Raw genomic sequence first — 54668 nt, 5'->3', positions numbered from 1 at the left:
TCCGACGCTATCCCTGCTGCAAAAAAACCAATTTTTCGTCGTCTCCCGCACTTCCTACAGTGATTCAGCATCCGTGTCCGCGGATGTCGAAACCGGGGGAGATCGGCATGACAACAAAGAGCTGGGCAGGCATCGCGGCAGTCGCCGCATCGACATTCATGTTCGCAGGCGGCGTGCAGGCCGCCGACGGTGACTGGCTGGTACGCGTGCGCGCGCTGCACATGGACCCGTCGAACGACAACTCGACCACCGCCGTGGTACCGGCGCTCGGCGAGGTGAAGGCGGAAGACAAGCTGTTCCCGGAAATCGATATCAGCTACTTCTTCACGCCGAACATCGCCGCCGAACTGATCCTGACGGTGCCGCAGAAGCATGACGTCGAACTGGGCGGAGTGGACATCGGCTCGGTCAAGCACCTGCCGCCGACGCTGACGCTGCAGTATCACTTCAACCCGACCGGCACGGTGCGCCCGTACGCCGGCGTCGGCCTGAACTACACGCGCTTTTCCGGCGTGAAGCTGGACGCCGGCACCGTGCTCGGCGGCAGCGTGCCGCTGAAGGCGGACCGCAGCAGCGTCGGCTGGGCGGCGCAGATCGGCGTCGACATCCAGCTCGCGCCACAGTGGTTCCTGAACCTCGACGCCAAGTACGTGAAGATAGACACCGACATATCGGTCAAGGGCGCCGGCATTCCGGTCACCAGGCTGGACATCGACCCGGTTCTGCTGTCGGTCGGTCTGGGTTATCGCTTCTGATCGGCGACGGCCGCGTCGAGGCAGGCCTCGAGCGCGGCCAGGCCATCGGTCAGCGCGGCGATGCCCGGCGCCAGTATCAGCGGCGACTTGATCTCGTACAGCCGGTCGTGGGCGACGGCCGGCACCTCAGCCCAGCCCGGCCGCGCACGCACGTGCTCGGGCTGGAATTTCTTGCCGCACCACGAACCGATGATGATGTCCGGCGCGCGGGCGACCACCGTCAGCGGGTCCTCGATGCGCCGCTCCTTCGCGCTGTGGCGGGTGGCGAAATCGGCGAACACGTCCTCGCCCCCAGCGAGCGTGATCAGCTCGGATACCCAGCGGATGCCGGAAATGAGTGGCTCGTCCCACTCCTCGAAATAGACGCGCAGCCGCCGGCCATGGCGGGCGATGCGCGCCTCGCCGCGAACACGTGCGTCATCGAGCCCACGCCGCAGGTCGTCCACCAGCGTCTGCGCCTCGGTTGGGCGGCCGACCAGCGCGCCGGTGGTCACGATCATGCGCAGGATGCCGGCTATCGACCGCTGGTTGAACACATGCACCTCGACGCCGGCGCGCACCAGGTCGCGGCACATGTCGGCCTGCAGATCGGAGAAGGCCAGCACCAGATCCGGTTCGACCGCGAGGATGCGTTCCAGCTTGCCGGACGAGAAGCCGCTGATCTTCGGCTTGTCGCGGCGCGCTTCGGGCGGCCGAACGGTGAAGCCGGAAATGCCGGCGATGCGGTCCGCTTCGCCCAGCGCGTACAGCACCTCGACCGCCTCGGTGCACAGGCAGGCGATGCGCTGCGGCCAGGGATCACCGCGCAGTGCGCCGCCGCTCATTTGCGGCCCGCCTTCTGGCGCGCCTGCTCCAGCTGTTCGCACAGCTTCTGCGCGCCGTCGAGGATGCGCGGCGTGTGCCGCTGCAGGATTTCCGGCGGAATGAAATACAGGTTGTCGCCCTTCACCGCCGGCAGCGCGCTCCAGCGCCGCCAGGCATCCAGCCACTCCGGCCTCGACTCGCCCATGCCGCTGGCGACGATGACGTCGGGTGCCGCCGCCAGCACCGCCTCCTCGGTCACGGTCGGCGCCAGTATCGGCAGGCCGGCGAACACGTTGCGCCCGCCGCACAGCGCCATCACGTCGGAAATCAGGTGCTGGCCGTTGATGGTCATCAGCGGCTTGTTCCAGATCTGGTAGAACACCGCGACCGGCGGCCGTGCCGCGTATTGCTTCGCCAGCACGTCACGCCGCGCGCGGAAGGCACGCGCCGACTCGTCGGCCTCGCGCGGCGTGGCGGCGATGCGGCCGAAGGTTTCGATCGCGCGCGCCACATCGTCCAGACTGCGCGGCTCGTTCACGAACACCGGTATGCCGAGCTTTTCCAGCTTGTCGTACTGCTGGTTGCGGTTGCCGCTCTTCCAAACGATCACCAGATCCGGCTTCAGCGCCACCACCGCTTCCATGTCCACCGAGGTGTAGCCGCCGACGCGCGGAATCGTCTTCGCCGCCTCCGGGTAGTCGCTGTACTGGGTCGCACCGACCACCTTGCCGCCGGCGCCGGCGGCGAACAGCAGTTCGGTCACGTGCGGCGCAAGACTGACGATGCGCTGCGCCGGCGCGGCCAGCACGACGGTGCGGCCGGCGTCGTCGGTCAGCCTCAGTTCGGCCGCGGCCGGCAAGGCCAGCGCGGCGAACAGCAGAAACAATCCCTTCTTCATCCCTTCATTCCTCGAATATCGCGCAGGCGCGGTCGCGGTCGGAAGACCGCTCCTACTGGACGGCTGTCCGTATGTCGTCGATCGCCTGTTCCAGCCGCTGCCATTGCGCCTCGTCCGCCGGCAAGCCGAAACGCAGGGCAGCCGGGGCGTCGAAATGGCGCAGCAGGATGCCGCGCCGGCAGAAGGCGTCGTTCAGCGCCGCGGCGTCGGCGGTCAGCACGCGCTGGAACAGTACGCAGCCGCTCACCTCGCCCCAGCCGGTCGCACGCAACAGCGCTTCCAGCCGCGCACCATCGACCGCCAGCCGCGCGCGCTGCTGCGCCTGCCAGTCGCGGTCGGCCAGCGCGCGCTGCGCCACCCAGCGCGACGGGCCGGCCACCGGCCACGGTCCGAGCCGCGCCGCCAGCGCGTCGCGCAGCGACTGTTCGGCGAACATGAAGCCAACGCGCGCACCAGCCAGGCCGAAGAACTTGCCGAGCGAGCGCAGCACGATCAGGCCCGGCCGGCCGGCGTGACGCACCACGCTGGCGTCGGGCGTGGCGTCGATGAAGGCTTCATCGACGAGGAGCGTGCCGCCGCGCGCGGCCAGCCGCGCCTGCCAGTCCATCACCTGGTCCGGCGGAAACAGCGTGCCGCAGGGGTTGTTCGGCTGCACCAGCAGCAGCACGTCGGTGTGGTCCACCGCCGCCTCGACCTCGGCCGGGGCGACCGCACGCACCGCGTGTCCGGCCTGGGTCCAGCCGTGCGGGTGCTCGTTATAGGTCGGCGAAAGTATCGCTACCCGGCTGTGCGGGAACAGCGCCGGCAGCAGCTGTATCGCCGCCTGCGAGCCGGCCAGCGGCAGCAACGCGCCGCAACCGAAATAGGCCGCCGCTGCCGCCTCCAGACCGTCCTCCTCCTCCGGCAGGCGCTGCCATACCGATTGAGGTACGGGCGGCACCGGCCAGGGCTGCGGATTGATGCCGGTCGACAGGTCCATCCAGTCCTGCGGTGCGATGCCATAGCGATCGGCGGCGACCAGCAGGCGGCCGCCGTGCAGCGGGCGGGCGGGCGTCATGACAGATGCACTCCGAGGGCGAGCAGCAGCGCCACGGTCAGCCACAGGCGCAACGCGCTGGCCACCAGCGTGACGGCGCGGTCGATGTCGGCAGCGCCCGGCACCGCCCCTTCGCCCAGCGGCGGGCGCTGTTCGACCGCGCCGTGATAGACCGCCGCGCCACCGAGCGACAGATGCAGCGCGCCGGCGCCGGCCGCCATGACCGGGCCCGCGTTCGGGCTGTCCCATGCCGGCGCCTGGGCACGCCAGCAGGCGAGCGCGCTGCGCGTGGCACCGCACAGCGCATAGCTCAGCGCGGTCAGCCGCGCCGGAAAGAAATTGAGCACGTCATCGATGCGCGCCGCCGCCCAGCCGAAGTAGCGCAGGCGCGGCGTGCGGTAGCCCCACATCGCGTCCAGCGTGTTGGCCAGCCGGAACAGCAGCGCGCCGGGCCCGCCCAGCAGCAGGAACCAGAACAGCGCCCCGAACACCGCGTCGTTGCCGTTCTCGAGCACCGATTCGGTGGCGGCGCGCGCAACGCCGGCTTCGTCCAGCTGCGAGGTGTCGCGGCTCACCATCCAGCCGACGCGCCGCCGCGCCTCGACCAGGTCGCCGGCCGCCAGCGGGCGCGATACCGCGTGTGCGTGCTCGCCCAGGCTGCGCGCGCCAAGCGCGAAATAGAGCAGCAGCAGGTCGGTCGCCAGCTGCCAGGGCAGGCCCAGACCGCGCAGCCACAAGGCCAGCGACAGCAGCGGCAGCACCGCCAGCGCCCACGCCAGTAGACCGGTCAGCCGGGTCGGCGGACGGCTCTGCCACGCGACCACATTCATCCGCGCCTGCAGCCAGCCGGCCAGGTGGCCGAAGCCGACCAGCGGATGCAGGTGGCGCAGTTCGCCGAAACGGCGGTCGAGCATGACGCCGGCGCAGGCGCACAGCGCCAGCACGACGAAGGGGTGAAGCGTATTCACGGCGCGCGCTCCGGCCACACGTTGTCGCCGATCAGCAGATCTTCGGGCAACCGGCTGGCCCAGCCTTCGAGTTCGAGCATCGGCGCTTCGTAGAACGCATCGACGTGGCCGATGCACAGTACGGCCAGCGGTCGCGCGCCGTCGGGCATCTGCAGCAGTGCCGCCAGCTTCAGCGGATCGAAGATGGACACCCAGCCCATGCCCAGCCCTTCGGCACGCGCCGCCAGCCACATGTTCTGAATCGCGCAGGCGCAGGAAGCGACGTCCATGTCGGGCATCGTGCGACGGCCGAACACGTGCTGCTCGCGTCCGCCGCACAGCGCGACCACCAGCAGTTCGCCGCTGTCGAGCACGCCTTCGACCTTGAGCCGCATGAATTCGTCCTCGCGCTCGCCAAGCGCGCGCGCGGTGGCCAGCCGCTCCTCCTCGACCAGCCCGTGAATGGAGCGGCGCAGCGCCGGGTCGGTGACGCGCACGAAGCGCCAGGGCTGCATGTAGCCGACGCTGGGCGCGTGATGGGCCGCCCACAGCAGGCGACGCAGCACCGCCGGATCGACCGGGTCGGGCCTGAAGTGGCGCATGTCGCGCCGCTCCGCGATGGCGCGGTAGAGCGCGTCGCGGGCGTCGTCGGGGTAACGGTGGGCGTCGTTCGTTGCAGTCATGGTTCAGCGTCCGAACAGCGCGGCGACCGTGGCCGGAGCGGACGGGAAATAGAGGTGCAGATAGCTCGCGGTGAGCCGGCCCCGACGATACACCGCCTCGCCCTCGCGGTCGTCCGGCGTACGTGCACGCGCCAGCGGCGACAGCGACGTATCGGCGGTCGAGTAGTGGAAGGTGTGGCCACGCAGCCGGCCTTCGGGCAGGTCGACCTGCTGCAGGCCGAGCGCGGCCAGCCGCGTCTGCATGCGCACCGCGCCCGGCAGCAGGCTGGCGCCCGCGTGGCTGACGCCGGCCTTGTCGGTCAGCGTATCGAACAGGCTCATCATGCCGCCGCATTCGGCCAGCAGCGCCCGGCCGGCGTCGACGTGGGCGCGCAGCGCGGCGTGCATCGCGGTATTGGCGGCCCAGCGTGCGGCGTGCAGCTCCGGGTAGCCGCCGGGCAGCCACACGGCGTCGCAGGCGGGCAACGCGGCATCATTGAGCGGTGAGAACTCGACCAGTTCGGCGCCGAGCGCGCGCAGGCCGTCGAGGTTGGCCGGGTAGATGAAGCAGAAGGCGTCGTCGCGCGCCAGCGCGATGCGCACGCCGTCGAGCAGGCGTGGCGGCGCCGCGCGTTCGACCGGTGCGAACGCGACCGCCGGCGGCAGGTCGGCCGCGGTCGAGGCGCCGAGCAGTTGTGCGGCGATGTCGAGCTGGGCGTCCAGCCCTTCGATCTCGGCCGCAGGCAGCAGGCCGAGGTGGCGCTCCGGCAACGCGATGCGCTCGTCGCGCGGCAGGCCGCCATACCAGGCGATATCGGCCGGCAGGCTGTCGCGCAGCATGTCGATGTGGCGGGCCGAACCAACCCGGTTGGCGATCACCGCCGTCAGGTTCACGCCGTCGCGGTAGTGCTTCAGGCCGTACGCCAGCGCGCCGAAGGTCTGCGCCATCGCGCGCGCGTCGATCACTGCGAGCACTGGAAGATTGAAGCGGCGCGCGATGTCGGCACTGGACGGGCTGCCGTCGTGCAGACCCATGACCGATTCGACCAGTATCAGGTCGGCTTCGCCGGCCGCGTCATACAGCCGCGCGGCGATGTCGGCTTCGCCGGTCATCCACAGGTCGATATTGCACACCGGCGCGCCACTGGCCAGCGCGTGGATCTGCGGGTCGAGGAAGTCAGGCCCGCACTTGAACACGCGCACGCGGCGGCCACGCGAACGGTGCAGCCGCGCCAGTGCGGCGACCACCGTGGTCTTGCCCTGGCCTGATGCGGGCGCGGCCACCATCAGTGCCGGGCAGTGCTGGACTGCGGACGGCACGCTCACCACTCCAGCCCCGGCATCGCCTTCACGCCGGCCTTGAAGGCGTGCTTCACCATGGTCATGTCGGTCACCGTGTCGGCAGCCTCGACCAGTTCCGGCGGCGCCGCGCGGCCGGTCACGATGACGTGCTGCATGGTCGGCCGCGCCGCGAGGTCGGCGATGACGGTGGCGACATCGAGGTAGTGGTACTTCAGCGCGATATTCAGTTCGTCCAGCACGACCAGGCCGATGGCCGGATCGCGCAGGAAGGCGCGCGCCTGTTCCCAGGCCGCTTCGGCGGTGGCGACGTCGCGCGCGCGGTTCTGCGTTTCCCAGGTGAAGCCCTCACCCGACACGTGCCACTGCACGTCCGGCTGACGGCGATAGAAGGCTTCCTCGCCGGTGTCGGAACGCCCCTTGATGAACTGCACCACGCCCACCTTCATGCCGTGGCCGAGCGCGCGCGCGACCACGCCGAAGGCGGCGCTGGACTTGCCCTTGCCGGTGCCGGTATTCACCACCAGCACGCCGCGCTCGACCTGCGCCGCGGCGATGGCCTGGTCCACCACGTCCTTCTTGCGTTTCATGCGCGCTTCATGGCGTTCGTCAAGATCGCTCATCACATCCTCCACTCATTCTGTCCTCACGCCGGCACGAAATAGCGCCGGGCGTCGTCGCGCAATTCCTTCAGCGGATGGCAGAAGGCGCGCGACAGCACCTCCGCCTGCAGCACCGCGTCGACCGGCCCGCATACCCATTCGCCGCCGCCGGTCAGCAGCAGCGCGCGGTCGGCGAAGCGCAGCACCTGATTGAGATCGTGCAGCACCGCCACGACTGCCCGGCCTTCGTCGCGAGCAAGGCGCGCGAACAGCTCCAGCGTCTCGATCTGGTAATCGAGGTCGAGGTGGGTGACCGGCTCGTCGAGCAGGCACAGCGGCGCCTGCTGTGCCAGCAGCGCGGCGATCGCGACCCGCTGCCGCTCGCCACCGGACAGCGTGCGCACCTCGCGCAGTTCGAAGCCGCGCAGCGATACGGCCGCCAGCGCGGCCAGCGCAATGTCGACATCGGCGTCGCTCTCGTCGGCCCAGCGGCCGATGTGCGGATGGCGACCGACCAGCACGGTGTCGAGCACGGTGGAGGCGAAGTGGTCCTCCTGCGACTGCGCCAGCAGTGCCCGTCGTTTCGCCAGATCGCGTGCCGGCCAGTCGACGAGCGCGCGGCCTTCCAGTGTCAGCGTGCCGGCAGCCGGCGGGCGCAGCCCGGCCAGCGTGGTGAGCAGCGTGGATTTGCCGATGCCATTGCGGCCGACGATGGCCAGCAGTTCGCCCGGCCGCAGGTCGAGGTCGAGGCCGGTGCACAGCGCGCGCCCCGCGACCGACACGTCGAGGCCGCGTGCGAGCAGTGTCGGGACGGCGCTCATCGGTGACGGTTCAGCAGGAACAGGAACACCGGCACGCCGAGCAGCGCGGTCAGCACGCCGACCGGCAGCTGCGCCGGGGCGATGACGGTGCGCGCCGCGGTGTCGGCCAGCAGCAGCAGCGTGGCACCGGCCAGTGCGCTGGCCGGCAGCAGCAGGCGCTGGTCGTTGCCGAAGGCGAGCCGGATCAGATGCGGCACGACCAGGCCGACGAAGCCGACCGACCCGACGGTGGTGACCGCGATCGCGGTCAATGCCGACGCCAGCAGATAGACGACCAGACGCAGGCGAACCACCGGTACGCCCAGCACCTGGGCCGTGCCATCGCCGCGCGCCAGCAGGTTGAGGTCGCGCGCCAGTGGCGCGCAGGCGATCAGCCCGGCGGCCAGCACCGCCACCGCCACACCCGGACGGCTGGCCGTGCTGGCGTCGCCCATCAGCCAGAACAGCATGCCGCGCAGCGACTGTTCGCTCGCCACCGCGAGGATGAAGGACACCGCCGCGCCGCAGCCCGCCGACACGATGACGCCGGTCAGCAGCAGGCGTGTCGGCGTGCGGCTGCCCTCGCCGTGCGCCAGCCCGAACACCAGCGCCATCGCGGCCAGCGCACCGGCGAAGGCCGAAAGCTCCAGCAGCAGGCCGGCCGCACCGACCAGCATGGCCAGCAAGGCGCCGACCGCGGCGCCCCCGGAAATGCCCAGCACATAGGGATCGGCCAGCGGATTGCGCAGCAGCACCTGCATCAGCGCACCGGCCAGCGCCAGCAGGCCACCGCAGGCCGCCGCCGCCAAAGCGCGCGGCAGACGCAGCGAGCGCACGATGTCGCCCGCCATGCCGGCGTCGCCGCCGGTCGCGATCTGCCACAGCTCGGCTGCACTGACCGCCACGCTGCCCACCGCCAGCGCCAGCGCGAAGGCCGCGCCCAGCGCCAGCAGCAGCGCCGGCAGCACCCATACGCGGCGCCGCTGCGCGCGCAGTACGGCTGGCGACGGCAGGGTGGTGGCGGGCGGGTGGCTGCTCATCGCGTGAGTTTACCGGTCAGCTCGGCCGCGTTCAGAACTGCGGCGTGTAGCGCAGGCCGGCGAACACGCTGCTGCCGGCCATGTTGTAGCCGAACACGGTGGTGTAGTCCTTGTCGGTCACGTTGTTCACGCGTGCTTCAAGTGCCACCTCGGGTGACAGCTTCCAGACGGCAAACAGGTTCAGCAGCGTGTAGCCGCCGAGCCGGCGCGTCTCGTCGGCGTTCGAGTAGCGGTCGCCGGTGCTCTGGATCTCGATGCCGACGCGGCCACGCGTCATGTGCTGGATGACGCGCAGCTGACCGGTCTGCACGGCGCGCCGCTGCAGGCGGTCGCCGCTGTCCTGGTCGGTCGCGTCGAGCAGGTCGACCGAACCCTGCAGCTCGGTGTGGCCGAACAGATAGGTCGAGCCGTCGAAGGTCAGGCCGCGCAGACGCGCCTCGCCGACGTTGCGCGCCTCCGACACGCCGGGCGACACGGTGACCGTGTTGATCAGGTTGCGCACCTTGTTGTCGTAGGCGGTAAGCGCAGCGCGCGAGCCCTTGCGCTGCCACACCACGCCGGCCTCCTTGTTGCGCGACGACTCCGGCGCCAGATCCGGATTGCCGAAACCGGGGAAGAACAGCTGGTTGAAGGTGGGCAGACGGAAGGCGGTACCGTAACCGCCATGCAGCCGCCATTCATCGGTCAGCCGATAGCCGTAGGCGACGTTGCCGGTGGTCTTGTGCTGCGAGCTGGTGCTGTAGCGGTCGTGGCGGGTATTCAGCTGCAGGCTGTGGCGGTCGATGGCGCCGGACCAGCCGAGCTGCAGCGAGTCGATCTTGCGTTCGGTGTCGATGTTCACCGCGGTCGGCGTGGTCGACAGCACGTCCTGCTCCAGCCGCTCGACGCTGCCGAACAGCGTGCCCAGAGGCAGCTTCACGCGTGCCTCCAGCGCGTGGTTGTACTGCTCGGTGCGGAAATGATTGCCCAGCGGTGAGGTGCGGGCGTAGCTGATGAAGTCCTCGACCGAGCGGCCGCTGCGCAACGTGGTCGACAGGGCGTCGTTCCACGCGTGGGTCAGATAGATGGTCGCACTGTCGTTGTCGAAATCATTGCGCGTGTTCGGGAAGCTCAGACCGGAGTCGAACTCGTTGTAGCCCTTGCTGGCCAGCGCGCTGACGCCGATCTCGGTGCCTGCGTGCGGCGTGAAGCTCAGGCTGCCGCTGAAGTTCTGGTTCAGGTAGCCGTCGTGATCCGGGTTGTGGGCGCGCCGCGCCACCGACACGCCTTCATTGATGCGTGGGCTGGTCGAACTGAAGCCGCGGCTGCTGGTCACGCCGGCGCCCAGTGCGAAGCGCCAGCGGCCATCGCCGCCGCGCAGGCTGGCGCTGCCCTCGGAGGTGCCGTAGCTGCCGCCGCCGGCGAACGCCTCGCCCTGCAGTCCATCGTCGCCACGGCGGGTGAAGATCTGGATCACGCCGCCGATCGCGTCGGCGCCGAATACGGCGGAGGCCGGACCGCGCAGCACTTCGATGCGCTCGATCTGCGACAGCGGCAGGTACTGCAGCGCGGCGGTGCCGCTGGAACCCGAACCGACGCGCACGCCGTCGATCAGCACCACGGTCTGCCGCGAGTCGCTGCCGCGGATGAAGTAATCGACGCTGGCACCGGCACCGCCGTTGCCGCTCATCTGCACACCCGGCTGGCGCGCCAGCAGTTCGGTCAGCGTCGACTGGCCGGCCGCCTCGATCTGTTCACGATCGATGACGCTGACGTCGGACAAGGTGTCCGACACGCGCTGCTCGACGCGGGTAGCGGTGACGACGACAGGCTCCAGCACATGCGTCTGGGCGTGAAGCGGAGAGGAAAGAAGGCCGGCGCCGGCAAGCAGCGCGGCGACCGAGGTAAGGCTGTGCATTGTTATGTGCTCCCTGCAGCCGTCGCCCGTCCCCGAACGACGGCAGTCTCATGAAGTCATGGCACAGGGGACAACAACGCAGGCAGCCGGCAGCAGGCCGCATCCGTCGCGATGCCGCACCCCGGGCATGACCGCTCGTGCATCCGGGGCCGGTATCCGGGCTCGCAGCTGCGACGACGGGCGGTGTGCCGCGTGTCGCGATGCACGGCCTTCCCAGGCACAGGGCCCAGTGGCATGAACGTGCATCGAATCTGCTTACCGTTGCGGGGGCAGCGCAGGCCTTGCGAGCAGAGCTCGCTCACCTGCTTCCCGTTTAACCCTGTGCCGCGGCACAGGGCACCTCGAATGCAGTGCCGCCACAGCGGCACCGGCGCGCACGATACCACCGGGCGGCGGAAGGCCCAAACCGGCGGGCCGGGTGGGTGCCTCGCGCCGAGGTCCGCCGCGGGTTTCCTCCACGACCCGGAGGACGTCGGAGCGAGGTTTCTCGCGATCCGACCATCGCCGAAGTCCTGTCGGTGCAGCGGCTGAGATCGCGACCAGTGGTCGCTCCCACGGGACGGCGCGGGTTCAGTGGGAGCGAGCTTGCTCGCGATGCGGCGCGAAAAATCCTGCAGCGCTGGGCAGCCGCCCGATCGCGAGCAAGCTCGCTCCCCGAAGAATCCCGCGCGCCACAACTGAGGAGAGGGTTTTCCCGACCTTCGCAGTGGTCAGCGGAAACCGCACATCCGGTCGATGTCGATCTCCGCTTCGATGCAGTCGGCCAGCCGGTCGAGGCTGGCTTCACGCAGCGCGTGCAGGTCGAGCGGCTGCGCCGCTTCGAGGCCGGCCCAGGCGAGCAGTGCGGCACAGGCCTGGGGCGCGTCGAACAGGCCGTGCAGATAGGTCGCCATCAGCTGCCCGTCCGCCGAGCGCGCGCCGTCCGGGCCGTGCTCCAGTTCGACTGCCGGACGCGCCAGCGCCGGGCCGCTGCTGACGCCCATATGGATTTCGTATCCGCGCACCGCCTCGCCGCCCGGCTGCAGGCGGCCGGCGACCACCCGCAGCTGCTTTTCCGCTTCCAGCGTGGTGTCGTAGTCGAACAGGCCGAGGCCGGCCACGCTGCCCGGCGCGCCCTCCAGGCCCTGCGGATCGTGCAGTGCACGGCCCATCATCTGCATGCCACCGCAGATGCCGAGCAGGCGACCGCCGTAACGCAGGTGACGGGCGATCTGCGCGTCCCAGCCGTGCGCGCGCAGTGCCGCCAGGTCGCCCTGCACGCTCTTGCTGCCGGGCAGGATGACGAGGTCGCAAGCCGGCAGCGGCCGATCGAGCGGCACGAACATCAGGTCGACCTGGGGATGGGCGCGCAGCGCGTCGAAGTCCGTGTGATTGCTGATGCGCGGAAACACCGGCACCGCCACGCGCAGCCGCGCGGCCTCACCCGCAGCGGTCTGCTGTGTCTGAATTGAGTCCTCGGCGTCGAGGTGCAGACCTTTAAGCATCGGCAGCACGCCGAACACCGGCAGGCCGGTGCGCCGCTCAAGCCACTCTTCGCCCGAACGCAGCAGCGCGCGGTCGCCGCGGAAGCGGTTGATGACGAAGCCGCGTACCAGCGCGCGTTCGTCATCGGACAGGCAGTCCAGCGTGCCGACCAGATGGGCGAACACGCCACCGCGGTCGATGTCGGCGACGATGACGACAGGGCAGCGGTTGGGCAGCGCGAAGCCCATGTTGGCGATGTCGCGATCGCGCAGATTGATTTCCGCCGGGCTGCCCGCGCCTTCGACCACGACGAAGTCGTACTGCGCGGTCAGCCGCCGCCAGGACTGCATCACCGCATCCATCGCGACCCGCTTGTAGTCGTGGTAGGCGCGCGCTTCCATATTGGCCAGTGCGCGGCCATGCACGATGACCTGCGCGCCAGTGTCGGAATTGGGCTTGAGCAGCACCGGGTTCATGTCGGTGTGCGGCGCCAGCCCGCAGGCGTGCGCCTGCAGCGCCTGGGCGCGGCCGATCTCGCCGCCGTCGGCGGTGACCGCGCTGTTCAGCGCCATGTTCTGCGGCTTGAACGGCGCCACGCGCACACCGCGCCGGTGCAGGCTGCGGCACAGGCCGGCGGCGACCGTGCTCTTGCCGGCGTCGGACGTGGTGCCCTGGATCATCAGCGCGTTCGCTGTCATCGCGCTCACGGATGCGCCGCCAGCTTGTCGCGCAGCTGAGCGGCAGCGCGCTCGCTCGCCACCAGCACCAGCTTCATCATGGCGCGCGTGGCGCCGACGAAGAGCTTGCGCAGCGTGCGTTCGTCCAGCGTTTCGAAATCGATTTCGGCGAGGATGACCGCCGGCGCCGACTGTCCCTTGAAGCGGTACACCGATTCGATCAGCACCTCACCGCCGGAATACTCCGGCTGGCCGAGCAGATCGTACTGACCGGTGAAGCTGCGCAGCGCATTGGCGCCGAGCCGGTCGTGGCGCAGCAGTTCCGACTGTTCGCGGCCGCGCCAGCTGATGATGGCAACGTCCTGCGCATGGAAGCCGGCGGCGAAGCACAGCCGTATCGCTTCCTTGACCCGCGTGGTCAGCGGATGGGCGGCGTCGTAGCTGAGCAGCTCGACCTCGTCCGCCTCGAACGGCGACGCCGCCTCGATGTGTTCGGCCGCCGGCAGCAGGGCCTGCAGCATGCGCACCACCGGTCGCGGGCTGCGGAAATTGCTGTGCGCACGCAGCGTGACCCAGCCCGGCAGCTCGATAGGCGGGCGCGCGTACAGGTTCTGCATCGGGTCTTCGAGCCAGATGCGGCGCGCGTCATCATCGGCGGCGTGGCGCCACAGCTGCTGCGCCCAGTCGGCGGAAAAGTCCTGCCCCTCGTCGACGATGATGGAATCGAAACGCAGGTCGTCCGGCACCTCAAGCTCGCCGGCGCGCGCGATCAGCGCGTCGAAGGCGTCCGGCTTGGCGTAGTCCGGCCGCTCGCCGTGCGCGGCGAGCACGCGTTCGCACAGGTGGTGGAAGGTGCAGGCCATGCCGCCTTCGGGCGCGATGTGCGCGAGGTGGTCGGCGAGCGGGCGGTTGAAGCAGACGTAGAGCGGGCGACGGCCGGCGGCGATGGCGGCGCTGTACTCGGCCAGCGCGAGCTGGGTCTTGCCGGAACCGGCGGTACCGACCACGCGCAGCCGGTAGGGATCGAAGTCGAGCGCGCGCGCCCACTGCGACAGGCCGCCGGCGACGCGCGTGATGCGCTCGCGCGCGATGCCCAGCCGCGCGGCGACGTCCGGCTCCAGCTTGATCTCGTCGCGCAGAAAGCGGTGCACCTCGGGCGCGTGCCCGCTGTGTTCGCCCGGCGGCAGGATGGCGCGGATGCGCGGTATCAGCTGGTCGCGCACCGCGGCGTCGACGATGCGCTCAGGCTCGATGCCGGCGGTATGTGCCTGGCGCACGAAGTAGTCCGGGCAGTACAGCAGGTACTCGATGCGCGGCGCCGGCCCGCCGAGCCGCGCGGCCAGCCGGGCCTGCAGCGCGGTGCGCGAGCGCGCGATGCCGACCGCGACATTGCGGTCGCGACCACGCCGGCGCGAACTGAGGCCGTGCGGCCCCTCTTCGAGGAAACCGCTGCGCTGTTCGATGGCCAGCAGTTCGCCGGCGGCATTCACCACGACGAAGTCGATGTCGCCGTAGATCGAGAAGCCGCCCTCGTCGAGCCGCGTCCAGTGCACGCCGTGATAGACGGTATAGGCGGCCGGCAGGCCGCGCTCGAGCAGCGCCAGCGTCGCCAGTTCGCGCTCGGCCGCGCCGCCGGCCTCGCCCGCCGCGAGTTCTCGCCAGCCGTCGGGAATGACTTTCGCCACTGCAGGATCCTGGATCGGAAAGCCGCGAGCTTACACGGCCGGCGCGCCGTTCTTATCCACAACATCTGTGGACAAGATGCATCGCGTCGTCACGACAGCCGCGCCGGCTGAGGGTGTCAATAGGGTTGCCTCATTTTTGGGCAGGTGCGCCGAAGCCGGGGGATTCACCTCCGTCCGCGGCGCGTACCGATGACCGCGACATGGTTCGAGGCATGCCGCGGTGCGTCATCCACAGCATCTGTGGACAAACTTGTTAGCGAAAGATGTATAGACGCCGCAATCGCCCGGCGGGGGCCGGTGTCAACGGTGTTGCCTGTTTTTTGGGCAACGGTGACGAAATAGTTTTTCGCGCGCTGCGTGGATATCAGTCCGGGCCGCGCGCACCGAGCAGTTCGTCGTGGTTCTCGGCCACCATTTCCTCGTAGCCGGTGAGCGGGTCGATCTCGCGGCGGATTTCCCAACCGCTGGCGATGCCGAGCACCAGTTCCACCGTCGTGCGCACGATGCTGCCGGCAAGAAGATGACCGCCGGTCACCTGTCCGTGCGCGTTGGCCACCGACAGGTGCAGATGCACGCCGTGCGCGCTGATCGTGCCGGACAGCGTCAGCAGTTCGCTGTCGCCGTCGATCACCGTCGGCGTATCCCGCCCGGCCAGCCGCAGCATGGCCGGCGACAGACTGCCGACGGCCGACAGCACGAAGGCGGCGCCAAGATCCTGCCGCTTGGCCCATTGTTCGAGGCTGCGCCGCAGGTCGTCGCCCGGGCGCAGGCGCTCGATGTGCACGGTCATCATTCCCGCTCTCCTCAGCCGAAGGGCCGCACGCCGATCAGCAGGCCGTGCAGCCAGAACGCGAACACGGCCCAGCCGGCGATACCGGCCAGCACCACCTTCAGATCGCCGGCCGCCGAGCCCGGCGGCACCGGCAGAGGCGCCTCGCGCCGACGCAGCAGCGTGAAGGACAGCACCGCCCACGCGAGGAAACTGCCGAACATGAGCAGGTCGGCCAGCGTGCCATTGGCCAGCAGGTGGGCGAACGCCCATATCTTCACCGACGCGGCCAGCGGCTGGCGCAGCCGGGCGGCGAGGCGCGAGCCCGGCAGCAGCGAAGCCGCCAGCAGCACGAATGAAGGCAGCATCAGCAGCGCGGCGGCGTGACGCGACCACACCGGCGGTATCCACAGCCACAGCGGCTCCGCCCGCGCCTCGCCGTAGCCCCAGATCAGCAGCACCAGGCCGACGAGTGACGCGCCCGAATGCAGCAGGCGCCAGCGCATCGCGCCGTGCCGCGCAATCACCTGCTCGCGCAGGCCGGGTGAAACCAGCCTCAATGAATGCACACCGATCACCAGCACCAGTCCTGCAATCAACCAGATCATGTCCGCCCTCCTCGACCAGACGCGAGGGTAACCGAAGCGCGCCTGCCGGATTTGTCCTACACGCACCCACCGCGACGGATGACAGGCGCACACGCACCTGCTGCCCATACTGGGCTCGTGTGATGCAGACGGAGATTCCCATCGTGACTGGACGCATGCTGATGTCGGCACTGGCCGGCGCGCTGACCGTGATCGCCCTGCTCGCCGCCTATGAACTGGGTCGCACCGGACGCATCGACGCGTCGCCGTCGGGCGCCGCCGTCGCGCTGTCGTCGCTGGACGGCCGCGAAGTGTTCGACACCGAAGGCGCGACCGTGGGCGTGGTGGAGCAGACCATTTCGGCCCGTCACGGCGAACGCTCCGCCCGTTACGCCATGGTGCGCATCTCGCGCGGCAGTGACGCCGGACTGCGTCTGGCGGTACCCGATTACCGGCTGCAGCCGGTCGAGGACGGCCTCATGCTGACGCTGGATGTCGATGAAGAGGGCGACTTCCAGCCGACGGTTGCACAGCTGCGCAACCGCACCTGAACCCCACACAGAACGACAGGAGACGACGATGAACAGATTGATCACCCTGATGCTGATGTGCGCCGGGCTCGCGCTGGCGGGCTGCAACACGATCGCTGGCGCCGGCAAGGACATCGAAGCCGGTGGCGAGAAGGTTCAGGACACCGCCCGCGACGTCCAGCAAAAGATGTAGTCCTGCTGTTGATGCTGTTGAAGTAGCTGCTCCGTTTCACTCCTCCTTGCGCTCGCCCGGTCCGCCCGCGGAACCGGGCGTTTTTTTGTCCACGCAGTCAGCGAAGGAGACGGGTTGCGGTCGGTGCGACGCCGGACTCCTGGTATTCGACGTCGCCGTCTCTCGCCCATACCCAGTGCGGCACGCCGGCCGGCGCTTCGTAGAGGGCGCCCGCCGGCACCGCCACCACGGCGGTCTCATCGACGCGCTCGCCGAAACCGACGTACAGCGTGCCGCTGAGCACCGTCGTGTAGCGGGTGTCGGGATGGGTATGCGGCGGAAAGCGACCGCCCGCCGCCAGACGCACGCGCAGCAGGTAAGGGCCGGCCGCCTGTTCGGAACCGACCAGCCAGGCGGCCTTCAGCGCCGGAACCGCCGGCGGGCTGAACCAGCTGGCCTGCTCCGGCAGCAGCGGTTGCGGCAGGGCCTGTGCCACGACGACGCCACCCAGCACGGCGGCGGTCAGCGCGATCATCGAAGTACGCATCGGCGCGCGTCTCATTGCTGCGCTTGATCGGTACGCAGCGGCGTATGACCGTCGTGCCGCGCGCGCTCTTTCTCAGCCGCATCGAGTGCGGCGGCCGCCAGCTGGCGGCCGTAGTCGATCAGCGACGCCGCCAGATGGAATTCATGGAACTGGCAGGTGTTCTTCGGCACGCTGATGACGACATCCGGCCAGAACACCGCGAGGTGCTGGCGGGTGATCGCTGCCTGCATGGTTTCGAGCGAACGCATGAGCACGTCGGACATCGCCAGACCGGTCTCGACCGGCTTGGCGTCGCCATTGCCGCCCGGCAGATAGCCGCGCAGGCGCGCCAGCAATCCGGGGGATACCTCGGCGGGCAGCTTCTGCAGCGGTGGCGGCTCGACCGATTCGCCATTCAGGTCAACCACGACGGTGAGGTCGGTCAGCGTGCGCTGTGTCGGCGCCACCGGCACCGGATTGAGCAGGCCGCCATCGACCAGCATACGGCCGCGGTAGGCGTGCGGCGTGAAGATGGACGGCACCGCCATCGAGGCGCGCATCGCTTCGAACAGCGGACCGTCGGTGAACCACACCTCGCGCCCGCGCTCGATGTCGACCGCGACCGCGGTGAAGTCCAGCGGCAGGGTTTCGATGTCGCAGTCGCCGATCAGCTCGCGCAGCCGCGTCATCAGCAGCGTGCCGCGGATCAGGCCGCCGCCGGAGAAGGTCCAGTCGAGCAGGCGGAACACGTCGGACTGGGCGAGGCCGGTCACCCACTGTTCGTAGGCGTCGAGCCCGCCGGCAGCGTGAATGCCGCCCACCACGGCGCCCATCGACGAACCGGAGATCGCGCGGATGTCGTAGCCGCGCGCCAGCAGTTCGCGGATGACGCCGATGTGCGCGAGGCCGCGGGCGCCACCGGAACCGAGCACGAGGGATACGGTTTTCTTCAGTTCGCTCATCGGCCGCAGTGTAGCGCCGCGCGGGTCACCGGCTACGCGGACTTCCCTGCGAGATCGAGACAGGTCAGGTGCAGCCGCAGGTCGAACTCGTACTGGTGATAGCGCGGTTCCATGTGCTCGCACAGCGCATAGAAACTCTTGTCGTGCTCACGCACCTTCAGATGAGCCAGCTCATGCACGACGATCATCTTCAGAAACTCCGGCGCGCAGTCGCGGAACAGCGTGGCGACGCGGATTTCCCGCTTGCTCTTGAGCTTTGCACCCTGCACGCGCGAAATCGTGGTCTGCGTGCCGAGCGCCTTCGCCACCAGTCCAAGGCCGCTGTCGTACGCCACTTTGGCGACCGGCGGCGCGGTGCGCAGGTGGCGGTTCTTCAGTTCGAGCACGTAGTCGTACAGCGCGGAATCGCTGCCCACGTCATGGCGCTCGGGATAGCGCACGCGCAGGGTTTCGGCCAGCCTGTCCTGCTCGATCAGCGTGCGCACCTGGTCCTGGATATGGGCCGGATAGGCCGACAGGTACTTCAGCGTCGTCATCAGGCGACCTGGTTGGCCGCGGTACGCCGGCGTTCGGCCGCCAGCACGCGCTCGGCGTCGAGCGACGAAATGGCGATGCGGGTGTCGGCCGGTATCGCGCCGGCCAGTTGCAGCGCCATGTAACGGCCGCAGCACACGCGCAGGAAGGAGGTGAAGTTGGCCGGCAGCAGGTGGGCGCCGTCACCGCCGCCCGCCTCGGCCAGTTCGTCGTACAGCTTGGAAATGAGGCGCGGCAGCGTCAGCCCGTCGCGCGCGCCGATCTCCTCCAGCACGTCCCAGAACTGGTTTTCCAGCCGGATGCTGGTGGCGACGCCGCGCAGCCGCAGCGAACGGCTGCGCATCACATAAAGTTCGGGGTCGGCGCGGATGAAGATCTGGCACATGGGTGACACCTCCTGCGCCTATTGTAGACAGCGCAGCGGAACGCACGCGCCCCGCTGCGCTGTTCGCTTACTCGATGCGCGTGCCGAGCACTGCGAGGAACTGAGAAATCCACGCTGGGTGCGCCGGCCAGGCCGGTGCGGTGACGAGGTTGCGATCGGTCACCGCGCCGTCGATGGCGATGTCGGCGTAGCGGCCACCCGCCAGTTCGACCTCGGCGCGGCAGGCCGGGTAGGCCGAGCACAGGCGGCCTTCGAGCACCTTGGCGCCGGCCAGCAGCTGGGCACCGTGGCAGATCGCGGCGATCGGCTTGTCGGCCAGCGCGAAGTGACGGACGATGGCCAGCACCTTGTCGTCCATGCGCAGGTATTCAGGCGCACGACCGCCGGGGATGACCAGCGCGTCATAGTCCTCGGCCTTCACCGTATCAAACGTGGCGTTCAGCGTGAAGTTATGGCCGCGCTTCTCGGAATAGGTCTGCTGACCTTCGAAATCGTGAATGGCGGTGGCGATCTGGTCGCCCGCCTTCTTGTCCGGACACACCGCGTGCACGGTGTGGCCGACGGCCAGCAGCGCCTGGAAAGGCACCATGATTTCGTAGTCCTCGACGAAATCGCCGGCCAGCAACAGGATTTTCTTCGCCTTCATGTCCGTCCTCCTCGCGTGAAGCGCGCAACGCGCGCAGGTCGCTAACGTGCTACGGACGGAAGGGCTCGGGGTGGTATTCGGTTAACACATGAGGCGCGTGCGACCGTATTTGATCGACGGCCGCTGTCGGGGTCAGAAGACCCCTCCCACAGCACCGCGGCCTTGGTTCGGCTCGCGGCTCGGGCGCGCGCCTCGCGGGAGCGACCTTGGCCCCGACAAGACCGCTGCGCTCCGGCGGCGCCTCAGTCCTTGAACGCCTCGACCGGGATGTTGATCACCACCGTGTCGCCGATGCCCGGCAGGTACTTGGTCATGCCGAATTCCGAACGCTTCAGGGTGGTCGAGATGTCGGCACCGCACAGCGCCTTCTTGTTGATCGGGTGGGTGCCGCAGGCGAAGCCCTTGACGTCCAGACGCACCGGCCGGGTCACGCCGAGCAGCGTGAAATCGCCCTCCGCGCCGACCAGCTTGTCGCCTTCGTACATCAGCTTCGTCGACTTGAAGGTCATGTTCGGAAACTTCTCGACGTTGAAGAAATCCTCGCCGCGCATGTGCTTGTCCCAGGCTTCGAGGCCCATGTCGACCGAAGCGCTGTCGATCGTGACCTCGATGCTGCCGCTCTTCTGCGCCGGCACCAGCATGATCTTGCCGGTCACGTTGTTGAAACGGCCGCGCTGCGTCGAGAAGCCGAGGTGGTTGACCTCGAACACCGGAAAGGTGTGGCGGCTGTCGATGGTGAAGCTATCGGCGGCCATCGCGCCGGCGGTCATGGACAGGCCGGCGAATGCGCCGAACAGGGCAACAGCGATCTTCTTCATGCAGGAACTCCTTCTTATTGATGTACGGGCGCGCCGCAGTCGGGCGCGTCCGGGGGATTACTTGCCGGCGACGGCGAGCCGAAAGCGGATCTGCACCTCGTCGGCGACCACCGAGGTGTCACCCCAGGCGCCGGTGCCGACTCCGTAGTCAAGGCGCTTGAGCGGGAAACTGCCCTCGAGCACCGCACCGGCACCCTCCGGTTTCAGCGTGAAGGGCGCGGCCACCTCGCGCGTCTTGCCCTTGATGCTCATCTGGCCGCGTACTTCGAACCTGTTGTTGCCCAGCGGCTTGACCGAGGTGGACACGAAGCGCGCCGTCGGGAACTGCTTCACGTCGAACCAGTTCTTGCCCTTCACCTCGTCGTTGGCTTCCGGGCCACCGGCATCGATCGACGCCAGTTCGATGTCCAGCGTGGCCTTGCCGGCCTCGGGTTTGGTCGGATCGAAATCAAGCGTCGCGGCAAACTTGCGGAAGGTGCCGTCGACCGACACCCCCATCTGCTGCGACACGAAGGCCAGCGAACTTTTCTCGGGCAGCACACGGCTGTAGGTGCCGGCCGCCAGCGCCGGCACGGCCAGTGCCAGACCCGCAGCGATCACGGTCGACCGGCACACGGCCGTGAAATTCGGGAAGGTCATGAGCTCTCCATATAAGTCGCACACCGTTGTTGATGCGCGATGACGGGAAAAATTCCGCGGCCGCAGTCAGCCCTCGCGTGCGGCAAGCCGGCTTTCAAGATCGGCAACACGCGCTTCCAGCGCTTCGAGCTGGGCGCGGGTGCGGGCCAGCACCTCTTTCTGCACGTCGAATTCCTCGCGCGTAACCAGATCGAGGCGGGAAAACATCGCGCTGGCCATCGCCTTGGCGTTCTTTTCCAGATCGCGGGCCGGGCTGGCGGCGATCAGTTCGGAAAAACGGCTGGACAGCTCTTCGAGCATCTTGGGATTGAGCATGGCGACCTCCTGCAGTTAGGGATTCAACGCAGCGCCCCGGCGGGACGCCGACGCGACGTGCGTTCGCCGCGCATTGTGCCGGCAAGCAGCCGCCGGCGCGACCATCGTGGCGGCGTCATTCATGACATCGCGGTGCATTTCCGGGCATGCGGGCACCGAATTCGCGCATGGAATGTAAGGCCATGTATTCACGCACCGACTTGGTGCGAGTCGGATTTGTCGCGCGTGAACTTGGGGCAAGGCCGTTGCATGGATCACGGCGCCGCTGTGGGACACGATCACAAACCATTGAAATAATTGATGTTTGCTTGCTGGCACGGTCCGTGCAATGGAGGCTGAGCAGTTTTCCCTAACATCAAGGAGTGAACACTCATGCAAAAGACTCTGATCGCCGCCGCCCTCGCCAGCGCGCTGGCCGTACCCGCCTTCTCCGTCCATGCCGAAGAGCCGGCCAGCCCGCACACCTTCACCGGCAACGTCGGTCTGTTCAGCCAGTATGTGTTCCGCGGCATCAGCCAGACCAATGAAGACATCGCACTGCAGGGCGGCTTCGACTACTCGCACGCCAGCGGCTTCTACATCGGCACCTGGGCTTCGAACATTTCGTGGCTCAAGGATGCACCGGCGGGTGTGGATCCGGCCTACTCCAGCTCCAGCATGGAAATCGACGTCTACGGTGGCTACAAGTTCGCAGTGACCGAAGACATCGGCATGGACGTCGGTATCCTGCAGTACATCTATCCGGGCGATCGCAACCCCGGCATAACCAAGGCCGACACGACCGAAGTCTATGTTGCTGCCAGCTGGAAGTTCCTGTCGGCCAAATACTCGTACAGCCTTGGCGACACCTTCGGCGTGAACAACGCGGACGGCACGTGGTATCTGGATCTGCAGGCCAACTACCCGATCACCGACGCGCTGACGCTTAACCTGCACTACGGCATCCAGGAATTCGATGGCTCGAACGCTGGCGTCAAGAACGACTCCTTCGCCTCGTACGAAGACTGGAAGATCGGCCTGTCCTACGCGCTGCCCCAGAGCTTCACCGTCGGCGCCTTCTATACCGACACCAGCATGAACAGCACGGAAAAGGCCTTCTACACCAATCTGAAGGGCAAGTACCTCGGCGACGACCAGTACGTCGTATTCGTTTCCAAGACCTTCTGATTCACACAAACGCTTCGCGGCATCTGCCAGGGGAATGTCATGAAACTAGTCACTGCCATCATCAAGCCGTTCAAGCTTGACGAAGTGCGTGAGGCGCTGTCCGCCATCGGCGTGCAGGGCATCACCGTCACCGAGGTCAAGGGTTTCGGTCGTCAGAAAGGCCACACCGAGCTGTATCGCGGTGCCGAGTACGTCGTCGATTTCCTGCCGAAGGTGAAGATCGAAGCGGCGATCAGCGACGAGCTGGTCGACAGCGTCGTCGAAGCCATCGAAAAGTCCGCCAGCACCGGCAAAATCGGCGACGGCAAGATTTTCGTATTCGATCTCGAACAAGTCGTCCGCATTCGCACCGGTGAAACCGGCGTCGATGCGCTTTAAGGGAGAACGGGAGATGAAGCGCTTTTTGAGCATCCTGTGCGCAACGCTGGCCATCGGCCTGGCAGCGCCTGTCATGGCAGAAGACCCCCCGGCAGCGCCGGTCGCGGCAGAAGCGGCCGCACCGGCCGCCGACGCCCCGGCGGCGCCCGAGGCAGCACCGGTGGCCGCCGAAGCAGCACCGGCTGAAGCGGCTCCGGCCGAAGAAGTGAAGGCCGAAGTCCATAAGGGCGACGTGGCCTGGATGCTGGTTTCCACCATCATCGTGCTGTTCATGGCCCTGCCCGGCCTGGCGCTGTTCTACGGCGGCATGGTGCGCGCCAAGAACATGCTGTCGGTGCTGATGCAGGTGATGGTGGTGTTCTCGCTGATCGGCGTGCTGTGGGTCGTCTACGGCTACAGCCTGGCCTTCACCGAGGGCACGCCCTTCATCGGTTCGCTGGACAAGCTCTTCCTGAGCGGTGTCTCGGTCGAATCGCTGGCTGACACCTTCAGCCCCGCCGTGAAGCTGCCCGAGTACGTGTTCATCGTGTTCCAGCTGACCTTCGCCGGCATCACCGCCGCGCTGATCGTCGGTTCGTTCGCCGAACGCGCCAAGTTCTCGGCGGTGCTGCTGTTCTCGGTGCTGTGGTTCACCTTCTCCTACATCCCGATCGCCCACATGGTGTGGGGTGCCGGTGGTTACCTGCTGGGTCACGGCGCGCTCGACTTCGCCGGCGGCACGGTGGTGCACATCAATGCCGGTGTCGCCGGTCTGGTGGGTGCCTACATGGTCGGCAAGCGCATCGGCTACGGCAAGGAATCGATGGCCCCGCACTCGCTGGTACTGACCATGGTCGGTGCGTCGATGCTGTGGGTGGGCTGGTTCGGCTTCAACGCCGGCTCCAACCTGGAAGCCAACGCCAACACTGCGCTGGCCGCCATCAACACGATGATTGCCGCCGCTGCTGCTACGGTTGCGTGGATCGCCGCCGAAGCCATCTTCAAGGGCAAGCCGTCGATGCTGGGTGCCGCTTCCGGCTCGATCGCCGGTCTGGTTGCCATCACCCCGGCCTGCGGTACCGTCGGCCCGATGGGTGCACTGGTGATTGGTCTGCTGGCTGGCGTGATCTGCCTGTGGGGCGTGAATGGCCTGAAGCACATGCTCGGTGCCGATGACTCGCTCGACGTGTTCGGCGTGCATGGTGTCGGCGGCATCGTCGGCGCCATCCTGACCGGCGTGTTCACCGCGCCGTCGCTCGGCGGTACCGGTGCCGAAGACTTCGCGATGGGTGCCCAGGTCGGCATCCAGGCGATGAGCGTGGTGATCACCATCGTGTGGTCGGGCGTCGTGTCCTTCATCGCCTACAAGCTGGTCGACATCTTCATCGGCCTGCGTGTGCCGGAAGACGAAGAGCGCGAAGGTCTGGACGTGACCGCCCACGGCGAAACCGCCTACCGCCTCTGATACGAACACTCCTCCAGCAATGGTTCGGGCGCCTTCGGGCGCCCGTTTTTTTTGTGCGTGCACGGTGTCAGCGAGGCCCAGGCCGGCGCGTGCTGTCCGTCGCCAGCGAGGCATGCGCGTTGATCGATCTCGTACCCGACCCGCTGTTGCGGGTTAGCATCATGGCCCCTGCTGCCCTCAGCGCCGCGGGGGACGGCAACGAGGGCGCCCGCCGAGGCGCCCCGGATTGAACGAGGACACCGCACGTGAACACCTTTGCCCTGCGCAGCATGGCTGCGCTGATTGCCCTGAGCGCGAGCACCTTCGCCGCTGCGCAGGAGGACAGCTTCCCCGCGGAAGAGCGCGCACGGCTGCGCGACCAGGCCGCTGCGCTGAAGCAGCAGGCACGCACGCAACAGGAAGCAGCCCGCATTGCGCGCGACGAGGGCTATGCCGCCTGCTGGCAGCGCACGCTGGTGTCGTCCTGCATCGAGGACACCGACGAAGCCTATCGCCGCAGCGTGGGTGAGGCGCGCAAGCTGGAAATCCAGGCCAGCGACATCGAACGCGACATGCGCACCCGCGCCGCCGAAGTTCGCCGCGCGGAAAAGCAGCGTGCGGCCGAAGCGCGCCGGGACAAGTCGATCGAAATGAGCGTCAAGACGCGCGAACAGGAGGCGCAGCGTGCGCAGGATGCAGCCGCCCGCGCCGACAAGGACGCCGAAATGGCGGCCCAGGCCGAGGCGCGCGAACGCGCTCAGGCAGAGCGCGACGCCGCGCAGGCGGCCAAGCGCAAGCGCGAGGACGCACGCGCCGCCGAGCGCGCCGCCGACCAACGGCGCAAGGCGGCGAAGATCGACGAGCGCGTACAGCGCCGCGAAGAGGAGCGCGCCCACCGCGAGGCCGAGGCGGCAGCGAAGGAAGCCGCCAAGGACGCCAAGGAAACCACCGAGACGGGCGCGAAGCCCTGATCAGTTCGGCGTGTGGTGACCGCCAGGCGCGGCGTGGTGCGTACCGGACGCAGCATGGTGATGCAGCGCGGCGTGATCCGGTTCGTGCGGCAACCGGTGACCGACCCACTGCGGCAGCAGTGACCCACCCACCATGCCGACCATGCTGACGACCAGACCGATCAGCTGCGGCGGTACCAGGCTCGCTTCACCGACCAGGATCTCGATCAGCAGCCATGACATCAGCCCGCCGATGATGGCCGCCAGCGCGCCCTGGGTCGTCGCGCGTTTCCAGAAGGCACCGAAGAACAGCGGCACGAAGGCGCCGGCCAACGTCACCTTGTAGGCGTTCTCGACCATGCCGAAGATGCTGGTTTCCGAATTGAGCGCGACCAGCAGCACGACGCTGGCAAAGCCGACGATGGCGCCGCGCATCACGAACAGCAACTGACGGTCGCTCATGCGCGGGTAGAAGCCCTTCACGATGTTCTCGGCAAAGGTGACCGAGGGCGCCAGCAGCGTCGCCGACGAGCAGCTCATGATGGCCGACAGCACGGCGCCGAAGAACAGGATCTGCGCGATCAGCGGCGTGTGCTGCATCACCAGCGTCGGCAGCACGCGCTGCGAATCCTCCTCGATCAGCGCGCCGAAGGTGGCCGGATCGATCAGCGTCGCCGAGTAGGCGATGAACATCGGCACGAAGCAGAAGCAGAAGTAGATGGTCGCGCCGAGCACCGAACCACCGACGGCCACCTTGGCCGACTTTGCCGAGGTGACGCGCTGGAACACGTCCTGCTGCGGAATCGAACCCAGCATCATGGTGAGCCAGGCGCCGATGAAGGTGATCCACAGCCAGGGGTCGGCCGGCGGGAAGAAATCGAGCTTGCCGGCTGCCGACGCGTGCTCGATCACCGGCGCCACGCCGCCGGTCAGGCCGCTGATGATGTAGGCGATGTAGAGCAGGCCGCCCATCGACACCGCCATCTGCACGAAGTCGAGGATGGCCACCGAGAACATGCCGCCGAAGGTGGTGTAGGTGAGCACGATGACCGCGCCCAGCACCATGCCTGCCTCCTGGCTCACGGCGCCGTTGGTCACCATGAAGAAGATGAGGCCCATGGCCTTGATCTGCGCCGCCACCCAGCCGAGGTAGGACACGACGATGCACATCGAGGTGATCGCCTCCACCGTGCGGTTGTAGCGCATGCGGTAGTAGTCGCCGACGGTCAGGATGTTGAGTTTGTACAGCTTCGAGGCGAAGAAGAAGCCGGCGATGATCAGGCACATCGACGAACCGAAGGGGTCGGCCACCACGCCGCCCAGGCCTTCGGTGACGAACTGCGCCGACACGCCGAACACCGCCTCGGCACCGAACCACGTGGCGAACACGGTGGCGGTGACCACCGGCAGCGGCAGGCTGCGCCCGGCCACCGCGAAGTCCTTCGCGTTATGAACGTTCTTCGACGCGTACAGGCCGATGCCGACCGACACCATCAGATAGAGCACTACGAACCAGATCAGCATGAACGCCCCGGCGGAACATTGCGCGGCGCGGCACGACGCCGCGCGAGCGCAATGATAGCGGCGCGCAAACGCTGATGGGCAAAGGAAAGCGGCTGTTTTTCTATCAGGCCGAAAGTGGATAGTGCGAGGCGGCCGGCAGCGCCGTGTCGGCCACCATTTCGAGCACCACGCGCCCCTCGACCCGCAGGCCGGACAGATGGATGTGCAGGTGGGTGACCAGCGCGTTCTGCAGCGATTCGTCGACGCCGAAAGCGCAGTCGCGCGACGACAGCGCAACCCGCGGCTGCGTCGCCTCGACCTTCCAGCCGAAGGCGCCGGCGAGGCCGCCGCTGCAGGCGTCGATGACGATGCTGCCGGCTTCGGCCAGCGCATCCTGTTCGAGTTCGGTCAGTTCGTCGGAGACATCGGCCAGCCCGAGCATGCGGCGCACGATGAGCAGCGCGCCCTCCTCCGGCAGCGCCAGCAGCGCTTCGGCCGCCTGGCCATCGGCGGTGCGCATGCGCTGCGCGACCACGCAAAGGCGACCGCCGCTGAATTCGTCGAGCGCGCACAGGCTGCGCTGCAGCGACTCGCGGTCGGCCAGCGCGACGTGCGAAACCGACATGCCGACGCGTTCGGACACGATCTGCGAAAAGGTCATCGCCGCGCCGCGTACCGAACGGGTCATCGACCCGGCCAGCGCGCCGAGGCGTGCGGGGTGAGCCGGCGTCATCGCGCGTCCTCCGGGCGGGACGCCGTGCAGCCTTGATGCGTATCTACCGTGGTCGTTTTCATCGTTGTGATCTCGCGGCATGAAGGATCACTAACGACGGGGCGGGCGCTGACTTGAGGGCGCCGCTTCGGGTGTTCTTCCCGACCACGGCAGACGTGCTGCCGATGAATCCTACAGACCGGCGGCGATGCGCCAGATTTCGAGACCGATCAGCACCGCGACCAGCGCGCTCAGTATGCGCAGCCAGCGCAGCTGGCGACGGCTGCGCCGCTCGATGATGATGGGATCGTGCAAGGCGTCGTGGGCGGCGGCCTGGCTCAGCACGCGGTGCGCCAGACGGGGCAGCTCGGGCATCGTCAGCGCCCAGCCCGGCGCCTCTTCGACCAGCTTGCGGCGCAGCGCGCGCCAGCCCATCTGTTCGCTCATCCAGCGCTCGAGGAAGGGCTTGGCCGTCTTCCACAGATCCAGTTCCGGATCGAGCTGACGGCCCAGGCCTTCGATATTGAGCAGCGTCTTCTGCAGCATCACCAGCTGAGGCTGGATCTCGACGTTGAAGCGGCGCGATACCTGGAACAGGCGCAGCAGCGTGCGGCCGAACTCGATTTCCTTCAGCGGCTTGTCGAAGATGGGCTCGCAGACGGCACGGATCGACGCTTCGAACTCATCCACCCGGGTACCGCGCGGCACCCAGCCGGCGTCGACGTGGGCCTGCGCGACGCGCTTGTAGTCGCGCTGGAAGAAGGCGAGGAAGTTCTGCGCCAGGTAGTTCTTGTCGACGTCGGTCAGCGTGCCCATGATGCCGAAGTCGAGCGCGATGTACTGGCCGTCCGGTGCGACGAAAATGTTGCCCGGATGCATGTCGGCGTGGAAAAAGCCGTCGCGGAACACCTGGGTGAAAAAGATTTCAACGCCGGCGCGCGACAGCGCGGCCATGTCTACGCCCTGGGCGCGCAATGCGTCGACCTGCGAGATGGGCAGACCGTGCATGCGCTGCATCACCATCGCGCCCGGACCGCAGTAGTCCCAGTACACCTCTGGCACGGCGAGCAGCGGCGAATCGCGGAAGTTGCGGCGCAGCTGCGAACAGTTCGACGCCTCGCGCATCAGGTCCAGCTCGTCGCCGAGATGCTTGGAAAACTCGGCCACCACCTCGCGCGCCTTCAGCCGGCGGCCTTCCGACCACACGCGTTCGAGCAGCGTGGCGGCGGTTTCCATCAGCGCGATGTCGTTGGCGATGACGTGCTCGATGCCCGGCCGCAGCACCTTGACCGCCACTTCCTCACCGGTCGGCAGCACTGCGAAATGCACCTGGGCGACCGAGGCCGACGCCACCGGCTGCGTTTCGAAGCTGCGGAAGACCTGCGCCAGCGGCTTGCCGTAGAAGACTTCGAGGCGGGCGATCGCCTGTTCCGACGGAAAGGGCGGCACGCGGTCCTGCAGCTTGGCCAGTTCGTCGGCCAGATCGGGCGGCAGCAGGTCGCGCCGCGTCGACAGCATCTGGCCGAATTTGACGAAGATGGGGCCGAGCGCCTCCAGCGCCTGACGCAGACGCACCGCGCGCGGCGCTTCGAAGCGGCGGCCCAGCCGGGTGACGCGCAGCAGACCGGCGAAGCGCAGCTTGCTGCCGGCGTCGATCAGCATCTGGTCGAGCCCGAAACGCAGGCTGACGGTGACGATCTTGAGCAGTCGCAACCAGCGCATCGGTTCAGCCCTTCACCGCGGGCAGCGGATCGGCAGGGGTCGGACGGGCGGCGTGAAACGTCATGTTGCTAAATTCGGCAGCGGCGCGGGAGCGCGCACTGTACAAGAAGGCCTGCCGCCCCGGAAGCCGCGCGCGGCGGGCCTCCACGGGCTCGCGTTATACTTCGCGGTCTTCAAATGCTTCTGCGCTTCGCGCCCTCGTTCCATTCATGACCCCCGAACTGCGCCAGGAACTGACCCGTCTGCTGCATGCCTCGCTCGCCAGCGTGGCACCTGACCTCGCCGCGCCCGACATCATCCTCGATCGCCCGAAGCAGGTCGCGCATGGCGACCTCGCCTGCAACGTCGCGCTGCAGCTGGCCAAGGCGCTGAAGCAGAACCCGCGCGTGATCGCCGAACGCATCGTGCGCGAACTGCCGCCATCCAACGTGATCGAGCGTGCCGAGGTGGCAGGCGCGGGCTTCATCAACTTCTTCTTCAGCGCATCGGTGAAGCAGGCCATCGTCGGCCGCATCCTCGCCGAACGCGAACGCTACGGCCGCTCGGACAGCGGCGCCGGCCGGAAGGTGCAGATCGAATTCGTGTCGGCCAATCCGACGGGCCCGCTGCACGTCGGTCACGGCCGCGGCGCGGCCTATGGCTCGGCGCTGTCCAATCTGCTGGAGGCCGCCGGCTACGCGGTGACGCGCGAGTTCTATGTGAACGACGCCGGCCGCCAGATGGACATCCTCGCCGTGTCGGTATGGCTGCGCTATCTCGAAACCCAGGGCACCGCCGTAAAATTCCCGGCCGACGGCTACCGCGGTGACTACGTGCGCGACATCGGCGCCGAACTGTTCATCCAGCAAGGCACACGACTCAACCGCCACACCGGCGACCTGCCCGACGCTTCGCAGCCGGGCGACACCGCCGACGCCATGCTTGACGCGCTGATCGCCGCCGCCAAGAAATCGCTCGGCGACGACTGGTGGACGGTGCACCGCTTCGCGCTCGACGCGATGCTGGCCGACCAGCGCAACGACCTCGGCGAATTCCGCGTGCACTACGACGTGTGGTACTCGGAACAGTCGCTGCACACGAATGGCGCAGTCGATCGCGCGGTGAAGCGGCTGCAGGACGCCGGCCACATCTACGAACAGGACGGCGCGCTGTGGTTTCGCTCCACCCATTTCGGTGACGAGAAGGACCGCGTGGTCCGCCGCGACAACGGCGCGTACACGTATTTCGCGTCCGACATCGCCTACCACGCCGAGAAATTCGCCCGCGGCTTCGATCTGGTGATCGACGTCTGGGGCGCCGATCACCACGGCTACATCCCGCGCGTGAAGGGTGCGCTCGCCGCACTCGGCGAAAACCCGGACAAGCTCGAAATCGCACTGGTGCAGTTCGCCGTGCTCTACCGCGGCGGCGAGAAGGCGGCCATGGGCAAGCGCTCGGGCGACTTCGTCACGCTGCGCGATCTGCGCGCCGAGGTGGGCAACGACGCCGCCCGCTTCTTCTACGTGCTGCGCAAGAGCGACCAGCACCTGGATTTCGACCTCGATCTGGCCAAGTCGGAATCGAACGACAACCCGGTCTATTACATCCAGTACGCGCACGCGCGCATCTGTTCGGTCATCCGCGAGGCGGTGGCCAACCATGCGCTTGACCTGTCGCTGCTGCAGGGCGTGCCGGTGGACAGCCTGTCCGGCGAGAAGGAACTGCTGCTGGCACAGCGCCTGGCCGAATTCCCGGACGTGATCACCGCGGCGGTCGCCGACCGCGCCCCGCACTCGGTCGCCTTCTACCTGCGCGACGTGGCGTCCGACTTCCACGCCTTCTACAACGCCTCGCGCATGCTGGTCGACGATCTGGCCGTGCGCGAAGCCCGCCTCGCACTGGCGGCGGCCACCCGGCAGGTCATCGCCAACGGCCTCGCCCTGCTCGGCGTGTCCGCTCCGGAAACGATGTAAATGGCCAAGGCCCCTGCGAAGAAATCGTCTGCGCGCAAGAGCCGCGGCGGCACCGTGGTCGGCATCTTCATCGGCCTGGTGCTCGGTGTGGTGCTGAGCGCCGGTGTCATGTGGTACATCAACGGCTCTTCGCTGCCGCTGCAGGTCCGCGGCAGCGCACCGCCGCCGGCACAGCCACCGGCCGAGCCGGCCGCACTGCCGGGCAAGCCGGGCGACAAGGCACCCGCCAAGCCGCGCTTCGACTTCTACGAAACCCTGCCCGGCAACACGCCGGCACCGGCCGCCGCGCCGGAAGCGAAACCGGCTCCTGCCGCGGAGCCACCGGCAGCCGCACAGCCGCCGGCGTCGCTGCTGCTGCAGGCGGGCGCTTTCTCGTCGGAAGAAGAAGCGGACAACCTGCGCGCCCGTCTTGCGTTGATCGGTCTGGAATCTTCGGTGCAGAAAGGTACGGTGCCCGGCAAGGGCACGCTGTACCGGGTGCGCCTGGGCCCCTTCGCCAACGCGGAAGACATGCAGCGCGTACGCGCTGACCTTGCACAGAACGGAATCGACGCGTCGATTGTCCGATGACGTCGATTCAGAATAAGGAGACAGCATGAAATTCGGATTCAAAGCCCTTGCCGCGCTGGCCGTCGCCGGCTTCATGTCCATCGGCAACGCCACCGCCGCGCCGCTGACCGACAAGGACTACCGTGAAATCAAGCCGGCGCAGTCCACCGAGCCGGGCAACAAGGTCGAAGTGATCGAGTTCTTCTGGTACGGCTGCCCGCACTGCTTCGACCTCGAACCGACGCTGAAGAAGTGGCTGGCCAAGCTGCCGGCCGACGTCACCTTCAAGCGCGTACCGGCGATCTTCCGCCAGTCCTGGGTGGCCGGTGCGCAGACCTACTACACGCTGGAAACCATGGGCGAGCTCGATCGCATGCACGGCAAGGTGTTCGACGCGATCCACGTGGATCGCCAGGCCTTCAACGACATCGGCACCATCTCGACGTGGATGAGCAAGAACGGCATCGACGGCAAGAAGTTCGAGGACACCGCCAAGTCCTTCGCCGTGTCGGGCAAGGTGCAGCGCGCGCAGCAGATGAGCGCCGCCTACCAGCTGACCGGTGTACCGGCGCTGGTGGTCGATGGCAAGTACATCGCGCTGGGCAACAGCTTCGACGGCATGCTCGCCAACCTCGACGCGCTGATCGACCGCGCCCGCGCCGAGCGCGCTGCTGCCGGCAAGAAGTGAAACCGGACGGTTCGACGATGACGACGGGTGCCCGCGCGGCACCCGTTGTTTTTTTGACCGGCGCATCGACCGGCATCGGCGAGGCGCTGGCGCGCCATTACGCGGCACAGGGCGCCACACTCGGTCTGGTCGCACGCCGCGCCGAGCTGCTCGAAAAAGTAACGGCCAGCCTGCCGGGCCAGCACCTGCACTACACCGCCGACGTGCGCGACACCGACGCGCTGCGTGCCGCAGCGGAAGATTTCATCGCCCGCGTCGGCGTGCCCGACGTCGTCATCGGCAACGCCGGCGTATCGGTCGGTACGCTGACCGGCGAACAGGAAGACCTGCCCGCGTTCGAGGCGGTGTTCGACATCAATGTGCTGGGGCTGGTGCGCACCTTCGCACCCTTCGTGAAACCGATGCATGCGCGCGGCTCGGGCACGCTGGTGGGCATCGCCTCGGTCGCCGGCATCCGTGGCCTGCCGGGCGCCGGCGCCTACAGCGCGTCGAAGGCGGCGGCGATCAGCTACCTGGAAAGTCTGCGCGTCGAACTGCGCGGCAGCGGCGTACGGGTGAAGACGCTGTGCCCCGGTTACATCGACACGCCGATGACCGAGAAGAACCCCTACCCGATGCCCTTCATGCTCGAAGCCGCCGACGCCGCCGAACGCTTCGGCCGCTTCATCGACGGTCCGCGCAGCTATGCCGTCATCCCGTGGCAGATGGGCATCGTCGCCAAGTTGATGCGGCTGCTGCCCAACCCGGTGTACGACGCGCTGGCGTCGAAGTCGGGACGCAAGCCGCGAGGCACGCTGTAGGGCAGACGCTCGCGCGGACGCAAGACGGCAAACCGCCAGGCACGGACATTCCCAACAAACTTGGCCACATTACTTGGCCATGTTAGCCTTGAACCTGGAATGACGTGAGCGGGAGCCTGTCGTGCAGGTCAATATTCTTGAAGCGAAGAACCGCTTGTCGGAACTGATCAAATCGGCTCAGGCCGGCGAAGAGGTGGTGATTGCCAACCGCGGTCAGCCGGTGGTGAAGCTGGTGCCCGCAGAGGCGCCCGCGGCCGCAACGGGGCGGTGCATCATGGACTGGCTAGAAAGCAACCCGCTGCCGGAGCACGCGCGGCGCAGCCACGAGCAGATCGAGTCGGCGCTGCGCGAGGAGCGCGCGGCGTGGGACTGATCTACCTCGATACCTGTCTCGTCATATACGCCTTCGAGAACGACCCGGTATTCGGCACCCGCACACGCGCAGCCCTGGCCGCCTCGCCGACGCAGCAGTTTGCCGTGTCGCCTCTGGTGAAGTTCGAATGCCTCGTGGGCCCCATGCGCAGCGCAAATCTGGTGCTGCAACAGCATTACGAGGACGGACTCGGACAGTTTGTCCTGCTGCCCGCGACGGACGAGGTATTCCTGCGGGGAGCCGCTCTGCGCGCCCTTTTCGGCCTGAAAACACCGGACGCGCTGCACCTCGCCGCCGCCCAGATTCACGGCTGCGACGAACTGTGGACGAATGACGACAGGCTCGCCGGCGCGGCCGGTCGCCTTGCCCGAAACGTGTTCGCTTGAGCGGCACCGGTGCCGTGCGTCGCGCTCAATCAGTCCGTGATTGCGTCCAAAGCGCGTGGAAGTGATGCACCGGCCCGCGCCCGGAACCGACGTCCAGCTCGCCGGCGGCCGCCAGTGCCGCATTGAGGTAATCCTTCGCCCGGCGCACCGCGCTCAGCACGTCGTTTCCCGGCAACGACGCCGCCGCAGCGGCAGCCAGCGTGCAGCCGGTACCGTGATCGCGGGTGGTGTCGATACGCTGCGCCGGCAGCGCAAGATCGACCTCCGGCCCCGCCAGCAGATCGGTGCTGTGCGGCGCGCGCAGATGACCCCCCTTAAGCAGCACCCACTGTGGTCCGAGCGCGCGCAGCGCGGTCAGCATTTCGCGCATGTCATCCAGCGTCTGCGGCGGCGGGCGGTCGAGCAGCACCGCCGCTTCCGGCAGATTGGGCGTGATCAGCGTAGCCAGCGGCAGTAGTTCGTCGCGCAGCGCGGCCACCGCATCCGGCAACAGCAGATGGTCGCCGCTCTTGGCCACCATGACCGGATCGACCACCACCGGGCAGCGCGCGTACCGCCGCAGCCGGTCCGCCACCACGCGGGCGATCGCCGCGTTGGCGATCATGCCCACCTTCACCGCATCGACCCGCACGTCGTCGAACACCGCGTCGATCTGTTCGCCGACAAAATCTGGCTCCAGCGCCACGAAGCTGCGCACCCCGCAGGTGTTCTGCGCCACCACGGCAGTGATCGCACTCATGCCGTAGGTGCCAAGCGCGGAAAAGGTCTTGAGGTCGGCCTGTATGCCGGCGCCGCCGGTCGGGTCGGTGCCGGCGATGGTGAGGACGTTGGGGATCATGGCCGTCCCATGTAAGCCGTGCTTGCTGTCACGCCACCTTCGCAAACGCCGCCTTCGCCCGCGCGATGGTCTGCGCCACGTCGTCCTCGCTGTGCGCGCCCGATACGAAGCCGGCTTCGAAGGCCGATGGCGCGAGGTAGACGCCGGCGTCCAGCATGGCGTGGAAGAAGCGATTGAAGCGCTCGCGGTCGGACTGCATCACTTCGGCGTAGCTGGCAGGGCAGCCGTCGCGGAAGTAGAGGCCGAACATGCCTCCGACGGACTGGGCGGAGAAGGTGACGCCGGCCTCTTTCGCGGCGGCGACCAGGCCGTCGCAGAACTGCTTGGTGCGGGCGGCGAGGCGGTCGTGGAAGCCGGGGGCGTTGATCAGTTCCAGCGTCTTCAGGCCGGCGGCCACCGCGACCGGGTTGCCGGACAGCGTGCCGGCCTGGTACACCGCGCCCAGCGGCGCGATGGCGGACATGATGTCGCGCCGGCCGCCGAAGGCGCCGACCGGCATGCCGCCACCGATCACCTTGCCCAGCGTGGTCAGGTCGGGCGTGATGCCGAACAGGCCCTGGGCGCCGACCGGGCCGACGCGGAAGCCGGTCATCACCTCGTCGAAGATGAGTACCGAACCGTATTTCGTGCACAGCGCGCGCATCGCGTCGATGAACTCGCGGCTCGGCACGATGAGGTTCATGTTGCCGACGACCGGCTCGACGATGACGCAGGCGATGCGCTCGCCGTGATTGCGGAAGCAGTCTTCGAGCTGCTGCACGTCGTTGTAGTCGAGCACCAGCGTGTGCTTGGCGAAGTCGTCCGGCACGCCGCCGGAACTCGGGTTGCCGAAGGTGAGCGCGCCGGAGCCGGCTTTCACCAGCAGGCTGTCGGCGTGACCGTGGTAGCAGCCTTCGAATTTCACGATGGCGTCGCGGCCGGTGAAGCCGCGCGCCAGCCGGATGGCGCTCATCGTCGCCTCGGTGCCGGAGCTGACCAGGCGCACCTGTTCGATCGACGGCACACGCGCGCACAGCGTTTCCGCCATCAGGATTTCGGCTTCGGTCGGCGCGCCGAACGAAAGGCCGCCGACGGCCGCCTCCTGCACTGCGCGGATCACGTCCGGGTGCGCATGGCCGACGATGGCCGGGCCCCAGGAACCGACGTAGTCGATGTATTCCGCGCCGTCGGCGTCCCACAGCCGGCTGCCTGCGCCGCGGGTGAAGAAGCGCGGCGTGCCGCCGACCGAGCGGAAGGCGCGCACCGGCGAATTGACGCCGCCCGGAATGCTGCGCTGGGCGCGTTCGAAAAGTTGTTCGTTGCGGGTGCTCATGGGGAATTCCTTCAGAAAAGCCTGGCGTAGGCGCGGGCGCGCGCTGCAATGTCGGGCGCGTCGAACAGGTCGGACACCACGGCCAGCAGATCGACGCCGGCAGCGATCAGTTCCGGCGCGCGCGCCAGCGTGATGCCGCCGATGGCGCAGCGCGGCAGGCCAAGGTCGGCCACTTCGGCGAAACGGCCGATAGAGGCCGGCGGTGCGGCCGGCTTGGTGCTCGATGCGTACATCGAGCCGAAGGCGACGTAATCGGCGCCGTCGCGCGCGGCGGCCCGGGCCAGCGCCGGGTCGTCGTAACAGGACACGCCGATCAGCGCATCACGGCCGAGCGCCTTGCGCGCCAGCGCCGGGCCGCCGTCGTCGCGGCCGACATGCACGCCATCGGCGCCGCAGGCCTTCGCCAGTTCGATGTCGTCGTTGATGATGAACAGCGCGCCGCAGACGGTGGTGATCGCGCGCAGCGCGTCGGCGTCGGCGCGTCGTCGTGTGGCATCGGTGGACTTGTTGCGGTACTGCAGCACGACCGCGCCGTTGCCGCAGGCGGCTTCGGCCGCGCGGTACAGCGCGGCGCCGCTCAGCGCTTCCGGCGTCACCGCGTACAGGCCGCGCAGCGGCTTACGCGTCATCGTCGGACTCCCGGTCGGCGGTCGCCGCATTATGTTCGCGCAGGAAGAAGAAGCGGTCCGGCAGGTGCTGGCCCATGCCCGGCCGGAAACCGGCCTGCAGCGTGCGCCACGTGTACTCCTGCGCAGCGTGCGCCGCTTCACCGACGTCGAGGCCGTGCGCCAGCCAGGCGGCCAGCGCCGACGCCAGCGTGCAGCCAGAACCGTGATAGCTGCCGGGCAGGCGGTCCCACTCGTCGCGGCGGATGACGCCGCTGCGTCCGTACAGCACGTTGGCGACGCGGGTGGTCGATTCGTGCGTGCCGGTCAGCAGCACGTGGCCGCAGCCGGCGGCGATGAGCTGACGCGCGCACTGTTCCAGCGTCGGTGCGGCCGCACCAGCGCCATCGTCCCGCTCGTCCTCGTCGTCGTCGCTTTCGTCATCCTCGTCGGCGAAATCATCTCCGTCGTCGTCCTCGTCGTCGGCCTGCGCCAGACGACGGGCTTCGAGGCTGTTGGGCGTCAGCACAGTGGTCAGCGGCAGCAGCAGTTCCTGCAGCGCGATCACCATGTCCTCGTCGGCGAGCTCGTCGCCACGGCCGGACGACAGCACCGGATCGAGCACCACCGGCACGTCGGGGTAGTCGGAAATGATTTCGGCGATGGCGGCGATGTTCTCGATGCTGCCCATCACGCCGATCTTGAACGCCGCGACCGGCATGTCGGCGAGCAGCACACGCGCCTGATCGACCAGCAGGTCGTCGTCCATCGGCACGACCTCTTCAACGCCGGCGCTGTCCTGCACCGTGACGGCCGTCACGACCGTCAGCGGATGGCAGCCCAGGGCCGACAGCGTCATCAGATCGGCCTGCATGCCGGCCCCGCCAGTGGGGTCGGTCGCCGAAAAACACATGACAAGCGGAGGATGCGCCCGCACATCAGAATTGACCATAAAGCGCGCGCCCGGATTGTCGTTACAGATGGTTAATTACGGTAATATCGACCGGATTCTAACAAACCAACCTGCCATGAGTTCCACTGTCACGGCCGAATTCCAGACTTACATGTGTCTCATCTGCGGCTTCATCTACGACGAAGCCGCCGGTCTGCCGGAAGAGGGCATCGCCCCCGGCACTCGCTGGGCGGACGTTCCGCCCAACTGGACCTGTCCCGAGTGCAGCGCACGCAAGGACGATTTCGAGATGGTCCAGATCTGAAACACGCATCGGTCGCGGACCTGTCGGGCCGGTGCATCCGCCTCATGAAGACCAACCGGGTGCCGTCGCCGCGCAGTCCAGCGGCAGAACGGCGTGCGGACAACAGGGGAGAACATCTTGGCTGAATCGGGTGGCAATACCGGCGTCAAGGTGATGGTGATCGACGACAGCAACACCATACGCCGCAGTGCCGAAATCTTCCTGGTCCAGGCCGGGTACCAGGTGGTCCTCGCCGAGGATGGCTTCGACGCCCTGTCGAAAATCAGTGACCACCACCCCCAGGTCATCTTCTGCGACATCATGATGCCGCGCCTCGACGGCTACCAGACCTGCGCGCTCATCAAGAAGAACCCCCGTTTTGCCGCTACTCCCGTCGTGATGCTTTCGTCACGCGATGGCCTGTTCGACCGCGCACGCGGCCGGATGGTCGGCTCGGACGAATATCTCACCAAGCCCTTCACGAAGGACAGCCTGCTGCAGGCGGTGTCGCGTCACGCGCGCAACGGCGCTGACTGAGACGCCTTACACCGTATCCACCGAACGCGGAGCCGACGATGGCGATCAAGCGCATCATGGTGGTGGACGATTCGCCCACCGAACGCCATGTTCTGAACGACTTCCTGACCCGCAAGGGCTTCGAGGTCATCATCGCCGAGAACGGCGAACAGGCCATCGAGAAGGCCAAGGCCGAAAAGCCCGACCTCATCCTGATGGACGTGGTGATGCCGGGCATCAACGGCTACCAGGCCACCCGCACGATCACCCGCGACGACAGCACGCGCGACATCCCGGTGATCATGTGTACCAGCAAGGACCTGCCGACCGACCGCATCTGGGGCATGCGCCAGGGTGCGCTCGACTACATGGTCAAGCCGGTCAACCTCGAAGAGCTGCTCGGACGCATCGCCCAGCTCGGCGCGGCAAACGACAATGGCTAAGCTCTCGCTGCGCGAGTTTCAGGAAGAGCTGGCCCGCAAGCTGTCGGACACCTCGGGCGCCACCAGTACGCGGGCGCTGCTCGGCCTGCAGTCCGGCGCCGAACTGTGGCTGATCGATCTGGCCGAGTCCGGCGAAATCCTGCCGGTGCCGGCGCTGACACCGGTGCCGCTGGCCACCGGCTGGCTGCGCGGCGTCGCCAACGTGCGCGGCGTGCTGTACGCGGTCAGCGATTTTTCCGCCTTCCAGGGCAATGCGCCGACCGCGCTGACCAGCGACGCCCGGCTGCTGCTGCCGCACGCCAAGTTCGGCTGCAACAGCGCGCTGCTGGTGTCGCGCGTGCTCGGCCTGCGCGCACTCGACGATTTCGAACCGGCCGACGCGGCACCGGATCCGCGGCCCTGGGTTTCGACGCAGTTTTCCGACACGCAGGGCCGGCTGTGGCGCCGCTTCGATCCGCGCAAGCTCTACACCGACGCGCGTTTCCTCGACGTCGCCGCCTGATTGCAGCAGAGGCTGACAGCACACCGTCCTCCAAGAACCGAACAGCCCTCCAGGAATAGCTCCGATGGCACTGAACATCCCAGGACTGAAATCCGCCCGTCCCGCCGACGGCAGCAGCGCCCCCACCGCGCCACGCGGCACCCTCGGTTTCCTGCGCGGACGCCTGCCGCTGATCGGTCACCTGCCGCTCGAACAGCAGGTACGCGTGCTCGGAACGCTGTTCCTGTTCTTCATCGTGATCGCCGCCTTCCTTGTCTGGCAGGACTTGCGCATCACCCGCTACAACGCGAGCTATGTATCGGCCGCCGGCCAGATGCGCACGCTGAGCCAGAGCATGGCGAAGTCGGCGCACCAGGCGCTGGCCGGCGAGTCGGCCGCCTTCGCCGAACTGGCCGCCTCGCGTGACGCCTTCTTCCGGCTGCTCGACCGCGTCACCCAGGGCGGCGAGATCGACGGTGTCGACGTGCCGGCCAGTTCCGGTGCGGTGCAGGGGTCGCTGCAGCAGCTCGACGCGGCCTGGTCAGGCTTCGATCAGAACGTATCGGCCGTGCTGGCGCAGGAAAAGGCGCTGCGCGCGCTCGGCGACGCCGCCCGCGCGCTCGACCAGCAGGCGCCGGCGCTGGCCGCGGCGGCAGCGCAGACCGCAGTCGTGCGGGCCGGCAAGGACGGCAACCTGTTCCACAGCTTCGCCACCGTGCTCAGTCAGGTGCAGGCTGGCGCGCACGCGACCGCGGCCGACGCACCGGCGACGCTCGCCCGCAGCGTGCCAGCGCTGCGCGACGCCGCGCAGCAGATCGAGACGCTGGCCGAAGGCGCGGCGCGCGACACCTTCAGCAGCGCGCGCGCCGTGATCGACCGCCCGCTCGGCGTGCTGGCCGGTGAGCTCGACAAACCCGAAGCGCTGGCTGGCGCACGCAAGGCCGGTGCTGCCGTGCTCGCCGAGGCGGCGACGCTGTCGAAACTGACGGATGAACTGGGCGCCGGCTACGTCGCCGAACGCGAGGGGCGGCTGGCCCTGGCCGGTGCCGGCGCGCTGTGCGTGCTGCTGGCTCTGGTCAGCGTCTTCCTGATGGTGCGCGCCTACAACGAGGACCAGAACGAACAGCGTCTGCAGGCCGAAGGTTCGCGCGAGGAAGCGAAGCGCGAGAAGGACATGACGCAGCAGGCCATCCTGCGGCTGATGAACGAGATGGGCGACCTCGCCGACGGTGACCTGACGGTGCGCGCGACGGTGTCGGAAGACATCACCGGCGCCATCGCCGACTCGGTCAATTACACGATCGAGGAACTGTCGGTGCTGGTGAAGCGGATCAACGACGCCGCCGGCCGCGTGACCGAGGCGTCGGAAACCGCGCAGCGCATCTCGACCCAGTTGCTGACGGCGGCCGAAAAGCAGTCGCGCGAAGTGACCGAATCCGGCCAGTCGGTGCTGGCGATGGCGCAGTCGATGAATATGGTGTCGCAGGAGGCGACACGCTCGGCGCAGGTGGCGCGTCAGTCCCTGGCCGCGGCGCAGAACGGCTCGACCGCGGTGTCGAACTCGATCCGCGGCATGAACGACATCCGCGAACAGATCCAGGAAACGTCGAAGCGTATCAAGCGGCTGGGCGAATCGTCGCAGGAGATCGGCGAGATCGTCGAGCTCATTTCCGACATTACCGAACAGACCAACGTGCTCGCGCTGAACGCGGCCATCCAGGCCGCGAGTGCCGGCGAAGCCGGTCGCGGCTTCACGGTGGTGGCGGAGGAAGTGCAGCGTCTGGCCGAACGTTCGGCCGAGGCGACCAAGCAGATCGCCGCCATCGTCCGCACCATCCAGACCGACACCCAGGACGCCGTGGCGGCGATGGAAAACTCGACCCGCGGCGTGGTCGAGGGGGCACGCCTGTCCGACGCTGCCGGTCAGGCACTGGGCGAGATTTCGACCGTGTCGTCGGAACTGGCGCAGCTGATCGAACGCATTTCGTCGTCCGCCCAGGTTCAGGCGGAACAGGCCACACGCGTGGCGCAGGGCATGCAGGGCATCCTGCGCATCACGGAGCAGACCACGGTCGGCACCAAGCAGACCGCGGTGTCCATCGGCCAGCTGGCGGACCTCGCCGCTGAACTCAAGGGCTCGGTCGCGGGCTTCAAGGTATGAACACCTCTACCAGCGAACAGGATCTGGGCCCGCTGATCTGGGTCCGCGGCGAGATCGACCTCGCCCTCGTGCGCGCCGCCGAGGCACTCGGTGACGGTCAGCACGGCAGCGGCGCCGAAGCACTGAAATTCGCCCAGACCCACCTGCACCAGGCGCGCGGCGCGCTGGCCATCGTCGGTCTCGATGGCCTGACCCATTTCTGCGACGCGCTCGAACAGACACTGGCCGACTGGCACGGTGGCCGGCTCGTCGACACCGGCACCGCCGGTGCTGTCGCGCTGCGCGCCATCGCCGCGATCCGCACCCACCTGGACGAACTGGTAGCCGGTGGCAGCGACCAGCCGATGCGGCTGATGTCGCTCTACCGCGACCTGATGGCGCTGCGCGGCGAAGCCGTGGTGGCGCCGTCGGAACTGTTCTTCCCCGATCTGACGCTGCGCCCGCCGCCGGCACCATCCGCCGCCGCGGCGCTGTCGCCGCTGGATCGCGCGCGCGCATTGCGCAGTGCGCGCAGCCAGTTCGAACGCGGCCTGCTGCGCTTCCTGCGTGACGACCGCGACGGCCTGCTGCAGATGCGCCAGGCCGTCGGCGCGATCGAACAGACGCAGACCGCACCGGCCACGCGCGCCTTCTGGTGGGTCGCTGGCGCGCTGTTCGACGGCATGGCGCAGGGCGCCATCCAGGGCGATTTCTTCATCAAGCGGCTGTGCGCACGCATCGACGTGCAGATGCGCCGCCTGCTCGAAGGCTCGCGCGGCGTGGCCGAGCGGCTGATGCGTGACTCGCTGTACTTCATTGCCACCGCCGAACACCCGACGCCTGCACTGCGCGCGGTGCGCGACACCTATCGGCTGGACACGCTGCTGGCCACCGACGCCGACACGCGCGACGACATCGCCGCGCTGCGTCCGGCGCTCGCCGCACTGCGCGAGTCGCTCGGTCAGGCCAAGGAGGCGTGGACGCGCTTCTCGTCCGGCGCCGCCGTGGCGCTGCCGCAGTTCCACGAACAGTGCGAATCCATGGTCGCGTCGGCGGCGCGCGTCGGTCAGCCCGACCTCGCCCGGCTCGCCGCGGCACTGCTCGACCTCGGTCAGTGGCTGCGGCGCGATCCGCTGCAGCACCAGGAAAACCTGGCGATGGAAGTCGCCACCGCACTGCTGGTGATGGACGCACTGGTCGAGCAGTTCAGCCGCGCCCAGAGCGACGACCTGCCGGCCCAGGTCGATACGCTGATCGACCGCCTGGCGCGCGCTCGTCGCGGCGAAACACTGCCGGCGATGCAGATTCCGCTGTTCGACGAAATGTCGCGCCGCGCCCAGGAGCGGCTGTTCATGGGGCAGGTCGCGCGCGAAATTCTGGCCAGCCTGACCGAGGTCGAACAGCAGCTCGACGCCTACTTCCGCAATCCCGCCAAGGCGGCCGAACTGGCTGCGCTGGCCGCGCCGCTGAAGCAGGTGGAAGGCGCGCTGAACATGCTGGGGCAGGACGCCGCGGTGTCGCTGGTGCGGCGCTGCGCGCAGCAGATCGCCCGCATGGCGCAACCCGACCACGTCGCCGTTGAGGGCGAATTCGAGGCGCTGGCGCACCAGCTGTCCGGCCTCGGCTTCTTCGTGGACAAGCTGCAGTACGGCCCGGCCGATCTGGACGCCATCCTGAACCCACGCGGCAGCGCACCAGCGGCCGGCGACGCGCCGACCGAGGCGGACGAAGCCAGCGTCGAGTCGGAACTGGCAGCGCGGCGCAACGAGGCGACCCAGCTGCTCGACCGGCTGGCGCACGGCGACGCCGACGAGCGCACGCGCGACGAACTGCAGCAGTCGCTCGAAACCATCCGCCAGGACGCCAAACTGCTGGCCGACGAAAAGCTGGAAAAGCGGGTGACCGAAACGCTGGCCGCGCTCAAGGCCGGCGACGATGCGGTGGCCGATGCGGTGCAGGCGCTGGCCGAAGCCCCGGTCGAATCGCTGGCGCCGTCTGCCGACACGGTGCGTCTGGCCGAAGCCAGCCAGGAGGAGTTCGATGCCGAACTGCTCGAAATCTTCATCGAGGAAGCACGCGAAGTTCTCGACAACATCGCCTCAGGCACTGCCGCCGCACGTCAGGCGCCGCACAGCCAGGAGCTGTTGACTGCGCTGCGCCGTGGCTTCCACACGCTGAAGGGCAGCGGCCGCATGGTCGGCCTGCGCGACCTCGGCGAAAGCGCCTACGCGATCGAGCAGGTGATGAACCGCTGGCTGTCCAGCGAGCGCGACGGCACACCTGAGCTGTTCGACCTGCTCGACCGCGCGCGCGACCTGTTCGCCGGCTGGGTCGAACAGCTGGCCGACGGCAACACCGTCACGCCCGAGCACGGCTGGCTGCCGCCCGCCTGCGCGGCGCTGTTCGGCGGCGAGCCGGAGGACAGCGAAGCGGCCCCGGCCGCGCCGGTCACCATCGAGGCGGCCGCAGCGCCGGACGAGAACGCGCTCGACATCGAGCTCGACATGGACCTCGATTTCAATCTCGACGAGGCCGACACGGCAGCAGGCGTCATCGAACTGGACGACGCGCCGCAGGTGGTCGAGGCAACCGCCCCCGACTTCGATCTCGATCTGGACCTCGGCCTGCCCGTCGCCAGCGAAGCCGAGGCCGTCATCGACAGCCCGGAAGCGATCGATATCACGGCCGACGTCGACGCCGAAGATCTCGCACTGGACGCCGGCACCGACCGCACGCTGTTCGACCTGTTCGTCGCCGAGGCGCGCGGCCATCTGGCCACGCTGCGGCGCGAACTTGCCCGCCTGCACGTGAATCCGTCGCTGCTGCCGACACAGGACAGCCTGATCGCCGCGCACACGCTGGGCGGCATTTCGCTGACCGTCGGCCAGCCTGACATCAGCGCGCTGGCGAAGGCGCTCGAGCACGCACTGAGCCGCTGCGAAGCCCACGGCGAGCCGCCGGCCGACCACGAATCGGCGCTGCTGAACACCGCCGCCAGCACGCTCGAAAGCCAGGTCGGCGCGATCGCCGACGGTGGTCAGGCGCATGCTGCGCCGGCCCTGGTCGAACAGCTCGACGCGCTGTTCTTCCACACCCGCCCGGCCGTCGAGTTGCCGGTGCTGGAACTGCCGGCCGGCAGCCACGACCTCCCTTCCGCCCCGGATCTGGACGTCGGCGCCGCGAACATCGACGGAATCACCCCGATCGAAAGCGGCGCCCGTTCGGTACTGAGCGACCGCGACGGCTTCCGCTGCGGCCTCGACGCGGACGGCAATACTCAGCCCGAGCCCGAACCGGCGGCCGAAGCGGCCGAAGCGGTCGATGAGAACTCGGCGCCTGAGGCCGACGCCGAACTGCCCGCGGCGGACGTCCCGCTGCTCGAAGAGCCGGCGCTCGACTTGTCGCCCGAGGAGGCGGCAGAGGCCGTGACGGCCACCGACGACATCGTGCTCGACGAAGCGCTGGCGGACGAAGACATGCGCTTCGAGAAGGTGGCGCTGCCGGACGAATACGTGCTGCCGCAGACCAGCGATCTGCCAACCGCGGCCGACAGCCTGCGCAGCGCAGCGTCGCGTAGCGCCGCCGAAACCGCGGACGCACCGCGCGTCGCCGACGATATCGACCCGCAGCTGCTGCCCATCTTCATCGAGGAAGCGCACGACCTGCTGCGCGATATCGGCCACGAACTGCGCGCATGGCGTGAAGAGCCGGAGCAGCTGTCGGCCTCCGACGTGCTGCGCCGTCAGCTGCACACGCTGAAGGGCAGCGCGCGCATGGCCGGCGTCATGCGCTTCGGCGATCTGGTGCACAGCATGGAGGGCGTGATCGAAGCGCCCTGCAGTGCCGACGAACGCCCGGCCGTGCTCGACGAACTCGAAATGGCCTACGACCGCTGCGAGGAACTGGTCGCCCGGCTGGAACGCGGGGAAACCGGCGAGCCGCACGAAGTCGCAAGCACGGACGCCGACGGCACCCAGGCGGTGCCGGCTGCCGGCGACGACGATGCCGGTACGGTGCGCGAGCGGCCCACGGTGCGCGTGCGTTCCGACATGGTCGACCGCTTCGTGAACGAAGCCGGCGAAATGAGCATCGCGCGCACCCGTATCGAGGGCGAACTGCGCGCGCTGCGCGGCTCGCTGAACGACCTGACCGAAAACGTGCAGCGTCTGCGCGGCCAGCTGCGCGAAATCGAGATCCACGCCGAAAGCCAGATGCAGTCGCGCATGGCGGCGGCCGAAGCACATCACGAACAGTTCGACCCGCTGGAGATGGACCGCTTCACGCGACTGCAGGAACTGTCACGGCTGATGACCGAGAGCCTGTCCGACGTGACCACCGTGCAGTACAACCTGGTGCGCAACCTCGACGCCGCCGACACCGCAATCCAGTCGCAGGCGCGGCTGAACCGCGAGCTGTCGCAGGCGCTGATGTCGGTGCGCATGGTGCCGTTCTCGACGCTTGAAGACCGGCTCTACCGGGTCGCCCGGCAGTCGGCCAAGGAGCTGGGCAAGAAGGTGAACCTCGAACTGCGCAACACGCAGATCGAGCTGGACCGCGAAGTGCTGGAACAGATGACCGGTCCGATCGAGCACCTGCTGCGCAACGCGGTGGCCCACGGCATCGAGTCGCGCGAGGCGCGCGCCGCCTCCGGCAAGTCGGAAACCGGCGAAATCGTGATCACGCTGACCCAGCAGACCAACGAAGTGGTGATCGAACTGGCCGACGACGGCGCCGGCCTCGCCTTCGACCGCATCCGCGCGCGCGGTGTCGAGCGCGGCCTGATCGCGCCGGACGAGACGGTCGACGAGCGCCGTCTGACCGGGCTGATCTTCGAACCGGGCTTCTCGACCGCGGCAGCGGTATCCGAGCTGGCCGGCCGCGGCGTCGGCATGGACGTGGTGAAGAACGCGACCACCGCACTCGGCGGTCGCATCGAAACCACGAGCGAAACCGGCCACGGCACGCGTTTCCGGCTGTCGCTGCCGATGACGCTGGCGGTCACGCAGTCGGTGCTGGTAAGCAGCGCCGGCAAAACCTATGCGATTCCGTCGTCGATGGTGCAGCACGCACGCGAACTGAAGGGCGACGCCGGCGAGGCGCTGCGCGAGGCGGGCGGACAGGATTGGCTGGGCACGCACTACCGCTACCAGTACCTGCCGCGCCTGCTCGGCGACGGTCACAGCCAGCCGGTGCCCGGCAGCTGGGCGCTGCTGATCAACAGCGGCCACGAATTCATGGCGCTGGAAGTCGATGCGCTGCGCGGCAACCAGGAAGTGGTGGTGAAGCCGGTCGGCCCGCAGCTGTCGAAGCTGGTCGGCATTTCCGGTGCTACCGTGCTGCCGGACGGCGAGGTGACGCTGATCATCAACCCGGTGGCGATCGCCGCGCGCAACCGCAGCGAACTGCTGCGCGCGACGTCAGCTGACGAGCCGGTGCGCACGATGGCACCGGTGGCGCAGGCGGTCGAAGCGCCGCTGATCATGGTGGTGGATGACTCGCTGACCGTGCGCAAGGTGACCAGCCGTCTGCTGGAGCGCGAGGGCTATCGCGTGGTGACCGCGAAGGACGGCGTGGATGCGCTGGAAAAGCTGATCGACACCGAGCCGGCCGTGATGCTGGTGGACATCGAAATGCCGCGCATGGACGGCTTCGACCTGACGCGCAACGTGCGTGCCGATGCACGCACGAAGGCTATCCCCATCATCATGATCACTTCGCGTACGGCGGAAAAGCACAAGACCTACGCGCGCGAGATCGGCGTGAACCACTACCTCGGCAAGCCCTACAACGAGGCCGAGCTGCTGGAACTGATCACTGGCTACGCCCCGCCGCCCGACACCCTCTGACCAGGCGCGATCCCGTGGGAGCGGCCTTGGCCGCGACACGGCCGCTGCCAACCGCCGGCTTCGATCCAGGCCGCAATCGCGAGCAAGCTCGCTCCCACGGTCTTCTGCACAGTGCGGTGCGAAGGACCTCTGCGGGAGGCAGCGATCGCTGCCGACGAGGCCTTTACCCGGCGCCGCGCACTGCTCGCCGCCGCTGTCGGGGTCGAAAGACCCCTCCCGCAGAACCCCTGCTCCGGCGACGGTGCGGGTGGCCCCCTGTGGGAGCGGCCTTGGCCGCGACGCGGCGGTCGCCGGCCGCTGGCTTCGATCCAGGCCGCAATCGCGAGCAAGCTCGCTCCCACGGTCTTCTGCACAGTGCGGTGCGAAGGATCTCTGCGGGAGGCAGCGATCGCTGCCGACGGGGCCTGAAACCGGCGCCGCGCACTGCTCTCCGCCGCTGTCGGGGTCGGAAGACCCCTCCCACAGAACCCCTGCTCCGGCGACGGTGCGAGGGTGCTTCCTGTGTGCGCGGCGTCGGCTTTCAGGACCGGTCAGGCACGCGGCGGCGTGATCACTTCTTCATCGTGTCCAGACGCAGCTTGGCGAAACGGCCCGGCGCGTCTTCGATCGGCTTCAGCTTGCCCTTGGCCGGGTCACGGGCCGGCACGGTGTCCGCGTCCTGCGCGCTCACCCATTCCTGCCAGTCGGTCCACCACGAACCCGGGTGCTGGGTGCAGCCGTTGAACCACTCGTCGGCATCACCCGCCAGCTTCACGCCGGGGTTGGTCCAGTAGCCGTACTTGTTGGCCGCAGGCGGATTGACGATGCCGGCGATGTGGCCGGATCCGCCGAGCACGAAGCGCACCGGGCCCGACACCAGCTGGGCGCCGAGATAGGTGCTCTTCCACGGCGCGATGTGGTCCTCGATGGCCGACACGAAGTACACCGGCACCTTGATCTTGCGGATGTCGATCGGCTCGCCCAGCACGGTGATGCCGCCCGGCTCGCGCAGCTTGTTCTGGATGTACATCTGGCGCAGATAGAAGCTGTGCATGCAGGCCGGCATGCGGGTCGAGTCCGAGTTCCAGTACAGCAGGTCGAACGGGAAAGGCTCGCGACCCATCAGGTAGTTATTGACGACGAAGGACCAGATCAGGTCATTCGAACGCAGCATGTTGAAGGTGCCGGCCATTTCGCTGCCTTCGAGGTAGCCGCGCTCGAACATCTTCTTTTCCAGGCCCTCGACCGCCTTCTCGTCGATGAACACGCCCAGTTCGCCCGGCTCCGAGAAGTCGATCAGCGTGGTGAAGAAGGTGGCGCTGGCGATGCGCTTCTGCTTCTTGCCGGCGAGGTAGGCCAGCGTGGTCGCCAGCAGCGTGCCGCCCAGGCAGTAGCCGGCCGCGTTCACCTCGGTTTCGCCGGTGTGCTTCTCGATCATGTCGAGCGCGGCCAGCGGGCCCTGGTGCACGTAGTCCTCGAAGGTGAGCTGGGCCAGCTTCTCGTCCGGGTTCACCCAGGAAATGACGAACACGGTGTGGCCCTGGTCGGTGGCCCACTTGATGTAGCTGTTCGATTCGCGCAGGTCGAGGATGTAGTACTTGTTGATCCACGGCGGCACGATGAGCAGCGGACGCTTGAACTGCTTGTCGGTGGTCGGGTTGAACTGCAGCAGCTGCATCAGCGCGTTCTCGGCCACCACCTTGCCCGGCGTCGTGGCAACGTTGCGGCCCAGTTCGAAGGCCGAGGTGTCGGTCATGCGCACGCGCAGCTGGCCGTCGCCGTCCTCGATGTCACGCAGCAGGTTGTTGAAGCCGCGCAGCAGGTTCTGGCCGTGGCTGCGCACGGTTTCGCGCAGCACTTCGGGGTTGGTCAGCGCGAAGTTGCTCGGGCTGAAGGCGTTGATGGTCTGGCGGGTGAAGAAGTTGACCTTCTGCAGCGTGTGATCGTCCATGCCCTCGACGTTGCTGACGACGTCGTGGATGTGACGGGCGGCGATCAGGTAGCTCTGCTTGAAGAAATCGAACAGGAAGTGGCTTTCCCACTCCTCGCCGCGGAAGCGGTTGTCGCCCTTGACCGGGGTGACCACCGGCGCCGCATCGACGCCCATGAACTTCAGCATCGACTGCTGCCACAGCGTGTAGTAATCCCACACCAGACCCATCTGTGCCTGCGCCAGCTTGTACGGGTTGGACAGCAGACGCGAGGTCATGTCCATGAAGGCCTGGGCGATGCCCAGTTCGTCGGCCGGCGGCGTGACGCCGCGCTTCAGTTGCCGCTGCACGTGTTCGCCGAGCAGCTTGCTCGCGCGCTCCGCCACTTCGGCGTAGGTCTTCGCGACTTCGGCGGGGTCCGGCAGGGTGGCGGGTTCTGCGGGCTTGGCGTCTTTGGCGGCTGGCTTGTTCATGGTCTCCCCCTGGGCTGGTTCAAGGCTGGGTAAAGCGGATCACGCCGTCCTGCCCGGGCAGGCGGCGCAGTTGTCCGGCTTGCCACAGATGGTTCAGGTGAGCGATCACCTCTCCCATGGCAAACCGGGTCTGGAAACTGTCGAGTTCGCGCTTGAATAGGCGCGGCAGCAATTCGAAGGCGTGCCGCGGCTCGTCGCACAGCGCGGCGATCTGGGCGAGGCGCTTGTCGTGGTGCAGGCGCAAGGCATCGACGCGGGCAACCACGCCGCGATACGGGTCGCCGTGCGCCGGCAGCACGACGGTAGCCGCAGCGAGCGTGCGGAAACGTTCGATCGAATCGAGGTACTGACCGACGGCGTCGGTTTCGGGTTCGAAAGGCAGCGTCGGCGTGTTCGGTGAAATGGTGGGCAGCAGCATGTCGCCGGCGATCAGCACCGGGTCGTGCGCGCGGTAGAACGAAAGATGCTCGGGCGAGTGACCGTGGCCGACAAGCGCCTCCCAGGCGTCGTCGCCGATGGTGATCACCTCGCCGGGCAGGATGCGGCGCATCGCCACCGGCACCGAACCTACGGTACGCCGATAGCGCCTGCCTTCGAGCTGCATCGCTTCGGTCTGCGCGGGCGGCAGACCATGCTGACGGAAGAAGTCCGCCATGAGATCGATGCCGGATGCCGGCGTGTCACCGAACCATGCCTGCGCGGTCAGGTACTCGCCGAGCGACATCCAGATGCGGGCGCCGGTCTGTTCGGCGAGCCAGTCGCCCAGACCGAAGTGGTCCGGATGGCAATGGGTGATCAGGATGCGCCGCACGGGACGGCCGGCCAGGTCGCCGGACAGCGCCTGCAGCCAGTTGGCGCGCGTCGCGTCGTCGGGGAAGCCGGCATCGACCAGGGTCCAGCAGGGGCCATGCTCGTCCTGGTCCTCGATCGCCCAGACGTTTACATGACCGGGCGCGAAGGCGACCGGCATGCGCAGCCAGTGCACGCCGCGCACCACCGGCGCGAGCCGGCCGGGTTGCGGCGCGGTCGCGGGATGCGGTTCGAGAACGGGATCGTGGGCGGACACGGCGGTCGGTGTGGGCCAGGATACTGAAGTGCTTGAATGGTAACCTGAAACGCGGCTCATTGTGCAGTGCAATATCAAGTGCGACGTCAGCCTGTTGCTACACTCGCGCGTCGGCGACGGAACGCCCCGCGCGTTACCGCATCACAGACCCATAAGCCGATAACGGAGGAGACCCATGCGCGCTGCGATCACCCTGCTGGCCTTGCTGATGACCCTGCCCGTGCGGGCGGAGGACGAGGACCCGACCCGGTTCGTCACCTTCAGCCAGGATTTCGCCGCCAGCTGCGTCTCGCGCAATTCGGTGCAGTTGCTGGTCGGCAACAGCCACCCGAGCCGCACCGTGATGGTGTGGCTGGACCGCTACCACATGGGCGTGGGCACCGGCGACCGGTCCAAGACCGAAATGAAGCCGGGTGCCGAGCCGGTACCGCTGGGCTGTTCGCGCACGCTGGACGGCCCGCAGGAATGGCGCGTCGTGAAGGCCAAGTTCATAGACTGAAGCGGCGATCCACCCTGCCCCTACGCGCGCCGCGCGTGCATACTTCGCTCTCCCGATTTCCGACTTCCGGTTGCACACATGCGTGTCTGTGTCTTCTGCGGTTCACGCAGCGGTGATTCCCCGATCTATGCAGAAACGGCGCACATCCTCGGCACGCTGCTCGCCGTGCGTGGCCATGGTCTGGTCTATGGCGGCGGCAACATCGGCCTGATGGGTCTGATCGCCGACGCCGCGCTCGACGCGGGCGGCGAGGTGATCGGCGTCATCCCGCAGCATCTGCTCGAACGCGAGGTGGCGCACGCCAACCTGACGCAACTGCACGTGGTCGACAGCATGCACACACGCAAGGCGCTGATGGCCGATCTGTCCGATCTGTTCATCGCCGCCCCCGGCGGCTTTGGCACTCTGGACGAACTGTGCGAAATTCTCACCTGGGCGCAACTGGGGCTGCACCATAAACCCTGTGGACTGCTCAACGTGGCCGGCTATTTCGATCCGCTGCTCGCCATGTTCGACCAGGCGACCCGTGAGGGTTTTCTCAGCGCGCCGCACCGGCAGCTGATCATTTCAGACGAAGATCCGATCCGCCTGCTCGACCGGCTGGCGGCCGGCGTGACGACCGGGAGTGAAACCGCATGAAGGCTGACTGGAACCGCCCGCTGCTGACCTGCATTGCCGCGCTGCTGCCGTGCACCGTCCATGCCACAGAGCCGACCGCCTGGCTGCGGCCGGTCGACCTGATCGAGGCGGTGCCGCTGCTCAACGAGGGCGGACGCGCCGGCTACGGCCGCTTCCTGCAGGTCACGCTGCGCCCGCGCGCGTTCGCGCTGAACATGAACGGCGACTGGGCGTGGAACGCCGGCGACGACGCAGCCAGCGAAGCGATCGCCGCCTGCGAGGCACAGGGTCTGCCCTGCCAGCTGTATGCGGTCGATGACGAGGTGGTCATGCCGGGCTTCGAACTGGGCGCGCCGCTGCGCGCGCTCGGCAGCCATCTGGTGCAGGGGGCGGCACCTTGATGCGGGACCCGAATGCGCTGGTGCTGACCGAAATCGTCGACGGCATCGGCATCGTCACGCTTAACCGGCCGGACCACCACAATCTGCTCGATGCGTCGCTCGCCGAATCGCTGATCGCGGCCATCGACGACATGGTCGCGCACGCCGATGTGCGCCTGCTGGTGCTGTCGGCGCTGGGTGACAGCTTCAGCATCGGCGCCGACCCGATGGAGCTCGAACGCAGCGGTCTGATGGCCGTCGAGCCGGCACTGGCGGCGCGGCTGATGCGCACGCTGAGCGAGTGCATACGGCCGGTGGTGGCCCGCGTGCAGGGCCCGGCGATCGGCCTCGGGGCCGGTCTGATCGCTGCCTGCGATGTCGCCATCGCCAGTTTCGACGCCCACTTCGCCTTCGACGAGGTGCGCACCGGCCAGGTGCCCGCGGTGATCGCGCCCTATGTGATGGCCGCCATCGGCCCGGCACGGGCACGCCGCTACTTCCTGACCGGCGAGCGCTTTTCCGCGTCCGAGGCCTACCGTATCGGCCTGCTGTCGGAAATCGTCGCCTCGGCCGAACACCTGGACGACGCCGTCGGCGAGGTGGTCGACGCGCTGCTTCTCGGCGGCCCGCGTGCGCAGCAGCAGATCAAGCTGCTGGTGCGCGCACTCGGCCGGCCGCGCGCCGACGAGAAAACGCTCGATCACGCGGTCGAGATGGAAAACCGCATCGATACCGGCGCCGAGGCGCAGGAGGGGCTGGACGCGCTGTTCGCTCGCCGCCGTCCCGGCTGGGTGCCGGCCGGGACGACGTGATGGGCGCGCTGCCCGCCCGCGTACGCATCGTCGAGGTAGGGCCGCGCGACGGCCTGCAGAACGAACGCGTCGCACTGTCCGTCGACGACAGGCTGGCGCTGATCGCCAAACTGGTCGACGCCGGCCTGGTCGATATCGAAGCAGGCGCATTCGTGTCGCCCAAGCGCGTGCCGAACATGGCGGGCAGCGGCGAACTGATGAAACGTCTGCCGCGCAGCAGTGGCGTGAGCTACCCCTGCCTGGTGCCGAACGACACCGGACTGGACGCCGCGCTGGAAGCCGGCTGCCGCGACATCGCCGTCTTCGCCGCGGTGTCGGAAACGTTTTCGCAGCGCAATACCGCCTGCAGCATCGCCGAATCGATGGCGCGCCTGCGTGCGGTGGCGCGGCGCGCGCTGGACAGCAATGTGCGGGTACGCGGCTACCTGTCCTGCGTGATCGGCTGTCCGTACGAAGGACCTATGGCCGCCGGCATCGTCGCCGACATGGCCCTGCAGCTGATCGACATGGGCTGTCACGAGGTCAGTCTGGGCGACACCACCGGCATCGGCACACCGGAGCAGATCCGGCGGCTGATCGACGCGGTGTCGGTGCGGGTGCCGGTGCACCGGCTGGCCGGTCACTTCCACGATACCTGGGGCATGGGCGTGGCGAATGTGTACGCTGCACTGCAGTCCGGCGTGACGGTGTTCGACGCCTCGGTTGGCGGCCTGGGCGGTTGCCCGTTCGCACCGGGTGCCAGCGGCAATGTGGCAACCGAGGACGTGGTGTATATGCTGGAAGGTGCCGGTGTCGTCACCGGCGTGGATCTCGGGAAGCTGGTCGGCGCCGCGCGCTGGGTCAGCGACCGGCTGGACAGACAGGTGGCGTCGCGCGTCGCGCGCGCCTACAGGACGGAATAGATGGTTGCATCACCTTGCACCGGCGTGTGCACACTCGACCGACAGCTCGGCATCTGTGTCGGCTGCCTGCGCTCGCGCGACGAAATCGCCTGCTGGGGCTCGACCACTGATGAAGTGCGGCTGCAGATACTCGAGCGCATCCGCGAACGGGAAACGCAGGGCCACCGGCGCGTGGCGCCGGCAGCCGAGTGAGCAACAAACCGACCTTCAGTTTTCGCGTCGCCGCCGCGGCTCGCTGGTACTGCCGTCAGGCGCCGGCGCATCGCGCGAACCCGGTGCGCCCTGGGCCGGCTGTGAGCGCGACTGGAGTGCGGCTCGCTCGGCTTCGCGCTCGGCACGGCGACGATTGGCCTGGCTGCGCTGGAGTCTGAGATATCGCATGGTGAACACCTCCGGTCGGATTGCCCTGCTACACGCCACATCCTGAATCGGATGCAGTCGGGCAGCACATGAGGCAGCATTCGGATGCTGCGTGCTTTCCGACCGCACTCATTCAGCGTAGTTTCCTCAGACCCAGTGTCAACCATGTTGTTTGCATGAACACGCTTTTTCGCAGGTAAGCCACGTGAATGAAACGAG

Annotated in this window: 57 protein-coding genes and 1 riboswitch; of the genes, 25 read left to right on the top strand and 32 right to left on the bottom strand. The window is 67.9% G+C overall.

The window, feature by feature from the left end; genetic code table 11:
• The first annotated feature begins 107 nt into the window (after nucleotides 1–107).
• On the top strand, nucleotides 108–755 hold the full coding sequence (locus WJU27_RS17395; RefSeq protein WP_341422902.1) for an OmpW/AlkL family protein: 648 nt from the start codon (nucleotides 108–110) through the stop codon (nucleotides 753–755).
• On the opposite strand, the gene WJU27_RS17390 is transcribed toward WJU27_RS17395, so the two are convergent.
• The 14 genes from WJU27_RS17390 to WJU27_RS17325 form a co-directional block, all read right to left on the bottom strand.
• Nucleotides 743–1579 carry an ABC transporter substrate-binding protein gene (locus WJU27_RS17390; RefSeq protein WP_341422901.1) on the bottom strand — a complete coding sequence of 279 codons (837 nt, stop codon included), beginning with the start codon at nucleotides 1577–1579 and terminating at the stop codon, nucleotides 743–745. The two genes, WJU27_RS17395 and WJU27_RS17390, sit on opposite strands and share 13 nt — an antisense overlap.
• Nucleotides 1576–2457, bottom strand: a complete 882-nt coding sequence (locus tag WJU27_RS17385) for a cobalamin-binding protein (protein WP_341422900.1) — start codon at nucleotides 2455–2457, stop codon at nucleotides 1576–1578. Before WJU27_RS17385 ends, WJU27_RS17390 begins: the two co-directional genes overlap by 4 nt.
• Before the next feature lie 52 nt (nucleotides 2458–2509).
• Nucleotides 2510–3514 carry a threonine-phosphate decarboxylase CobD gene (gene cobD, locus WJU27_RS17380; RefSeq protein WP_341422899.1) on the bottom strand — a complete coding sequence of 335 codons (1005 nt, stop codon included), beginning with the start codon at nucleotides 3512–3514 and terminating at the stop codon, nucleotides 2510–2512.
• Entirely contained in the window at nucleotides 3511–4479 is a 969-nt protein-coding gene (cbiB, locus tag WJU27_RS17375) for an adenosylcobinamide-phosphate synthase CbiB (RefSeq protein WP_341422898.1), read from the bottom strand. The genes cobD and cbiB overlap by 4 nt, the downstream gene beginning before the upstream one ends.
• A complete protein-coding gene (bluB, locus tag WJU27_RS17370; protein ID WP_019916171.1) occupies nucleotides 4458–5123 on the bottom strand; it encodes a 5,6-dimethylbenzimidazole synthase in 666 nt (221 codons plus the stop codon). Before bluB ends, cbiB begins: the two co-directional genes overlap by 22 nt.
• 3 nt (nucleotides 5124–5126) lie before the next feature.
• Nucleotides 5127–6389 (bottom strand): cobyrinate a,c-diamide synthase, encoded by a 1263-nt coding sequence (locus tag WJU27_RS17365; protein WP_341423032.1) that lies wholly within the window; start codon nucleotides 6387–6389, stop codon nucleotides 5127–5129.
• A gap of 35 nt (nucleotides 6390–6424) precedes the next feature.
• Complete coding sequence (cobO, locus tag WJU27_RS17360) at nucleotides 6425–7024, bottom strand: cob(I)yrinic acid a,c-diamide adenosyltransferase (protein WP_304007052.1); 600 nt, start codon at nucleotides 7022–7024, stop codon at nucleotides 6425–6427.
• A gap of 23 nt (nucleotides 7025–7047) precedes the next feature.
• Nucleotides 7048–7824: an ABC transporter ATP-binding protein gene (locus tag WJU27_RS17355; protein ID WP_341422897.1), complete on the bottom strand. Its 777-nt coding sequence runs from the start codon at nucleotides 7822–7824 to the stop codon at nucleotides 7048–7050.
• Nucleotides 7821–8843 (bottom strand): FecCD family ABC transporter permease, encoded by a 1023-nt coding sequence (locus WJU27_RS17350; RefSeq protein WP_341422896.1) that lies wholly within the window; start codon nucleotides 8841–8843, stop codon nucleotides 7821–7823. The genes WJU27_RS17355 and WJU27_RS17350 overlap by 4 nt, the downstream gene beginning before the upstream one ends.
• A gap of 31 nt (nucleotides 8844–8874) precedes the next feature.
• A complete protein-coding gene (locus tag WJU27_RS17345; RefSeq protein WP_341422895.1) occupies nucleotides 8875–10740 on the bottom strand; it encodes a TonB-dependent receptor domain-containing protein in 1866 nt (621 codons plus the stop codon).
• A 130-nt stretch (nucleotides 10741–10870) separates the two neighbouring features.
• Nucleotides 10871–11099, bottom strand: a riboswitch (cobalamin riboswitch).
• A gap of 351 nt (nucleotides 11100–11450) precedes the next feature.
• Nucleotides 11451–12884: a cobyric acid synthase gene (locus WJU27_RS17340; protein ID WP_341423031.1), complete on the bottom strand. Its 1434-nt coding sequence runs from the start codon at nucleotides 12882–12884 to the stop codon at nucleotides 11451–11453.
• Between the two features lie 23 nt (nucleotides 12885–12907).
• A complete protein-coding gene (locus WJU27_RS17335; protein ID WP_341422894.1) occupies nucleotides 12908–14566 on the bottom strand; it encodes an ATP-dependent helicase in 1659 nt (552 codons plus the stop codon).
• A gap of 364 nt (nucleotides 14567–14930) precedes the next feature.
• Nucleotides 14931–15359, bottom strand: coding sequence for a PPC domain-containing DNA-binding protein (locus WJU27_RS17330; protein ID WP_341422893.1), 429 nt, complete (start codon nucleotides 15357–15359; stop codon nucleotides 14931–14933).
• An 11-nt stretch (nucleotides 15360–15370) separates the two neighbouring features.
• Entirely contained in the window at nucleotides 15371–15943 is a 573-nt protein-coding gene (locus WJU27_RS17325; RefSeq protein WP_341422892.1) for an NnrU family protein, read from the bottom strand.
• 143 nt (nucleotides 15944–16086) lie between these two features.
• Here WJU27_RS17325 and WJU27_RS17320 point away from each other — a divergent pair, with 143 nt between their 5' ends.
• Nucleotides 16087–16473, top strand: a complete 387-nt coding sequence (locus WJU27_RS17320) for a hypothetical protein (RefSeq protein WP_232416096.1) — start codon at nucleotides 16087–16089, stop codon at nucleotides 16471–16473.
• Between the two features lie 28 nt (nucleotides 16474–16501).
• Nucleotides 16502–16645: an entericidin A/B family lipoprotein gene (locus tag WJU27_RS17315; RefSeq protein WP_020166317.1), complete on the top strand. Its 144-nt coding sequence runs from the start codon at nucleotides 16502–16504 to the stop codon at nucleotides 16643–16645.
• Nucleotides 16646–16742: 97 nt separating this feature from the next.
• Here WJU27_RS17315 and WJU27_RS17310 read toward each other — a convergent pair whose 3' ends face one another.
• The 8 genes from WJU27_RS17310 to WJU27_RS17275 all read right to left on the bottom strand — a co-directional run bounded on the left by WJU27_RS17310 (nucleotide 16743) and on the right by WJU27_RS17275 (nucleotide 21449).
• Nucleotides 16743–17171, bottom strand: a complete 429-nt coding sequence (locus tag WJU27_RS17310; protein WP_341422890.1) for a cupin domain-containing protein — start codon at nucleotides 17169–17171, stop codon at nucleotides 16743–16745.
• Nucleotides 17172–17182: 11 nt separating this feature from the next.
• Nucleotides 17183–18112: a patatin-like phospholipase family protein gene (locus WJU27_RS17305; protein ID WP_341422889.1), complete on the bottom strand. Its 930-nt coding sequence runs from the start codon at nucleotides 18110–18112 to the stop codon at nucleotides 17183–17185.
• A gap of 32 nt (nucleotides 18113–18144) precedes the next feature.
• A complete protein-coding gene (locus WJU27_RS17300; RefSeq protein ID WP_341422888.1) occupies nucleotides 18145–18648 on the bottom strand; it encodes a M48 family metallopeptidase in 504 nt (167 codons plus the stop codon).
• Nucleotides 18648–19031 (bottom strand): ribbon-helix-helix domain-containing protein, encoded by a 384-nt coding sequence (locus tag WJU27_RS17295; protein ID WP_020166321.1) that lies wholly within the window; start codon nucleotides 19029–19031, stop codon nucleotides 18648–18650. Before WJU27_RS17295 ends, WJU27_RS17300 begins: the two co-directional genes overlap by 1 nt.
• Before the next feature lie 67 nt (nucleotides 19032–19098).
• Entirely contained in the window at nucleotides 19099–19677 is a 579-nt protein-coding gene (locus WJU27_RS17290) for a DJ-1/PfpI family protein (protein WP_020166322.1), read from the bottom strand.
• A 242-nt stretch (nucleotides 19678–19919) separates the two neighbouring features.
• Nucleotides 19920–20495, bottom strand: a complete 576-nt coding sequence (locus WJU27_RS17285; protein WP_304005678.1) for a YceI family protein — start codon at nucleotides 20493–20495, stop codon at nucleotides 19920–19922.
• A gap of 57 nt (nucleotides 20496–20552) precedes the next feature.
• Entirely contained in the window at nucleotides 20553–21134 is a 582-nt protein-coding gene (locus tag WJU27_RS17280; protein WP_304005680.1) for a YceI family protein, read from the bottom strand.
• A gap of 66 nt (nucleotides 21135–21200) precedes the next feature.
• A complete protein-coding gene (locus WJU27_RS17275) occupies nucleotides 21201–21449 on the bottom strand; it encodes an accessory factor UbiK family protein (RefSeq protein ID WP_341422887.1) in 249 nt (82 codons plus the stop codon).
• Nucleotides 21450–21821: 372 nt separating this feature from the next.
• On the opposite strand from WJU27_RS17275, the gene WJU27_RS17270 reads away from it, so the two are divergent.
• The 4 genes from WJU27_RS17270 to WJU27_RS17255 all read left to right on the top strand — a co-directional run bounded on the left by WJU27_RS17270 (nucleotide 21822) and on the right by WJU27_RS17255 (nucleotide 25388).
• A complete protein-coding gene (locus WJU27_RS17270) occupies nucleotides 21822–22616 on the top strand; it encodes a TorF family putative porin (protein WP_020166325.1) in 795 nt (264 codons plus the stop codon).
• Between the two features lie 39 nt (nucleotides 22617–22655).
• Nucleotides 22656–22994, top strand: coding sequence for a P-II family nitrogen regulator (gene glnK, locus WJU27_RS17265; RefSeq protein ID WP_018412627.1), 339 nt, complete (start codon nucleotides 22656–22658; stop codon nucleotides 22992–22994).
• Nucleotides 22995–23007: 13 nt separating this feature from the next.
• Nucleotides 23008–24438, top strand: a complete 1431-nt coding sequence (locus tag WJU27_RS17260) for an ammonium transporter (RefSeq protein ID WP_020166326.1) — start codon at nucleotides 23008–23010, stop codon at nucleotides 24436–24438.
• Nucleotides 24439–24683: 245 nt separating this feature from the next.
• Nucleotides 24684–25388 (top strand): hypothetical protein, encoded by a 705-nt coding sequence (locus tag WJU27_RS17255; protein ID WP_341422886.1) that lies wholly within the window; start codon nucleotides 24684–24686, stop codon nucleotides 25386–25388.
• Here the strand turns inward: WJU27_RS17255 and WJU27_RS17250 are convergent, their stop codons facing one another.
• The 3 genes from WJU27_RS17250 to ubiB all read right to left on the bottom strand — a co-directional run bounded on the left by WJU27_RS17250 (nucleotide 25389) and on the right by ubiB (nucleotide 29304).
• Complete coding sequence (locus WJU27_RS17250; protein WP_020166328.1) at nucleotides 25389–26891, bottom strand: sodium:solute symporter family protein; 1503 nt, start codon at nucleotides 26889–26891, stop codon at nucleotides 25389–25391. It abuts the gene before it with no gap.
• Nucleotides 26892–26994: 103 nt separating this feature from the next.
• Nucleotides 26995–27603, bottom strand: coding sequence for a hypothetical protein (locus WJU27_RS17245; protein ID WP_020166329.1), 609 nt, complete (start codon nucleotides 27601–27603; stop codon nucleotides 26995–26997).
• 171 nt (nucleotides 27604–27774) lie between these two features.
• Nucleotides 27775–29304: a ubiquinone biosynthesis regulatory protein kinase UbiB gene (ubiB, locus tag WJU27_RS17240; RefSeq protein ID WP_341422885.1), complete on the bottom strand. Its 1530-nt coding sequence runs from the start codon at nucleotides 29302–29304 to the stop codon at nucleotides 27775–27777.
• Between the two features lie 209 nt (nucleotides 29305–29513).
• Between ubiB and argS the strand changes: the two genes are divergently transcribed.
• The 6 genes from argS (at nucleotide 29514) to WJU27_RS17210 (ending at nucleotide 34052) form a co-directional block, all read left to right on the top strand.
• A complete protein-coding gene (gene argS / locus WJU27_RS17235; RefSeq protein WP_341422884.1) occupies nucleotides 29514–31256 on the top strand; it encodes an arginine--tRNA ligase in 1743 nt (580 codons plus the stop codon).
• Nucleotides 31257–31826: an SPOR domain-containing protein gene (locus WJU27_RS17230; protein ID WP_296813484.1), complete on the top strand. Its 570-nt coding sequence runs from the start codon at nucleotides 31257–31259 to the stop codon at nucleotides 31824–31826. It begins immediately after the preceding gene.
• 25 nt (nucleotides 31827–31851) lie between these two features.
• Nucleotides 31852–32493, top strand: a complete 642-nt coding sequence (locus WJU27_RS17225) for a thiol:disulfide interchange protein DsbA/DsbL (RefSeq protein ID WP_341422883.1) — start codon at nucleotides 31852–31854, stop codon at nucleotides 32491–32493.
• Nucleotides 32494–32510: 17 nt separating this feature from the next.
• Nucleotides 32511–33293 carry an SDR family oxidoreductase gene (locus WJU27_RS17220; protein ID WP_341422882.1) on the top strand — a complete coding sequence of 261 codons (783 nt, stop codon included), beginning with the start codon at nucleotides 32511–32513 and terminating at the stop codon, nucleotides 33291–33293.
• Nucleotides 33294–33414: 121 nt separating this feature from the next.
• Nucleotides 33415–33666 carry a type II toxin-antitoxin system Phd/YefM family antitoxin gene (locus WJU27_RS17215; protein WP_341422881.1) on the top strand — a complete coding sequence of 84 codons (252 nt, stop codon included), beginning with the start codon at nucleotides 33415–33417 and terminating at the stop codon, nucleotides 33664–33666.
• A complete protein-coding gene (locus WJU27_RS17210) occupies nucleotides 33657–34052 on the top strand; it encodes a type II toxin-antitoxin system VapC family toxin (RefSeq protein WP_341422880.1) in 396 nt (131 codons plus the stop codon). The genes WJU27_RS17215 and WJU27_RS17210 overlap by 10 nt, the downstream gene beginning before the upstream one ends.
• A gap of 25 nt (nucleotides 34053–34077) precedes the next feature.
• Here the strand turns inward: WJU27_RS17210 and thiD (WJU27_RS17205) are convergent, their stop codons facing one another.
• From thiD (WJU27_RS17205) to thiD (WJU27_RS17190), 4 genes are read right to left on the bottom strand one after another with little or no spacing between them, the layout of a single operon-like run.
• A complete protein-coding gene (gene thiD / locus WJU27_RS17205) occupies nucleotides 34078–34890 on the bottom strand; it encodes a bifunctional hydroxymethylpyrimidine kinase/phosphomethylpyrimidine kinase (protein WP_341422879.1) in 813 nt (270 codons plus the stop codon).
• A 28-nt stretch (nucleotides 34891–34918) separates the two neighbouring features.
• Nucleotides 34919–36202: a glutamate-1-semialdehyde 2,1-aminomutase gene (hemL, locus tag WJU27_RS17200; protein ID WP_341422878.1), complete on the bottom strand. Its 1284-nt coding sequence runs from the start codon at nucleotides 36200–36202 to the stop codon at nucleotides 34919–34921.
• Between the two features lie 11 nt (nucleotides 36203–36213).
• Entirely contained in the window at nucleotides 36214–36831 is a 618-nt protein-coding gene (gene thiE, locus WJU27_RS17195) for a thiamine phosphate synthase (RefSeq protein ID WP_341422877.1), read from the bottom strand.
• On the bottom strand, nucleotides 36821–37759 hold the full coding sequence (gene thiD / locus WJU27_RS17190) for a bifunctional hydroxymethylpyrimidine kinase/phosphomethylpyrimidine kinase (protein WP_415857699.1): 939 nt from the start codon (nucleotides 37757–37759) through the stop codon (nucleotides 36821–36823). The genes thiE and thiD (WJU27_RS17190) overlap by 11 nt, the downstream gene beginning before the upstream one ends.
• A gap of 76 nt (nucleotides 37760–37835) precedes the next feature.
• Here thiD (WJU27_RS17190) and WJU27_RS17185 point away from each other — a divergent pair, with 76 nt between their 5' ends.
• From WJU27_RS17185 to WJU27_RS17160, 6 genes are all read left to right on the top strand, one after another.
• Nucleotides 37836–38024, top strand: coding sequence for a rubredoxin (locus WJU27_RS17185; RefSeq protein WP_020166339.1), 189 nt, complete (start codon nucleotides 37836–37838; stop codon nucleotides 38022–38024).
• 117 nt (nucleotides 38025–38141) lie between these two features.
• Nucleotides 38142–38540 (top strand): response regulator, encoded by a 399-nt coding sequence (locus WJU27_RS17180; RefSeq protein ID WP_020166340.1) that lies wholly within the window; start codon nucleotides 38142–38144, stop codon nucleotides 38538–38540.
• Nucleotides 38541–38578: 38 nt separating this feature from the next.
• Nucleotides 38579–38962, top strand: a complete 384-nt coding sequence (locus tag WJU27_RS17175) for a response regulator (RefSeq protein WP_341422876.1) — start codon at nucleotides 38579–38581, stop codon at nucleotides 38960–38962.
• On the top strand, nucleotides 38955–39464 hold the full coding sequence (locus WJU27_RS17170; RefSeq protein ID WP_020166342.1) for a chemotaxis protein CheW: 510 nt from the start codon (nucleotides 38955–38957) through the stop codon (nucleotides 39462–39464). The genes WJU27_RS17175 and WJU27_RS17170 overlap by 8 nt, the downstream gene beginning before the upstream one ends.
• A 64-nt stretch (nucleotides 39465–39528) precedes the next feature.
• Entirely contained in the window at nucleotides 39529–41604 is a 2076-nt protein-coding gene (locus tag WJU27_RS17165; RefSeq protein WP_020166343.1) for a methyl-accepting chemotaxis protein, read from the top strand.
• The gene (locus WJU27_RS17160; protein WP_341422875.1) at nucleotides 41601–47429 is read left to right on the top strand and encodes a hybrid sensor histidine kinase/response regulator; all 5829 of its coding nucleotides are present in this window, start codon (nucleotides 41601–41603) and stop codon (nucleotides 47427–47429) included. The genes WJU27_RS17165 and WJU27_RS17160 overlap by 4 nt, the downstream gene beginning before the upstream one ends.
• Before the next feature lie 550 nt (nucleotides 47430–47979).
• On the opposite strand, the gene WJU27_RS17155 is transcribed toward WJU27_RS17160, so the two are convergent.
• Both WJU27_RS17155 and WJU27_RS17150 read right to left on the bottom strand, forming a co-directional pair.
• Nucleotides 47980–49812, bottom strand: a complete 1833-nt coding sequence (locus tag WJU27_RS17155) for a PHA/PHB synthase family protein (RefSeq protein WP_020166345.1) — start codon at nucleotides 49810–49812, stop codon at nucleotides 47980–47982.
• A 19-nt stretch (nucleotides 49813–49831) separates the two neighbouring features.
• Entirely contained in the window at nucleotides 49832–50878 is a 1047-nt protein-coding gene (locus WJU27_RS17150; RefSeq protein ID WP_341422874.1) for an MBL fold metallo-hydrolase, read from the bottom strand.
• Nucleotides 50879–51053: 175 nt separating this feature from the next.
• Here WJU27_RS17150 and WJU27_RS17145 point away from each other — a divergent pair, with 175 nt between their 5' ends.
• From WJU27_RS17145 to WJU27_RS17120, 6 genes are all read left to right on the top strand, one after another.
• Nucleotides 51054–51377, top strand: coding sequence for a hypothetical protein (locus tag WJU27_RS17145; RefSeq protein ID WP_341422873.1), 324 nt, complete (start codon nucleotides 51054–51056; stop codon nucleotides 51375–51377).
• Nucleotides 51378–51455: 78 nt separating this feature from the next.
• Nucleotides 51456–52016 carry an LOG family protein gene (locus tag WJU27_RS17140; protein ID WP_341422872.1) on the top strand — a complete coding sequence of 187 codons (561 nt, stop codon included), beginning with the start codon at nucleotides 51456–51458 and terminating at the stop codon, nucleotides 52014–52016.
• Nucleotides 52013–52396: a hypothetical protein gene (locus WJU27_RS17135; RefSeq protein ID WP_341422871.1), complete on the top strand. Its 384-nt coding sequence runs from the start codon at nucleotides 52013–52015 to the stop codon at nucleotides 52394–52396. The genes WJU27_RS17140 and WJU27_RS17135 overlap by 4 nt, the downstream gene beginning before the upstream one ends.
• Complete coding sequence (locus WJU27_RS17130) at nucleotides 52396–53187, top strand: enoyl-CoA hydratase-related protein (RefSeq protein WP_341422870.1); 792 nt, start codon at nucleotides 52396–52398, stop codon at nucleotides 53185–53187. The genes WJU27_RS17135 and WJU27_RS17130 overlap by 1 nt, the downstream gene beginning before the upstream one ends.
• Complete coding sequence (locus tag WJU27_RS17125) at nucleotides 53187–54089, top strand: hydroxymethylglutaryl-CoA lyase (protein WP_341422869.1); 903 nt, start codon at nucleotides 53187–53189, stop codon at nucleotides 54087–54089. The genes WJU27_RS17130 and WJU27_RS17125 overlap by 1 nt, the downstream gene beginning before the upstream one ends.
• Nucleotides 54090–54281 (top strand): DUF1289 domain-containing protein, encoded by a 192-nt coding sequence (locus tag WJU27_RS17120; RefSeq protein WP_341422868.1) that lies wholly within the window; start codon nucleotides 54090–54092, stop codon nucleotides 54279–54281.
• A gap of 15 nt (nucleotides 54282–54296) precedes the next feature.
• Here the strand turns inward: WJU27_RS17120 and WJU27_RS17115 are convergent, their stop codons facing one another.
• Complete coding sequence (locus WJU27_RS17115) at nucleotides 54297–54470, bottom strand: hypothetical protein (protein WP_020166353.1); 174 nt, start codon at nucleotides 54468–54470, stop codon at nucleotides 54297–54299.
• Between the last annotated feature and the right edge of the window lie 198 nt (nucleotides 54471–54668).

Origin of the sequence: Methyloversatilis sp. NSM2 (genome assembly GCF_038066675.1) — a bacterium.
Classification (GTDB): domain Bacteria; phylum Pseudomonadota; class Gammaproteobacteria; order Burkholderiales; family Rhodocyclaceae; genus Methyloversatilis; species Methyloversatilis discipulorum_A.
This window is presented reverse-complemented; position numbering and strand designations above follow the sequence as displayed.

Coding starts and splice junctions, on each gene's coding strand:
- WJU27_RS17305 (WP_341422889.1), bottom strand. CDS start 18,112: ATGAGCGAACTGAAGAAAACCGTATCCCTCGTGCTCGGTTCCGGTGGC.
- WJU27_RS17325 (WP_341422892.1), bottom strand. CDS start 15,943: ATGATCTGGTTGATTGCAGGACTGGTGCTGGTGATCGGTGTGCATTCA.
- WJU27_RS17160 (WP_341422875.1), top strand. CDS start 41,601: ATGAACACCTCTACCAGCGAACAGGATCTGGGCCCGCTGATCTGGGTC.
- WJU27_RS17310 (WP_341422890.1), bottom strand. CDS start 17,171: ATGCGTACTTCGATGATCGCGCTGACCGCCGCCGTGCTGGGTGGCGTC.
- WJU27_RS17185 (WP_020166339.1), top strand. CDS start 37,836: ATGAGTTCCACTGTCACGGCCGAATTCCAGACTTACATGTGTCTCATC.
- WJU27_RS17245 (WP_020166329.1), bottom strand. CDS start 27,603: ATGACGCCGGCTCACCCCGCACGCCTCGGCGCGCTGGCCGGGTCGATG.
- thiD (WP_415857699.1), bottom strand. CDS start 37,759: ATGGTCAATTCTGATGTGCGGGCGCATCCTCCGCTTGTCATGTGTTTT.
- WJU27_RS17170 (WP_020166342.1), top strand. CDS start 38,955: ATGGCTAAGCTCTCGCTGCGCGAGTTTCAGGAAGAGCTGGCCCGCAAG.
- ubiB (WP_341422885.1), bottom strand. CDS start 29,304: ATGCGCTGGTTGCGACTGCTCAAGATCGTCACCGTCAGCCTGCGTTTC.
- WJU27_RS17270 (WP_020166325.1), top strand. CDS start 21,822: ATGCAAAAGACTCTGATCGCCGCCGCCCTCGCCAGCGCGCTGGCCGTA.
- WJU27_RS17135 (WP_341422871.1), top strand. CDS start 52,013: ATGAAGGCTGACTGGAACCGCCCGCTGCTGACCTGCATTGCCGCGCTG.
- WJU27_RS17350 (WP_341422896.1), bottom strand. CDS start 8,843: ATGAGCAGCCACCCGCCCGCCACCACCCTGCCGTCGCCAGCCGTACTG.
- WJU27_RS17300 (WP_341422888.1), bottom strand. CDS start 18,648: ATGACGACGCTGAAGTACCTGTCGGCCTATCCGGCCCATATCCAGGAC.
- WJU27_RS17275 (WP_341422887.1), bottom strand. CDS start 21,449: ATGCTCAATCCCAAGATGCTCGAAGAGCTGTCCAGCCGTTTTTCCGAA.
- WJU27_RS17220 (WP_341422882.1), top strand. CDS start 32,511: ATGACGACGGGTGCCCGCGCGGCACCCGTTGTTTTTTTGACCGGCGCA.
- WJU27_RS17340 (WP_341423031.1), bottom strand. CDS start 12,884: ATGATCCAGGGCACCACGTCCGACGCCGGCAAGAGCACGGTCGCCGCC.
- WJU27_RS17285 (WP_304005678.1), bottom strand. CDS start 20,495: ATGAAGAAGATCGCTGTTGCCCTGTTCGGCGCATTCGCCGGCCTGTCC.
- WJU27_RS17295 (WP_020166321.1), bottom strand. CDS start 19,031: ATGTGCCAGATCTTCATCCGCGCCGACCCCGAACTTTATGTGATGCGC.
- WJU27_RS17280 (WP_304005680.1), bottom strand. CDS start 21,134: ATGACCTTCCCGAATTTCACGGCCGTGTGCCGGTCGACCGTGATCGCT.
- WJU27_RS17365 (WP_341423032.1), bottom strand. CDS start 6,389: ATGGTGGCCGCGCCCGCATCAGGCCAGGGCAAGACCACGGTGGTCGCC.
- WJU27_RS17355 (WP_341422897.1), bottom strand. CDS start 7,824: ATGAGCGCCGTCCCGACACTGCTCGCACGCGGCCTCGACGTGTCGGTC.
- WJU27_RS17155 (WP_020166345.1), bottom strand. CDS start 49,812: ATGAACAAGCCAGCCGCCAAAGACGCCAAGCCCGCAGAACCCGCCACC.
- WJU27_RS17250 (WP_020166328.1), bottom strand. CDS start 26,891: ATGCTGATCTGGTTCGTAGTGCTCTATCTGATGGTGTCGGTCGGCATC.
- WJU27_RS17140 (WP_341422872.1), top strand. CDS start 51,456: ATGCGTGTCTGTGTCTTCTGCGGTTCACGCAGCGGTGATTCCCCGATC.
- WJU27_RS17120 (WP_341422868.1), top strand. CDS start 54,090: ATGGTTGCATCACCTTGCACCGGCGTGTGCACACTCGACCGACAGCTC.
- WJU27_RS17165 (WP_020166343.1), top strand. CDS start 39,529: ATGGCACTGAACATCCCAGGACTGAAATCCGCCCGTCCCGCCGACGGC.
- glnK (WP_018412627.1), top strand. CDS start 22,656: ATGAAACTAGTCACTGCCATCATCAAGCCGTTCAAGCTTGACGAAGTG.
- WJU27_RS17330 (WP_341422893.1), bottom strand. CDS start 15,359: ATGATGACCGTGCACATCGAGCGCCTGCGCCCGGGCGACGACCTGCGG.
- thiE (WP_341422877.1), bottom strand. CDS start 36,831: ATGACGCGTAAGCCGCTGCGCGGCCTGTACGCGGTGACGCCGGAAGCG.
- cobO (WP_304007052.1), bottom strand. CDS start 7,024: ATGAGCGATCTTGACGAACGCCATGAAGCGCGCATGAAACGCAAGAAG.
- WJU27_RS17315 (WP_020166317.1), top strand. CDS start 16,502: ATGAACAGATTGATCACCCTGATGCTGATGTGCGCCGGGCTCGCGCTG.
- WJU27_RS17260 (WP_020166326.1), top strand. CDS start 23,008: ATGAAGCGCTTTTTGAGCATCCTGTGCGCAACGCTGGCCATCGGCCTG.
- WJU27_RS17385 (WP_341422900.1), bottom strand. CDS start 2,457: ATGAAGAAGGGATTGTTTCTGCTGTTCGCCGCGCTGGCCTTGCCGGCC.
- bluB (WP_019916171.1), bottom strand. CDS start 5,123: ATGACTGCAACGAACGACGCCCACCGTTACCCCGACGACGCCCGCGAC.
- hemL (WP_341422878.1), bottom strand. CDS start 36,202: ATGAGCACCCGCAACGAACAACTTTTCGAACGCGCCCAGCGCAGCATT.
- WJU27_RS17175 (WP_341422876.1), top strand. CDS start 38,579: ATGGCGATCAAGCGCATCATGGTGGTGGACGATTCGCCCACCGAACGC.
- WJU27_RS17125 (WP_341422869.1), top strand. CDS start 53,187: ATGGGCGCGCTGCCCGCCCGCGTACGCATCGTCGAGGTAGGGCCGCGC.
- WJU27_RS17130 (WP_341422870.1), top strand. CDS start 52,396: ATGCGGGACCCGAATGCGCTGGTGCTGACCGAAATCGTCGACGGCATC.
- thiD (WP_341422879.1), bottom strand. CDS start 34,890: ATGATCCCCAACGTCCTCACCATCGCCGGCACCGACCCGACCGGCGGC.
- argS (WP_341422884.1), top strand. CDS start 29,514: ATGACCCCCGAACTGCGCCAGGAACTGACCCGTCTGCTGCATGCCTCG.
- WJU27_RS17230 (WP_296813484.1), top strand. CDS start 31,257: ATGGCCAAGGCCCCTGCGAAGAAATCGTCTGCGCGCAAGAGCCGCGGC.
- WJU27_RS17345 (WP_341422895.1), bottom strand. CDS start 10,740: ATGCACAGCCTTACCTCGGTCGCCGCGCTGCTTGCCGGCGCCGGCCTT.
- WJU27_RS17290 (WP_020166322.1), bottom strand. CDS start 19,677: ATGAAGGCGAAGAAAATCCTGTTGCTGGCCGGCGATTTCGTCGAGGAC.
- cobD (WP_341422899.1), bottom strand. CDS start 3,514: ATGACGCCCGCCCGCCCGCTGCACGGCGGCCGCCTGCTGGTCGCCGCC.
- WJU27_RS17115 (WP_020166353.1), bottom strand. CDS start 54,470: ATGCGATATCTCAGACTCCAGCGCAGCCAGGCCAATCGTCGCCGTGCC.
- WJU27_RS17390 (WP_341422901.1), bottom strand. CDS start 1,579: ATGAGCGGCGGCGCACTGCGCGGTGATCCCTGGCCGCAGCGCATCGCC.
- WJU27_RS17395 (WP_341422902.1), top strand. CDS start 108: ATGACAACAAAGAGCTGGGCAGGCATCGCGGCAGTCGCCGCATCGACA.
- WJU27_RS17225 (WP_341422883.1), top strand. CDS start 31,852: ATGAAATTCGGATTCAAAGCCCTTGCCGCGCTGGCCGTCGCCGGCTTC.
- WJU27_RS17145 (WP_341422873.1), top strand. CDS start 51,054: ATGCGCGCTGCGATCACCCTGCTGGCCTTGCTGATGACCCTGCCCGTG.